We start from the raw sequence: 56,130 nt of genomic DNA on the forward strand, positions 1-56,130 counted from the left end.
TTGGCGGCCGACCGAAGCGCGTCCGGGAACCCCGGCGGCATGGAGACGTGGGAGAAATCGGGCGCCTCCCAGAACTTGACCTCGGCGGCCGACACGTGGATCCGCAGGTCCGGGCGCAGCCGGTCCTTCACCCCGTCGACGAGCAGCCCACCGACATGGTCCATATGCATGTGGGTCAGCACCAAATCGGTCACGGAGGCGAGATCGATGCCGGCGGCCTCCAGCCGCTTGATCAACTGCCCGGCCCGCGGCAGGTGCAAGTCCGGGTCGAAGCCCAGCCCGGCGTCGACGAGTATGGTCTGATCGCCGCTCCGCACCACGACCACGTTCAGCGCCCAATCGAACGCGTCCGGCGGCAGGAACATGTCCTTCAGCCAGGCCGCCCGCGCGGCCGGGTCGACGTTGTGGGCCAACATCGCGGTCGGCAGCGGCAGGACGCCATCGCTGACCACGAGCACGTCGATCTCGCCGACCCGCAGCGCGTAGCGCGACGGAACCAACTCGTCGGGCCCCGGTCGACCGGGGTGTGAGATGCTGTCCGGGCTCATATTCGTCTCCTGCTGATCGTCCGTTTTCCGATGTGTTTCATTACCTCCGTGTGCAATGGAGACGTAATCACCCCGAGGTCTAGGTCGCGTACATCTCAGGGATATCAGGGATCGATGCGTCCGAGGCGCATGCAAGGCGAAGCACTGCGGAATTCCCGCGCCATCGCACCACGGCGTCGGCAATGGAACGTGGGGGAGAAACTACGGGTGGCTGCCCTGGGCTTGTCGGGCATCGCGCCTACGATCAACCCATGTAACCCTAATTCCCGTGTCTCAGTCCAGGGGTGCGGTCCACGGACGCTAGCAAGGGAATACGGTGACAGTGCACTTTTAGCGGACTTCCGCCGCGCTGGAGTGCCCCCTGTCTCACCACAGGGGGCACTCCACTCACTGAGCCCCGTTCCGCAAGGGCGGGAAGCGGTCCGTCTGCTTCGACCAACTCGACGAGATAGAAGTCGGTCAGAGGCTGTCTTAGGCCACCTCGTGGCTGTTCAACCGAATTACAGCAAGGCTAGGCTGCGGTATGGGAAGACGGGTCGCGAAGAGCTTTAGCCAATGGACGATAGGAAGAGTGCCCGGTCCGTCATACACGACGCGATCGCCGCGCAAGATTGGAGTCAGTGGATGCAGCCGCCGAGCAACTCCAGCGGGGCAATACCGACTGAATTAAGGAAGATTCTAGACACGCATGATGAAGCATCTTCGTGGCAATCGGTAATGCATACGGAATATGCATTCGGAAATTCGGAAGCGGGAACCTACTATCCTGCGATCATCCCGGCCATCCCTATACTGGCAATGATCGTGGAGAATGAGGAAGGATGGCCGCGATGGACAGCAATTGAGATACTTCATGATTGGCTATTTAGTTTTTATCCGGAACAAAAACATGGCTGGGTCATAGATACGAATCTGCCCGCAGATGATCTACAAAGACTGGTGCAGGCGGAGATACTAAACCTGCATTCGACTTTTGAGCGAATTGGGAAGCGCGACGATCTATCTAAAGGGCAGAGACGGTATATCGAAGATTTTCTGTCGGGTCTCGACGACGACAGATGAGAATCTGGTGTCGTGAGATTGTATCGAGTTCAGCCACCCAATGTGTCAAGAATGAGGCTCTCCCTCAGATGACCGCAAAGGTTCGATCCCTGCCGATCTCGGCGCGGTCACATCACCCCGCCCCCTCCTATCTTTCCGGGATCACCAGCGGCCCGCAATTGTCGTCGGCGACGAAGACGGCGAGGATCTGCGCCGGCTCGGTGGCGCTGGCGTTCTCGGCGAAGAGGTGCAGCGCGCCCGGCGGCTCGAACCAGGTGGTTCCGGGGCCGTAGACCTGGGCCGGGCTGCCGGCCAGCTGCGACCGCACCGCGCCCCGGATCACGAAGGCGGTGACCGAGCCGGGGTGCCGGTGCGCCGGGGTGTAGGCGCCGGGCGGGAAGTCGACCGTGGCGGTGGTGATCGACTTGCCCGGCACGTTCGGCAGCGCCTCGCAGGACAGCGGCTTGACCACCGTCGCCGGCCGGGCGCCCGGCGCCGCGCCCGTCCGAGCCTGACCCTCCGCCTGGGCGTGGACATGGGCCGGCATCGCCGGAACGGCGGCAGGGACATCGGCCGGACGGGTGCCCCACAGCGCTGCGAGCGCGACCACGGCCGCGCCGCCGGCCACCAGGAGCATCAGCCGCATCGGCTGCGGACCAGGATGCAAAGCGGACATGGCCTTCCTCCCTCGATGAAGCCCCAGAGCGGGATGTGTTCAGGCCAGATCAGGCCATGCGATCACATCGGGTCGGTGAGATGTCGCCTCTCCCGCTTGCGGGAGAGGTCGGAGACGCGAAGCGGCTCCGGGTGAGGGGATTTCGTCGAGGCCGGGACCAGCCCTCACCCGGCCGTCCTTCGGACGTCCGACCTCTCCCGCGTCCGGCGCGAGAGGCAACGCGAAAACGCCTGTCAGCCCCGCCCAATGCACTGACGTGACCCGACCTCAATTCACTCCGCCCTAGGCAGGAAGCCGGAACCCGGCGTCCCAGCCGAGCTCGCGCACCGCCTTCTCGACCAAAGCCGGGCCGCCCGGCTCGGCGACGTTGAAGATGCCGGGCCGGCCGCGGTCGACCGCCAGCAGCGCCGCCTGTGCCGCGGCGTCGACATGCACCGCGCCCGGCCCCGGCGGCGCATCGGCGCCGGTGCCCGGGCCGTAGAACTGGCCGTAGCGCAGCACGATGCCCTCGAGCGGCGGAGTGTGCAGCACCTGCGTCTCCAGCGCGATCACGCCGTCGATGCTGGTCCGCCGCGGGTTGTCGGCCGACCGGTCGAGCGGGTGGTCCTCGGCATAGGGCGGCGTGCCCGGCTGGTAGACCCAGGCGATGCTTTGCGCGATCAGCCGCCGTGCCCCGGCCTCCCGCGCCGCGGCGACCAGGTTGCGCGTGCCTTCGCTGCGGATGCGGGCGTTGCGCGGCGCGGCCTCGGCCATGCGCGCGGGGTCGAGGCCTGGCGGCAGGTCGGTCAGCTGATGGATCACCACCTCCGGCCGCGCCGAAGCGACGGCGCGGGACAGGGCCTCGGCGTCGAACACGTCGACCACCACCGGCTCGGCGCCGAGCCGGCGCAGCGCCTCGGCCTTGGCCGGATCGCGGGTGGTGCCGGAGACCTGGTGCTCGGTGTCGCGCAGCAGCGGCACCAGGCGGCGGCCGACGGCGCCGCTGGCGCCGGCGAGAAAGATCCTGAACGGCATCGAGTCCTCCTTGAATCGCCTCAGGCCAGCGGCAGGCCGAAGCGCAGCGCGGTCGCGACCAGGCCGCAGCGGTAGTAGAAGCGGTGGCCCAGCACATTGGTCAGCGGGGTGTCGAGCACCAGCCGGGCGCAGCCCAGCGCCCGCCCCTCCTGCGCCAGCCATTCCATCAACCGGGCGCCGTGGCCGAAGCTGCGCTCGGCCTCGTCGGTGACCAGGTCGTCTACGTAGAGATGCGGGCCGTAGACCAGGTTCTCCTGCACCCGGAAGCCGGCCAGCGCCACGGGCGAGCCGCCGCGCCACAGCGCCACCAGCCGGTACCCGGAATCGGCCTGGCGGCGCCAGCGCGCCGTGAGCTCCGCCGCCGACTCCAGATGCGGCCGCAGCTGCCGCATCAGCGGCCAGCAGGCGGCGACGGCGGCCTCGTCCTCGACAGGGCGGAGATCCGGGACGTCTGCGTCGGGGTCGGCCGACATGGCGATGGCCCTTTCCGGAGGTTCGGGATAATATCAGAGCACGAACAACATATAAGAGCTCTGATACTATGGTCAAGCGCGGCGACGGGCCGGCGATTCCGCGCCCGGGCGAGGGCAAGCGGGGCGAGGCCGGGTATTTCGGCTATCTGCTGCGGCAGGCCAGCGGCACCTACCGGCTGCGGGTCGAGCGCGCCCTGGCCGATCTGGAGGTGACGCCGCCGCAATTCACGATCATGACCATGATCGCGGCCTATCCCGGCCTGTCCGGCGCCGACCTGGCGCGCCTGACCCTGCTGACACCGCAGACGGTCAGCGTCATCGTCGCCAATCTGGAGCGCGCCGGGTCGGTGGTGCGGCGGCCGCATCCGGTGCATGGCCGCATCCTGACCCTGGAGATCACCGACAGCGGCCGGGCCCTGCTGGCCCGCTGCCGTGAGCGCGTGCTGGTACTGGAGCGGCAGCTTGCCGCCGGGCTGACGCCGGAGGAGGAGGCCGTGATCCGCCGCTGGCTGGCGGCGGTGGCGGCGGAGGGCGGGGAGGTGGAGGGTTAGAGCGCCAGCACGAAATATTAACCCGTCATGGCGAGCCCCGAAGGGGCGTGGCCATCCATATGTGGACGGCCCCCTGGATGGCCACGGCGCTCCGCGCCTCGCCATGACGGGGAAGGGACAGAAGAGTCGATCTCAGAGGCCGTTGATATCAGGCCGACTGCCGCGTCAGCCGGGCGCGGAGGTAGCCGACCGCCATCACCAGCAGCAGGATGCCGCCCCAGATGGCGAGGGTCAGGTGGGTGCTGAAGCCGAGCAGGTTGAAGCCGCTGGAGATGGCCTGAAGGATCACCAGCGCCAGCACCAGCCCGCCGACCTTGCCGAAGCCGCCGAACGGGTCGGTGCCGCCCAGCACCGCCGCCAGGATGGTGACCAGCAGGTAGCTTTCGCCGTAGCTGGCATTGGCCGAGTTGAACCGCGCCATCAGCACCAGGCCGGCGACGCCGCAGAGCAGGCCGGACAGGGTGTAGGTCCACAGCAGCATCCGCCGCGTGTCGACGCCGGAGAAGCGCGTCGCCTGCTCGTTCGAGCCTATCAGGTACAGGTTGACGCCGAAGGGCGTGCGGTTCAGCAGGACCGCGACCGGCAAGGCGCAGAGGGCGAAGACGAAGAGCGGCATCGGCACTGGCCCGACCATGCCGTTGCCGAGGAACAGGATGCCCTCCGGAAAGCCGCCGATGACGTTGCCGCGGGTGAAGCCGATGGCGAGGCCTTTGAACAGGATCATGGTGCCGAGCGTCGCCAGGATCGGCGACACGCCGACATAGGCGATGATCACGCCGTTGACCGCGCCGCACAGCGAGGCCAGCGCCAGCCCGGCCAGGACCGCCAGCAGGATGGTCCCGCCCCCGGCCTCGGCCCCGCCGCCCTGGACCATGATCCAGCCCATCAGCAGCGCCGAGAGGTTGGCGGTGGAGATCACCGACAGGTTCAGCCCGCCGCAGACCAGCGTGATCATCATCGCCAGCGCCAGCACGCCGAGCTCCGGCAGCTGGAAGGCGATCGACTGCAGGTTGGCGGCGGACAGGAAGCGTTCGCCCACCACCAGCGAGAACACCAGCACCACCGCGACCAGCAGCAGCGACAGCCCGGCCAGCACCGGGTCGAGGCGGAGCGGCGAGCGCGCGGAGACGGCGGGATCAGACGCCGTTGGATTAGAGGGGGCCACGGCTCTTCCTCCGGCTCTTCATACGGTCGCTGGAAGCGGTGATGCAGACGCTGACCAGGATCACGAGCCCGGTGCAGACCTGGGTCCAGTAGGAGGACACGCCGACCATGATCAGCCCGTTCTGCAGCACGGCCAGCAGCGCGATGCCCAGCACCGTGCCGAGCACCGTGCCGACGCCGCCGAGCAGGCTGGCCCCGCCCAGCACCACGGCGGCCAGCACGTCGAGCTCGCGACCCACCAGTACGTTCGGCGCCACCTGCTGCTGCAGCTGGGCATGGATGATGGCGGCGACGCCGGCCATGGCGCCGAGATAGCCGAACACGAACATGTGCAGCCGGCCCATGCCGAAGCCCAGGCGCTTGGCCGCCTCCGGATTGCCGCCCATGGCGTAGATCTGCCGGCCGATCGCGGTCTGGTTCAGCAGCGCCCAGGTCGCCAGCAGCGCCGCCACCAGCGCCAGCATCTGGATGGTGATGCGCAGGGTGCTGCCGTCCGGCAGCGGCAGCTGCACCAGCACGCCTTTGAAGAAGAAGGTCGGCAGGTTGAAGATCTGCTTGCCGCGCGAGAAGAACATCAACAGGCCGAAGAACAGGTTCATCGTCGCGATGGTGACGATGATCGACGACGCCCTGAACCGGTAGACGATGGCGGCGTTGAAGAGACCCAGCGCCAGCCCGACCGCCATGGCCACGGCGAAGACGATGGCCCAGTCCAGCACCGGCACGCCGGTCCCGGCCCGGCCGACGACGTTGAGCGCGAACAGCGCCGCCGCGTATTGCGCCACCATGGTGGTGGCGGCGAAGGAGATGTCGATGTTGCCGGAGATCAGCACCACCAGCAGCCCCGCCGCCAGCACGCCGGTGACGGCGTAGGAGTTGGCAAGGTTCGACAGGTTCCCCAGCGTCAGGAAGTTCGGCGTGGCGAGGCCGAGCCCGACCACCGCCGCGGCGATCACCACCACCAGGTAGAACTCGGTCCGCCGCAGCAGGCGGCCGAGCAGCGGCGGCCGCTCCGCCGGCGCCAAAGTTATGGTCTCAGCCATTCACTCTCTGCCTCAGCTCGGCCTCCGACGTCTGGTGCGGCCGGACTTCGCCGGTGATCCGCCCCTGCCGCATCACCAGGATGCGGTGGCAGTGGTACAGCACCTCCGGGATCTCGTCGGAGATCATGACCACGGCCATGCCCGCGGCCGCCAGGCGCTTCACCACCTCGTAGATCCCGTCCTTGTTGGCGATGTCGACGCCGACCGTCGGGCTGTCCAGGATCAGCAGCTTCGGCCTGGTCGCGATCCATTTCGCCAGCACCACGCGCTGCTGGTTGCCGCCGGACAGGGTGCGCACCGGGTTCTCCGGGTCCGACACCTTGATGTTGAGCGACCGGATGGCGCCCTGCACCTGGTCGTTCGCGGCCCGGCGCCGGATCAGCCCGAAGGCCGAGGTCAGCCGGTCGAGGATGGTGACGGTGGCGTTGCGCGCGATCGACTGCGGCAGGACGAGGCCGAGCGTCAGCCGGTCCTCCGACACATAGGCGATACCCTGGCGGATCGCCTGGCGCGGCGACCCGATCCGCACCGGCCGGCCCTCGACCCGGACCTCGCCGGCATCGGCCGGGTTCATGCCGAACAGCGACAGCGCCATCTCGGTGCGGCCGGAGCCGAGCAGCCCGGTGATGCCCAGGATCTCGCCGCGATGCACGGTGAAGCCGATATCTGCGAATTCGCCCGCCTTGCTGAGCCCCTTCACCTCCAGCACGGGCTCGGCCCGCGTGGCGCCGGGGTCGAGGACATCGTAGTGGAACTCCTTGCCGGTCATCAGGAAGGCCATGCGCCTGGCGTCCATCTCCGCCGCCGGCCAGGTGCCGACCTTGCGGCCGTCGCGCATCACCGTCACCCGGTCGGCGATCTCCATCACCTCGTCCAGCCGGTGGCTGACGAACAGGGTGGAGATGCCGTGCGCCTTCAGGTCCAGCACCAGCCGCAGCAGGGCGTCGACCTCGGTCCGGGTCAGGGACGCCGTCGGCTCGTCCATGATCACCAGCTTCGCGTCAGCGGCCAGCGCCCGGCAAATCGCGACCAGCTGGCGGCTGGCGATGTTGAGCGACCCGACCAGCGCCTCGGGGTCCAGCCGCACGCCGATCCGCGCCATCGCCGCCCGAGCCGAATCGCGGATCGCGGCCCAGCGCGCCGGGGTGAAGCTGCGGCCGACATGGTGGCCGATGCCGATGTTCTCGGCCACGGTCAGGTTCGGGAACAGCGACAGGTCCTGATAGATCACCTGGATGCCGCGGCGCACCGATTCGACCGGGGTCAGATGCCCGATCGCCTCGCCGCCGATGGCGATGCGGCCGCCCGGCTCCGGCGCCAGCACGCCGGCGATGATCTTGATCAGCGTGCTCTTGCCGCAGCCGTTCTCGCCGACCAGGCAATGCACCTCGCCGGCGGCGAGATCGAAATCGACCTCGCGCAGGGCATGCACGCCGCCGAAGCGCTTGCCGATGCCCTGGAGGTCGAGGAACAGATCCGTCATGCGGGGCGACCGACTTTCATCGAGAGGTGGCTCTTTGCGTCGCCTCTCCCGCCCGAGAGACCTTTCAAGAAACCCCACCGTCATTGCGAGGAGGCGAAGCCGACGAAGCAATCCAGGGGCCGGTGCGAGCGGCCCCGGATTGCTTCGCTGCGCTCGCAATGACGGTGCTGGGAATTCGGAAAAGGTCCTTCAAACGGGAGGGGCCACAGAAACCAGCGTCAGACCGGCCTCACAGCCCGGCGTCGATCAGCTTGTCCACCGTGTCCTTGTTGATGTGCAGGATCAGGTTGGCGCGGATGTTGTGCGTCGCCGGGTCGACCGCGACCTTGCCGACGCCCGGGATCTCCATGCCGTTGGTGATCTCCTTCTTGTCCAGCACCAGCTTGGCCACCGCCATCATGGCGTAGCCGGCGTCGATCGGGTTCCACAGGAAGCATTCCTGCACCACATCGTCGGCGATCAGCGCCCGGCCCGGGCTGGGCAGGCAGGTGCCGGTGACGAACACCTTGCCCTGCATGCCGCGCTCGCGCACCGCGTTGCCGGCGCCGATCGGGCCGTTCGAGCCGAAGCCGATGATGCCCTTCAGGTTCGGATAGGCGGTGATCGCGTCCATCGCCACGCGGTAGGCGCTGTCGACCTCGTCGGCGCCCGGGAAGCGGTCGGTGACCAGCTTCATCTTCGGGTACTTCGCCTTCTGATAGGCGATCGCCGCGTCGGCCCACTGGTTGTGCAGCGGCGTCGTCAGCGTGCCGACCAGGACGATGTATTCGCCTTCGCCGCCCATCGACTGGGCCAGCTTCTCCATCTGGACCTCGCCGAACTCCTTCGAGTCGATGAGCTCGATGTTCCAGGTCTTGGTCTTCTGCTCCGGCGCCTCATGGGTGATGATCGGGATGCCCGCGGCGGCGGCGCGCTGCAGCACCGGCTCCATCACGTTGATGTCGAGCGGGATCAGCCCGATGGCGTCGACCTTGCGGGCGATCAGGTCCTCGACCAGCTTCACCTGCTGCGCCGGGTCCACGGTGTTGGGGCCGACCATCGAGGCGTCGAGCCCGAACTCCTCACCGCCCTTCTGGATGCCCTGCTCCACGGCATTGAACCAGGGGATGCCGGCGATCTTCACCACCGTCACCACCTCCGGCTTGTCCTGGGCCGCCGCCGGGCCGGCCAGCAGCGCGGCAGCCAGCGGCAGGGCGTATTTCAAGAGCTTCCTGGTCACGTTGCGGCCTCCCATCGACCTGTTCTGATCTGATCCGGCGCTCGGCCGGCTTACATCCGACAAATGTTCGAGGTGAATTACATTTGAAGTCAAGGGGGCGGCGCCGCGACCGACGGATGCAGCTCCGGCCGGTAGCCGGCGGCGAGCACGGCGGCGCTGGGCAGCGGCATCAGGAGGCCGACCTGGGCGCCGGCCGGGCGCGGCCGGGCCTCTGCGTAGCCCGACGGGGTCCAGCGTCGCAGCCCGTCGCCCAGCACCAGCCAGGCACCGCCCGGATCGTCCGGCAGCGCGACCATCGCCCCGTCCGGCAGATCGGCGATCGGGTGCCGGACCATTCGCTGGCGGCGGGTGACGGGGTCGATCCGGGCGGCGTGCAGCACCCGGTCCATCGCCTCGGCCCGCGGCGGGTCGGCCAGGCCGTGGGCCCTCATCCAGGCGGCACGCCAGGCGTTGTAGGCCTCGCGCCGGCATTCGGCGCAGGGCCGGTGCCCGGCGGCGATCGCCACCGCCTCGTCCAGGAAGAACAGGTGGGTCCAACGGTCCGGCTGCATCACCGGCCGCCAGCGGCCTTTGAAGGCGAGCCGGCAGCAGATCCAGCGAGTCGTGGACCACGGCCGGCGGATGCGGCCCTCCGCGTCGTGGATCACGCCGCGATTGCCCAGCGCAGCGCCGCGGGCGGGGTCGGCGATGATCTCGCCGAAGGGCGTGACGCGGTTGCGATGGGTCATGCGGCATCATGGCATGGCCGCCATGCCCGGCCAGCGGATTGATACTGTACCGACCAGTCGGTATAGTAAACGCCATGAGCACGCCAGACACCAAGACCCGGATCCTGACCGCCGCCGAGCTTGTGGTGCTGGAGCGCGGCGTCTCCGCCCTCACTCTGGATGCGGTGGCCGAGGCCGCGGGCCTGAGCAAGGGCGGGCTGATCTATCACTTCGAGAGCAAGGAGGCGCTGATCCGCGCCATGATCGCCCGGATCGGCACCTGCATGCAGCAGCGGATGGACCGGGCCGGCGACGGCCGGCCGGGCGGCTGGACCCGCGCCTATCTCGACGCCGCCTTCCCGCCGCCCGGCACCCAGGACGACCGCGACGCGACGCGGGAGGCGGCGCTGATCGCCGCCCTCGGCAACGACCCCGCGCTGCTGGCCCCCTATGCCGCGCAGTACGCCGGCTGGGTCGAGCGGCAGAGGGCGGACGGAATCGACCCGGTTCTGGCCGCCATCGTCCGGCTGGCGGCGGACGGTCTGTGGCTGAACGAGGTGTTCGGCATCCGCGCCGTCGACCCGGCGGACCGGGCGGCGGTGCTGCAGCGCCTGCACGCGATGACGCGCGGCGCCTGACCCTTCAATCCGAGGAGTTTCCCGTCATGGCTTGGGTGGTCCTGATCATTGCCGGGGTGTTCGAGATCGGCTGGGCGATCGGCCTGAAATACACCGACGGCTTCACTCGCCTGTGGCCCAGCCTGTGGACCGCGGCGGCGATGGTGGTCAGCCTGGTGCTGCTGGGCGTGGCGCTGAAGAGCCTGCCGCTGGGCACCGCCTATGCGATCTGGACCGGCGTCGGCGCGGTCGGCACCGCGATTCTCGGCATCTATCTGTTCGGCGAATCCGCCGATTTCGCCCGCCTGGCCTGCATCGGCCTGATCGTCGCCGGCATCATCGGCCTCAAGCTCGTCACTCCGCATTAGTCGGATCTTGCCCATCCTTTCCGTCATTGCGAGCGAAGCGAAGCAATCCAGCGGCACCGGCCTCTGGATCGCCACGTCGCTTCGCTCCTCGCGATGACGGAGAGGGAATACCGGCCCTCCCACTTCCTGCCGCGAGTCCATCCCATGGCCTGGATCCTGCTGCTCGCCGCGATCGGCTTCGAGGTCGCGGGCACGGTCTGCATGAAGCTCTCCGACGGGTTCCGCAACCCGCTGCCCTCGGCGCTGATCTTCGTGTTCTACGCCGCCGCCTTCGGCCTCCTGACCCTGACCCTGCGGCGGATGGAGCTGAGCATCGCCTATGCCGTCTGGTCCGGCATCGGCACCGCGCTGACCGTGGTGATCGGCGTGCTGTGGTTCCAGGAGGCGCTGACCGTGCTGAAGCTGGCCTCGATCGTCCTGGTCATCGCCGGGATCGTGGGCTTGAACCTCGGCGGCGCCCACTGACGAAAGGCTGGACCTTTGGCCCGGCCTGGGCTCAACTGCGGCCGTTTCAGCCAAGCCCATAGCGCCCGAGGGTTGCCCGAATGCAGGAAATTTCCATCGCCGGCCGCAGGATCGGCCCCGACCACCCGCCCTATGTGATCTGCGAGCTGTCGGGCAACCACAATGGCGAGCTGGGCCGGGCACTGCGGATGATGGAGGCGGCGAAGGCCACCGGCGCCGACGCGGTGAAGCTGCAGACCTACACCGCCGACACCATCACCCTGGACCATGACGGCGACCAGTTCCGGATCAAGGGCGGGCTGTGGGACGGCCGGCGCCTCTACGACCTGTACCAGGAGGCCTCGACCCCCTGGGAGTGGCACGAGGAACTGTTCGCCAAGGGGCGCGAGCTCGGCATCACCGTCTTCTCCACCCCCTTCGACAAGACCGCGGTCGACCTGCTGGAGCGGCTGGACGCCCCGGCCTACAAGGTGGCGTCGTTCGAGGTGGTGGACCTGCCGCTGGTCGAATATATCGCCAGCAAGCGGAAGCCGATGATCATCTCCACCGGCCTCGCCAATCTCGGCGAGATCCAGGAGGTGATCGCCACCGCGCGCAAGGGCGGCGCCGACGGCCTGGTGGTGCTGCACTGCATCAGCGCCTATCCGGCGCCGATGGAGGACGCCAATCTGCGCACCATCCCGAACCTGGCCGAGACCTTCGGCGTGATCAGCGGCCTGTCCGACCACACCATGGGCACCACCGCCTCGGTCGCCGCGGTGGCGCTGGGCGGGTCGGTGATCGAGAAGCACTTCACCCTGGCCCGCGCCGATGGCGGCCCGGATTCGGCCTTCTCGCTGGAGCCGGCGGAGTTCACCCGGCTGGTCGAGGACTGCCGCGCGGCCTGGGCGGCGCTGGGCGGCATCCGCTACGACCTGAAGGGGTCGGAGGCCGGCAACATCGTCTATCGCCGCTCGCTCTACGTCACCCGCGACGTCAGGGCCGGGGAGGTGCTGACCGAGGCCAATGTGCGCTCGATCCGCCCCGGCTACGGCTTGGCGCCGAAGCACCTGCCGGAGGTGCTGGGCCGCCGCGCCGCCCGCGACCTCGCCCGCGGCGAACCGCTGGCCTGGTCGATGGTGGAGTAAGGTCGGACCTATTCATCCGCTCGGCGTTTGCGTAACACTGCCGCGGCATCCCCCGTGAAGGGGAGAGCCACAAGCAGGGCAGGAAGCGCATGTCCGTCGTCGCGGTGCTCGATGTCGGCAAGACCAATCTGAAGCTGCTGGCCGCGACGCCCGAGGGCGCGGTGCTGGAGGCGGTGCGCACCCGCAACCTGTCGCGGCCCGGCCCGCCCTATCTGCATGTCGACCTGGCGGCGATGGAGGCCTGGCTGCTCGGCGCGCTGGGCGACCTGGCCCGCCGCCACCGCCTGGCCGCCTTCGTCGCCACCGGCTACGGCACCAGCGGCGTGCTGGTCGACGACCACGGGCCGGCGCTGCCGATGATGGATTACGAGGCCGAGGCGCCGGGCTGGCTGCGCGAAGCCTATGCCGCCGAGGCGCCGGGCTTCGCCGAGACCGGCTGCCTGGTCGATCCCGGGGCGCTGCGGCTGGCCCAGCAGCTGCTGTGGCTGGAGCGCGACTTCCCGGAGGGCTTCGCCCGCGCCCGCTGGCTGCTGACGCTGCCGCAGTATTTCGCCTGGCGCCTGGGCGGCGCGCCGGCCAGCGAGATCACCACCCTGGCCGCCCAGACCCATCTGTGGAACCCGGCGGCGGGCGATTTCACCGGCATCGTCCGGCGCCGGGGCTGGGACCGGCTGATCCCGCGGCGCCGCAACGCCTGGGACGTGCTGGGCACGATCCGCCCCGACCTCACCGCCGCGCACGGGCTGCCGCCGGACCTCGCCCTGCTGTGCGGCGTGCATGACAGCAACGCCAACTACCACCGCTTCCTCGCCGCCGGCCTGGGCGACGTGCCGCTGCTGTCGACCGGCACCTGGATCATCGGCTTCCGGCCGGGGCTGCCGCTGGATCGCCTCGACCCGCGCCGCGGCATGGTCGCCAATGTCGATGTCGAGGGCCGGCCGATCGGTTGCACCCTGCATATGGGCGGCCGGGAATGGGAGCGGATCGCCGGCCCGGAGCGGGCCGAGGCGACGCCGGACGACCTCGCCGCGCTGGTCGCCGCCGGCACCATGGCGCTGCCCGGCTTCGCCGACGGCGACGGGCTGTTCCCCGGCCGGGCCGGGCGCGGCGAGATCACCGGCCCGGCGCCGGCGGGGCCGGCCAGCCGTGCCGCGCTGGCCACGCTCTACACCGCCCTGTGCTGCGCCACCGCCCTCGACCTCTTGGAGGCGCGCGGCCGGGTGATCGTCGACGGCGGCGTCGCCGCCAACCCGATCTTCGCGCCACTGCTGGCGGCGCTGCGGCCGGGCGACCGGGTCGAGACCTCGACGGAATCGGACGGCAGCGCCATCGGCGCGGCGCTGCTGTGGACCCGCAGCCGGGGCCTGGCCGCGGCCCGCGTGCCGCTCCAGGAAGCCGCGCCGCTGACCCTGCCCGGCCTCGCCGCCTATGCCGAGCGATGGCGGTCGCTGGCTGGCGCCTCGGGCGCCACGGAGCTATAGATCGGACGTATTTGCCGCCCACCAAACAATCCGAGGAAACCCCGATGTCCGCCCTCAACCATCTCACCCTGCGGCAAGGCATCATCGACACCTGCCGCGAGATGAACGCCAGCGGGCTGAACCAGGGCACCTCCGGCAATGTCTCGCACCGGATCGATGGCGGGCTGCTGATCACCCCGACCAGCCTGCCCTATGACCAGATGCAGCCCGAGGACGTCGTCGAGATGGGCTTCGACGCCCGCTACGAGGGCCGCCGCATGCCCTCGTCCGAGTGGCGCTTCCACCGCGACATCCTGAAGAACCGGCCGGACGTCAACGTCGTGCTGCACACGCATTCGGTCTATTCGACCACGCTGGCGGTGCATGAGAAGGGCATCCCCTGCTTCCACTACATGGTGGCCGTGGCCGGCGGCATCGACATCCGCTGCGCGCCCTATGCCTGCTTCGGCACGCAGGAGCTGTCCGACCACGCCCTGAAGGCCCTGGAGGGCCGCACCGCCTGCCTGCTGGGCCATCACGGGCTGATCGTGCTGGCGGAGAACTTCGCCCGGGCGATGTGGCGGGCGGTGGAGGTCGAGGTGCTGGCCAAGATGTATGTCCATGCGCTGGCGATCGGTGAGCCGCCGCGGCTGACCGAAGCGGAGATGGCGCAGGTGATCGAGCAGATGCGGCGCATGAGCTACGGCCAGGCGCCGGACCTGGACGGCGTCGGCGACACGCCGCGGCCGCGCAGCGCCGCCTGAGCGGCGCCGCTCCCGGTCGCCCGACCATGAGAGCCGCCCTCGCCGCGCTGTGCTTGGCCGCGGTCTGCCCGGCGCTCGCCGCCGCGGCCGAGGCGCCGTCGCTCGACGCCCAGGTGATCGCGGCGCAGACCGGCCCGCAGAGCGACGTCGCCCTGGTGCTGATGGTCACCGGCGACGGGCTGGACCCGAGCGCCCTGCCTTTCGATGCGGAAAGCTGCGACGGCGGCGGCTACGCCCGCACCGACGACCCGCAGGCGATCGGCTGCTACAAGTTCGCGGTCACCGAGAACGGCAAGCCCGTCAGCGAGCTGTCCTACGATCATCTCTTCACCCGCGGCACCACGGCGGCCCTGGTGCTGCGCTACCGCACGCCGGTCGAAAGCCCCTTCGCCCGCACGCTGCGGCTCGACATCTCCTTCAAGCTCGGGGACGCGGTGGTCCGCAGCCGCCATCCGGAGGCGGAGATCGCCATGGAGGGGATCCCCGGCGACGCCTTTGCCGACCCGGAAAACCCCTGGGCGCCGCTCTACGTTTTCCAGGACCGGCGGCTGAACGCGATCTATGACGGGCTGATGTCCAGCCCGAAGGTTGCCGAGGACGCCGAGCTGCGCCGGCTGATCGTCAAGGCCGAACGGGACTGGATCGCGTTCAAGGAGGCCGACTGCGTGCCGCTGCTGACAGCCTCGCCGGTGGATGCGGATCAGTGCCGGACGCTGCACACGGTCGTCCGGATCGACCAGCTGACGGAGCTGAAGCGCAGCCTGGCGGAGGCGAAGCCGTGAGGCGGGCCGGCGCGACGGCCGCCCTGCTGGCGGCGCTCCTCCTCCCCGCCCTGTCCGCGCGGGCGGAACAGGTGCTGACGCTGGAGGTCCTGTCGGCGCGGATGGCGCCGGGCGAGACCGACGTGCTGCTGCGCCTGATCGACGAGAGCGGCATCGACGTGCTGCGCCCCGAGGGGCAGTGCGACAGCAGCCTGCCCCGGATCGGCGAGACGTCGACCGCGTGCTACGCCGCGACCATCGTCGAGAACAGCGTGCCGGTCCCGCGCTATTCCTACCGGATCCTGGAGACCCGCGGCACGGAGAGCTTCCTGCTGCTGACCTACCCCTCGGCCGCGTCGGGCGAGCGGCGCGTCAGCCTGCGCCTCGACTACAACGGCTTCTTCAACCACGATCCGGAGGCGGTGCTGCTGCTGTCCGACCACGACAACGGCGCGCTGGACCCGAAGGACCCGTTCGAGACCCTGCACCGGATCTATGCCGGCAAGCTGAAGGCCTTCGCGGCCGGGCTGGCGGAGAACCCGCCGGTCGAGAGCGACGACGACGCCCCCGGCTGGCGCGACGCCTTCCTCAAGGTGCAGCGGAGATGGACGCAGTTCGCCGAGAGCGACTGCGTGGTGGCGGCGCGGCTGCTGGGCGAGCCGGCGCGCAGCCGCTGCCTGGCGGACCGCGCGATGGACCGGATCGACTGGCTCGAGGGCAGCTACGCGCCGCAGTGAGACCGGTGGCCCGAAACGTTGACCCGTCATGGCGAGCCCCGAAGGGGCGTGGCCATCCAGCGGCACCGGCCCCTGGATGGCCACGGCGCTCCGCGCCTCGCCATGACGGGGAAGGAATCGAAGAGTCGATCTCAAAGACCACTGGTATGAGCCGCATCGAACGCACTGGTTCCCGCCGCATTTCCGGAACATCCTCCGGCCTCGGACCCTTATCTCGGTTCCGCATTCGCGACCGCGAGACTGGAGGAAAGTCATGCGTTCCATCCGCCTGCCCGTGGCCGTCGCCGCCGCGCTTCTCCTGGGCGGCCCGGCGCTGGCCCAGGGCAACGACGTGCAGAACCTGCTGGACCAGGCCGGCCGCGCCCTCGGCCAGGCCGGAGAGACGTTGCGGCAGGGCTATCAGGACACCGCCAAGGCGATCGACCAGGCCATCGCCAACCCGCAGGACCCGACCTATGGCTCGCTGGCGACCCGGCTGATTCGGTCCGAGGTGCTCGATTCGCAGCAGCGCCCGATCGCCGAGATCGCCGATTTCGTGATCGCGCCGAACGGCCAGGTGCTGCTGGCGATCATCCGCATCGGCGGCACGCTGGGCATGGGCGGCCGGCTGGTCGCGGCCGATTACGCCCAGCTCGAGCCGGTGCTGGTGAAGGGCCATCAGGCCTTCATCTACCGCGGCGACCTCGGCGCCCTGCCCGACTACAAGGTCGCCAGCGGCGGCTGAGAGACCGGCCGGGTTGCCCACCCCGAAACGTGGGGAAGGACGTGGCAATTTAGCGATTCCATAAACGGAACTCGCCGCTTAGCTTACCCATCATCTTTCCGGACGCCGGCGACCGGTCTGGTTCTGGCGTGGACCATCGGTGCTTCCCGTCCCGGCCCCTGCCGGCGGCGGGGCGCCGACAGAACAGGCAAACCGCGCGGGCACGGAATGATGATGGACGTCCTGGTGATCCTGCTCCTGGTCCTGGCGGCGCTCGGGTGCCTCTATCTGGGCGCCGCGATCGTGCTGACCGGGCGGCTGGCCCGGCGGCCGGTGCCCGCGCCGGCCGCCTTCCCGCCGATCACCGTGGTCAAGCCGCTGCACGGGGTCGAGCCCGGCCTGTTCGAGAACCTGGCCTCCTTCTGCGTCCAGGACTATCCCGGCCCGGTGCAGATCCTGCTCGGCGTCGCCGACCCGCGCGACCCCGCGGTCGAGGTGGCCGAGCGGCTGCGCCGCGCCTTCCCGCGGGCGACGCTGGAGCTGGTGGCCGATCCGCGCCGGCACGGATCGAATCGGAAAGTATCGAACCTGATCAACATGGCGGAGCGGATCCGGCACGAGGTCGTGGTCTTCTCCGACAGCGACGTGCGGGTGCCGGCCGACCATCTGCGCCGCATGGTGGCGGAGCTGCAGGCCCCCGGCGTCGGCTGCGTCACCTGCCTCTATCATGCGATGCCGACCGGCGGCCTGTGGTCGCGGCTGCTCGGCCTCGGCATGGACACGCATTTCACCCCCAGCGTGATCGTCGGCCTCGGCCTGCGCCTGGCGCAGCCCTGCATCGGCACCACCATCGTGCTCGGCCGCGACATGCTGCAGCGGATCGGCGGCCTCGGGGCCTTCGCCGATCTGCTGGCGGAGGATTACGCGATCGGGGCCGCGGTGCGGGCCGCCGACCGCAGCGTCGCGGTCTCGACTCAGCTGATCGGCCATCTCTGCAGCGAGGCCTCGGCCCGGACGATGTGGGCGCATGAGCTGCGCTGGGCCCGCACCAACAAAAGCATCGAGCCGCTCGGCTATGCCGGGTCGGTGATCACCCATCCCCTGCCGCTGGCCTTGCTCGCCTGGGCGCTCGGCGGCGGCCTGCCGGCCCTGGCCCTGGCGGGGCTGGCGCTCCTCGGTCGGATCGCCCTGTGCATCCGCTTCGAACGCGCATACCATCTGCCGCCGCGGCCCTACTGGCTGATTCCGGCACGCGATGTCCTGTCCTTCGCCGTCTTCCTGGCGAGCTATCTTGGCCACGGGGTGCACTGGCGAGGGCATCTGTATCAACTCGTACCAGACGGCACCTTGGTGACGCATCGGAGGCCACCCTCCCCATGACGATGAAGACGTTGTTCCTGCAGGCGCCGTCCTATGACGGCTTCGACGGCGGCGCCGGGTCGCGCTATCAGGCCAGGCGCGAGATCAAGTCCTTCTGGTACCCGACCTGGCTGGCCCAGCCGGCGGCGCTGGTCGAGGGCTCGAAGCTGATCGATGCCCCGCCGCACCGCATCGGACAGGACGCCGTGGCGGCGCAGGCCAAGGACTACGACCTCGTCGTCCTGCACACCTCCACCCCCTCCTTCGCCTCCGACATCAAGATGATCGAGGCGATGAAGGCGGTGAACCCGCAGATCAAGGCCGGTCTGGTCGGCGCCAAGGTGGCGGTCGACCCCGAAGGCGGCCTCGCCGGGTCGCCGATGGTCGACTTCGTCGGCCGCAACGAGTTCGATTTCACCATCAAGGAGGTGGCCGACGGCCGGGATCTCTCGACGATCGACGGCCTGTCCTGGCGCAACGCCGAGGGTGTGGTGGTCCACAACCCGGAGCGCGCCGTCCTCGAGAACATGGACGCGCTGCCTTTCGTCAGCCCGGTCTATCACCGCGACCTGACGATCGAGAACTACTTCATCGGCTATCTGAAGCACCCCTATCTCTCGATCTACACCGGCCGCGGCTGCAAGTCGCGCTGCACCTTCTGCCTGTGGCCGCAGACCATCGGCGGGCACCGCTACCGCACCCGCAGCGTCGGCCATGTGATCGACGAGATCCGCTGGGCGAAGCAGACGATGCCGCAGATCCGCGAGTTCTTCTTCGACGACGACACCTTCACCGACGACGCGCCGCGGGCCGAGGCGATCGCGCGCGAGCTCGGCAAGCTCGGCGTCACCTGGTCGTGCAACGCCAAGGCCAATGTCCCGCGCGAGACCTTGAAGGTGATGCGCGACAACGGCCTGCGCCTGCTGCTGGTCGGCTACGAGACCGGCAACCAGCAGATCCTGTTCAACATCAAGAAGGGCATGCGGATCGAGGTCGCCAGGAAGTTCACCAAGGACTGCCACGAGCTCGGGATCCAGATCCACGGCACCTTCATCCTCGGCCTGCCGGGCGAGACCAAGGAGACGATCCAGGAGACCATCCGCTTCGCCACCGAGATCAACCCGCACACCATCCAGGTGTCGCTGGCCGCGCCCTATCCGGGCACCTATCTCTACAACCAGGCGGTGGAGAATGGCTGGCTCGACGCCGCCAATGCCGAGCTGGTGGACGAGAAGGGCGTGCAGATCGCGCCGCTGCACTACCCGCATCTGAGCCACGACGAGATCTTCCACTCGGTCGAGGATTTCTACCGGCGCTTCTATTTCCGGGCGCCGAAGATCGCCTCGATCGTCGGCGAGATGGTGCGCAGCCCCGAGATGATGAAGCGCCGGCTGCGCGAGGGCGTGGAGTTCTTCCGCTTCCTGCGCGAGAGGAAGGCGGCCTGAGCCTGGCCGCTTCCGCCTCGTTCCAGCCGCTTCCCGCCCGGGGGCCCGAGCCCGAACGCCTGATCGGCGTCGAGCTCGAGTTCATGGGCCCCAGCGCCCGGCGCGCGGCGCGGGCCCTGGCCGCGGGCGTCGGGGGCGAGGTGGTCGAGGAGGACGCCCATGCCCTCGCGGTGCGGGGCAGCGCCCTGGGCGACTTGGCGGTGGAGCTCGATCTGCGCTACGCGCATCCGCAGCGGCACGGCAAGACCCTGCCGGTCCGGATCGGGCCACGGGGCGCAGCAGGGCTGGGATGGCTGGTCTCCGGCGCGGTGCCGCGTGAGCTGATCGTGCCGCCGCTGCCGGTCGAACGGCTGGCCGAGGTCGACCGCGCCCTGGACGTGCTGCGCGCGGCCGGCGCCCGGGGGCGCGGTGCCACGCTGTTCGGGTCGCTGGGCCTGCATTTCAACATCGACGCGCCGGCCGCGGACCTGCGCCGGATCACGGCGATCATGGTGGCGTTCGGGCTGATGGAATCCCGGCTGCGCCGGGAGATCGCGGACGGGCGATGGCGCCTTGAGCGGCACCTGCCGCCACCCTACCCGCCGGCGTTCCTGCATCGGATCGCAGCGCCCGACTACCGGCCCGACCAGGCCGGGCTGATCGATGACTACCTGGCCGCCAACCCGACCCGCGACCGCGGCCTCGACCTGCTGCCGCTGCTGCTGAGCCTGGACCCGGCGCGGGTGCGGGCGAGGCTGCCCTATGAGAAGATCGCCGCCCGCCCGGTCTTCCACTACCGGCTGCCCCAGGCCCATCTCGGCGCCGTCGGCTGGAGCATCGCGCCGGACTGGAACCGCTGGGTGGCGGTCGAGAGGCTGGCGGCCGACGGCGAGCGCCTGGCCGCCGCGGCCCGCGCCTACCGCACCGAGGGCAGGGCCTGGCCTGCCGAAACCGGTTCCCTGCTGGACACCGCCTGACCCGGCTGACCGGTCGCCCGCCATGCATCGGCTGCTCGAACCGGGCCTCCCGGCCATTTCCACTTGGCTTCACCCTAAAGGATGCTGCGCCATACATTGTCTGCCGGCAGATGCGGGCGATATGCTCCTCATCGCGACAGCGCCTGTCCTCGGGAGCCGCTGGCCACCATGACTGGAACGGCGACGGGTCTTCCCTCCGCCCCGATGGAGGGCAAGGGAGCGTACAACCGCAGTTCCTGCGTCCAGGCAACCGGCTCCTCGCCGGCCGTTCCACTGTTCGTGCGGGCCGCCGGGCTGGCAGACCTGCCTGCCTTCCCGGAGACGATCGTCATCGCCGACTATGGCGCCTCGCAAGGGCGCAACTCCTTCGAGCCCATCGGCGCGGCGATCCGGACGCTGCGGCAGAGAGCCCCGCAGGATCAGCCCGTTTCCGTCGTGCACACCGACCTGCCGGGCAGCGACTACAGCGCGCTGTTCCAGGCGCTCGAAACCGACGAGCGGAGCTATCTTCGCATCGGGCCCGCCATTTTCGCTTCGGCGGTCGGGCGAACATTCTACGAGCAGGTTCTGCCATCGGCCAGCGTGACGCTGGGCTGGAGCTCCTGGGCCGTCCAGTGGTTGAGTCGCGCCCCGGATCCGATCCCGGACCAGGTGCAGGTCGCCTACAGCCGCGACCAGGAGGTGCGGGCCGCCTACGCCCGGCAGGCGGCGGAGGATTGGCGCGTATTCCTCGTCCATCGTGGTCGCGAGCTGCGGCCGGGCGGCCGGCTCGTCGTCCTGACGATGGCGCTGACCGATGGCGGCGATTTCGGCTACCGGCCGGTACTCGATGCCATGTATGCGGCGCTTCTCCAGCTGGTCGACGACGGCTTCATGAGCGCGGTCGAGCTGCACAGGATGGCCATCCCGACGGTCGCACGCAGCCTGGCCGATATCGAGGCGCCGTTCTCCGGCGACGGCCGTTTCGGCGGTCTCGTGATCGAGCACGCCGAGACCTTTCTCGGCGACGATCCGATCTGGAGCGACTATGAGCGCGACGGAGAGGCCGGGGCGTTCGGCGCACGCTGGGCCGCGTTTGCGCGAGCCTCCGTCCTGCCGACGCTCGCCCAGGGTCTGGATGGCGGCCAAGGTGACGCGCGCGCCGGAGCCTTTATCGATCGCGTCGAGGCAGGGGTAGCGGCCCGGCTGGCCGCCCGGCCGGAGAAGATGATCGTGCCGCTCGTTGCGGCCGTCTTCGCCAAAAGCCTCTAAGGGCCCGGAGCGCCCGCGCCCTAACCCCTCATCCCCGCGCGGCGGGCTTCGATCGCGTCCCACAAGGTGGCCTCGATCTTCACCCCGTCCAGCCGGTTGATCTCGTGGATGCCGGTCGGCGAGGTGACGTTGATCTCGGTCAGGTAGTCGCCGATCACGTCGATGCCGACGAAGATCTGGCCGGTGGCGCGCAGATCCGGGCCGATGCGGGCGCAGATCTCGCGCTCGCGCGCCGTCAGCGTCGTCTTCTGGGGCCGGCCGCCGACATGCAGGTTGGCCCGCGCCTCGCCCTCCGCCGGCATGCGGCTGACCGCGCCGACCGGCTCGCCCTCGATCAGGAGGATGCGCTTGTCGCCCTGCCGGACCTCCGGCAGGTAGCGCTGGACCACGATCGGCTCGCGGTACATCCGCTCATAAAGCTCGATCAGCGCGATCAGATTCTCGTCGTCCGGCCGGATGCGGAACACCCCGGCCCCGCCATTGCCGTAGAGCGGCTTGACGATGATGTCGCCGTGCTCGCGCCGGAAGGCGTTGATCTCGTCGCGGTCCGCGGTGACCAGGGTCGGCGGCATCAGCTCCGGATAGTGCGTGACCCGGAGCTTCTCCGGCGCGTTGCGCACCTCCGTCGGGTCGTTCACCACCAGCACCCGCTTGGCGACATGCTCCAAGAGATGAGTGGCGGTGATGTAGGCCATATCGAAGGGCGGATCCTGGCGCATCAGGATGATGTCGACCGCGCCGAGATCCAGCACCTCCCACTCCCCGAAGGTGAAGTGGTTGCCGCGCACCGCCTGCACCGTCAGCGGCCGCGCCTTGGCGGTCAGCCGGCCATTGCGCAGGGACAGGGCCCGCGGCAGGTAGTGCCACAGCCGGTGGCCGCGCGCCTGCGCCTCCAGCGCCATGGCGAAGGTCGAATCGGCGCCGATGTCGATCGTCTCGATCGGGTCCATCTGGATGGCGACGGCAAGGCTGCTCATGGTCGCTCTCAATTGAGGCTGCTGCGGAAGGATTGGAGCAGGATGGCGGCCTCGTGCCGCTGGATCTCCGGCTCGCCCGGGGCGGCGACGTAGCGGTCCAGCGCGTCGATCGCGGCACGCATGTTGCCGAGCCGGGCGTAGAGGATGCCGGCCTCGCGCAGGAGCGGCGCGTGATTCGGCGCGAAACGGCGCATCGCCTCGATCACCGCCAGCGCCTTGGCGAAGTCGCCGGCCCGGATGTGGCGGACCTTCAGGTTGTTCTGCAGCCGCAGCAATATGTCACGGTCCGACACCGGCTCGTAATGCTCGGGCACCAGCTCGGCCCCGGCGTCGAGCACGGCCTTCAGGAGGTCGCGCAGCTCGCCCGGGCCGCGGCTCATCCCGGCGTGGAACGGGTCGAGGATGGTGCGGGCGCCGCCGGCATCGAGCCGGACCAGGAAATGGCTCGGGAAGTTCAGCCCGACCATGGTCCAGCCCTGGGCCCGGGCGACATGCAGGTAGAGGATGCCGAGCGTCACCGGCAGGCCCTTCCGCCGGTCGATCACCCGCATCAGATTGGCGTTCTGCAGGTCGTCATAGCTGTCGACGTCGCCGGCATAGCCCCAGCGCCGCGCCAGCACCGCGGTCATGGCTTCGGCCGGCGGCAGCCGCTCCGCCTCGCGCGTCACATCGGCGACGAGCTGGTCGAGATGGCGGCGGTACCAGTCGAACCCGACGCCGCGCGGCCGGTCGAGCGCCGCCAGGGCCAGTGCCGCCTCGGCGAGATCGATGGCGTCATCCGGCTGAGCGCCGGCGCGGTCGAGTATCGACTGGATCGTCGGGTCCATGGTCCTGACTTAGCCCGATCCCGCCGGGGATTCCACTACCGATCGACCTGGCGATCGGGTGAAAGTTCTGAACCATCCCTCTTCTGTCATTGCCGGGCTTGACCCGGCAATCCAGAGGGCGTCGACAGTCTCTGGATGCCCGGGTCAAGCCCCGGGCATGACAGATTGTAGGGAGATGCCTTCACCCGATGGCCCTGCTACCGATCGACCTGCCAGGCATCGGCGATGTGGACCGGCCAGCGCCAGGGCCGCACCACCACCAGGTCGAAGCGCAGCACATGGCCCTGCGCATAGCGCGGCTGCTGCGCCAGGAACAGGGTCGCGGCCCGCTGCAGCCGCTCGCGCTGGCGTGGCTGCAGCGCCAGCATTCCGGCGGCCAGGTCGGGCCGCGCCTTGACCTCGACGAAGGCGACGGTGCGGCCGCGCAATGCCACGATGTCGATCTCGCCGAGCGGCGTCTTCAGCCGCCGTGCCAGGATGCGCCAGCCCTTGGCCCGCAGGAGCCACGCCGCCGCCCGCTCGGCCCTGAAGCCGAAGGCCTCGGCCCGGCGCCGGGCCTCGTCTTTCGCGGCGTTAGTCCTCATCGGCGGCGAGATCGAGCGCCAGGCGGTAGACTTCGCGCTTCGGCTCCCCGGTCGCGGCCGCCACCGCCTCGACCGCATCGCGCAGGCTCATGCTGGCCAGCGCTTTCCGGAGCTGCCCCGCCAGGTCCTCCTCGCTCGGCCGCGCCGCTTCGCCGGGCGGGCCGACGACGATGACGATCTCGCCCTTGGGCGGCCCGGCCTTGGCGTAATGCGCCGCGAGATCCGGCAGCGGGCCGCGCCGCACCTCCTCGAACAGCTTGGTCAGCTCGCGCGTCACCGCCGCCTCGCGGTCGCCCAGCACCGCCGCCAGGTCGGCCAGGCACTCCGGCAGCCGGTGCGGCGCCTCGAACAGGATCAGGGTGGTGGCGATCGGCGCCAGCTCGAGCAGGAAGCTGCGCCGCGCCGCCGATTTGGGCGGCGGGAACCCGGCGAACAGGAAGCGGTCGGACGGCAGGCCGGACAGCAGCAGCGCCGTCAGCGGCGCCGAGGCGCCGGGCAGGCAGGTGACCGCGAGCCCCTGGTCCCGTGCCGCCCGGGCCAGCTTGTAGCCGGGGTCGGAGATCAGCGGCATGCCGGCGTCGGAGACCAGGGCGATCGCCTGGCCCTCTGCGATCCGGCGCAGGATCTGCGGCCGCATCTCCGCAGCATTATGCTCGTGATAGGGGATCAGCTTGGTGCTGATGCCGTAAAGTGACATCAGCTTCCGGGTGGTGCGCGTGTCCTCGCAGGCGATCGCGTCGGCGCCGCGGAGCAAATCGAGCGCCCGGAGCGTTATGTCCCCGGCATTGCCGATGGGGACCGCCGTCAGATACAGGCCCGGCCCCGGTTTACTCGGAGATGTTGCGCCGGTAGGGTCGGCGGCAGAAGGCCGCCGCTGCCCGGCGCCGGAGGATTGTCGAGAGTGAGGGGGCGTCCGTGACAAGACTTGCGACAGTCAGTGAGGGGTCGATCGGCCGGGGTGGCGCGGGACTGCGGCGCCTCGTCCGGCTTGCGGGCGCCGCCGTGCTGGCCGCGGCGCTCGCCGCCTGCGCCCAGTTCCAGACCGTACCGAGGCCGACCCCGATCGCGCAAGCGCCGACGGCGGCCGCGCCGACCCGGCCGGATGACGGGGTGCTGCGGGTCGGGATGCTGCTGCCGCTCTCCGGCGGCAGCGCCAGCCTGGGCGAGGCGATGCAACGCGCCGCCCAGATGGCGGTGTTCGACACCGGCACCCAGGTCGAGCTGCTGCCGCGCGACACCGGGGACAGCCCGAACCAGGCCGGCCAGGCCGCTCAGGCGGTGATCGCCCAGGGCGCCGACATCATCCTGGGGCCGCTGTTCAGCAAGTCGGTCGGGCCGGTGGCGCAGCAGGCCCGCGCCGCCGGCATCAATGTCGTCGCCTTCAGCACCGACACCGCCCAGGCCGGCGGCAACGTGTTCCTGCTGAGCTTCCTGCCGCAGCAGGCGATCGACCGGATCGTCGGCTACGGCGTCAGCCAGGGCATGCGCCGCTACGCCCTGCTGGCGCCGCGCTCCGCCTATGGCCAGCTGGTGAGCCGTGCGCTCACCGAGGCCGTCACCAAATACGGCGCCGAGGCGCCGGTGGTCGAGCTGTACGACAGCAAGCTGTCCGACCCGACGCCGTTGCAGCAGCGACTGCAGTCGACGCCGGTGGACGCGGTGATCCTGGCCGATGTCGGCAACCGGCTGAGCGTGGTGGCACCGATGCTGGGCTATTCCGGCGTCACCGCCAAGCTGATGGGCACCGGCCAGTGGGACGATCCGCAGGTCAACCGCCAGCCCTATCTGGCCGGCGCCTGGTACGCCGCGCCCGACCCATCGCACCGCGCCGATTTCGAGAGCCGCTATGCCCAGCAGTTCGGCGGCCCGCCGCCGCGGCTGGCGTCGCTGGCCTATGACGCGGTGGCGCTGACCGCGGCGCTGGCCAGCCAGCCGGCCTCCGGCAGCAACCCGTTCAACACCGTGGCGCTGCAGGACCCGAACGGCTTCGTCGGCATCGACGGGATCTTCCGCTTCGGCCCGAACGGGCTGGTGCAGCGCGGGCTGGCGGTGCTGCAGGCGGAGCCGACCGGGCCGACGGTGGTCGAGGCCGCACCCGAAAGCTTCTCGGGCGCGGCATTCTGATCGTTTTGAACTTTTTGCGGGATTCTTCGGCGTCGCGTTTTAAGATAAGTACGATCATTTGATAGTATTGCGACGTCGTGACGCCGGAGATGCCGATGCCGATCGTTCAGCCCGACCGGCCGAACGAGCAGACGGGTGGGGGCGACCAGCCCCCTCCAGCCCCCCTCGAGATCGAACTGAAGCTTCGCGCGGCGTCCGAGGATCTCGAACGTCTGCGCCGGGCCGAGCTGCTGACTCGGGTCGCGGCCGGCCCCGGCACCGCCCGGTCGCTGACCTCCTTCTACTACGACACGCCGGATTGCGCGCTGCAGCGCCGCGGCGTGACCCTGCGGGTGCGCCGCATCGGCCAGCGCTTCGTCCAGACCCTGAAAACCGAGCGCCGCGGCGACGGCCTGGCCCGCGGCGAGTGGGAGGTGGCGCTGCCGGCGATGGTCCCGGCGCCCGACGCCTTCGACGACCCCGAGGCGAAGGCCCTGCTGGACGGCGTCCCGGTCGATGCGCTGGCCCATCTCTTCACCACCCGCATCCAGCGCGAGACCCGGATCCTGTCGCTGCCGGACGCGGTGGTGGAATGCGCCTTCGACACCGGCACGATCGAGACCCGCGACGCCAGCGACCCGGTGGCGGAGATCGAGCTGGAGCTGAAGGAGGGCCGCACCGCCGCCCTGTACCGCCTGGCGCTGAGCTTCCTGGACGAGGTGCCGCTGCGGGTCAGCGAGGTGACCAAGGCGGAGCGCGGCTATCGTCTGGTGGCGCGCCGCCCGCCCGGGGTGATGTACGATCCGAAGACGCCTTTGACCTCGCGCATGACGGTGGACGAGGCGATCGCCACCGTGCTGGCCCGCTGCCTCAGGCACTGGACCGCCAATGAGGCGGCGGCGGAGGATGGCGGCGACCCCGGCGGCGTGCACCAGATGCGGGTGGCGCTGCGCCGGCTGCGCTCGGCCCTGGCCCTGTTCAAGAAGACCGTGCCCTCGCCGACGCTGGACTGGCTGCGCGACGAGGCGAAGTGGCTGGCCGGCGCGCTGGGGCCGGCCCGCGACTGGGATGTCTTCCTCAACGCCACGGTCGCGCCGCTGGAATCGCTGCGGCCGGAGGATCCCGGCATCGGGGTGCTGCGGGCCGCGGCGATGCGCCAGCGCGAGGCGGGATACGCCGCGGTGCGCCAGGCCCTGGCCGATCCGCGCTGCACCCGGCTGCATCTGACGCTCGGCGAATGGCTGGAGCGGCGGGGCTGGCGCGACCATGCCTCGACCGCGACGCTGACGGCGCTGGTCGAGCCGATCGACGGCTTGGCCGGGCGGCTGATCGCCCGGGCGCACCGCAAGGTGGCGACCCGCGGCCGCCATCTCGCCCAGCTCGACCCGCATCAGCGGCATCAGGTGCGGATCGCCCTGAAGCGGCTGCGCTACGCCATGGACTTCTTCCGCCCGCTGTATCCGGACAAGCGGGCCAAGCCTTTCGCGACGCAGCTGTCCCGGCTGCAGGACGCCTTCGGCCATCTCAACGACGTCGCCACGGCCGAGGCGCTGCTGCAGCGCCTGACCGGCGAGTCCGCCGACCCCGCGCTGCACCGGGCCGCCGGGATGGTCCTGGGCTGGCACGCCCGCGGCGCCGAATCGAGCGGGCCGGAACTGCTGGCGCAATGGGACGCCTTCCGCGCGGTCAGGCCGTTCTGGACCAGGGAGTGACGGCGCAATTGCGCCCACCCCTTCCCGTCATTGCGAGGAGGCGAAGCCGACGAAGCAATCCATGTCTCCGCCCGTGCGGGTCTGGATTGCTTCGCTGCGCTCGCAATGACGATACTGGGGACTGCAAAGGGGCCTCACCAATGGGGGAGTCGGCATGATTTCCGTGCTCGTCGCGAACACCAAGGGCGGCTGCGGCAAGACCACGATCGCGACGACGCTGGCCTCGGCCTTCGCCGGGCAGGGCCGGTTCACCGTCCTCGCCGATGTCGACCGCCAGCATTCCAGCCTGGACTGGGCGAAGCGGCGTCCAGACGTCGCCCCGGCTCTGGCAGGGCTGGACTGGGCGAAGTCGGAGTTCGCGGTGCCGAAGGATGCCGAGCGGGTGGTGATCGACGCGCCGGCGGCGCTGAAGATGAAGGATGTCGAAGCGCTGGTGAAGATGGCGGACGTGATCGTCCTGCCGGTGCTGCCCTCGGCCTTCGACGAGGCGGCGACGCGCCGGTTCCTGAACCGGCTGGAGGAGCTGAAGCCGATCCGCAAGAGCCGCGCGGCGGTGGCGATCGTCGGCAACCGGATGCGGGTGCGGACCCGGGCGGCCGCCCAGCTCGACGCCTTCCTGGGCGGGCTGGGGCACAGCGTGGTGTCGCGGATCCGCGACAGCGCCGCCTACACTGAGGCGGCGGCGGAAGGGCTCAGCGTGTTCGACCTGCGCGGCCGCCGCGCCGAGGATCTGCGGGAGGATTGGACGCCGCTGCTGCGCCACATCGAGGAGGCCGGCGCCGCCTGAGAGTCCGGCCCTCGGGCCGGCCTCCCGGTCTCACTGCAGTGCGAAATGTCGGATCAATGCCGTGCGGTGTGGTCGCGCAGCACGTCGGCGATGAAGGTGTTGGCCAGGTCGGACGACGCTTCCGGATGCCGCTTGCGGAACGCCTCGAGCGCGGCGTCGCAGGCCGTCCACTCGTCGGCGCCGGCGGCGCGGCGCGCCTCATAGGCGCTGATGACGAGATCGCTGGTGGAAGGAGTCGCCTGGCTCACGGAACCTCTCCCTTGCACAATATCGATGCCTGACTCGGGCGAACAAATCGGCGGGCGAAGCTGTTAACATTGCACTGCACAATAAGTTCCCTGTCCAGTTGAATCTTCAGTCGGATTCCAGCAAACGCAATATCGAAATCGACGCAATTTTGAATAAAGCGCCGTAATCCGGCGGAATGAGATAATATCCGAAAGGATGAAGCTGAGATCAGGACAAGATCATGTCTGATGTAACTGTCAGGGCTTGAGGCGCCAGCCGCGGGCGATCAGCAGGGCGGCGCCGGCCCACAGCACTGCGCCGCCGGCGGCCAGGACCATCAGGCTGCGGCCGACCGGCTCGACCCCGGCGCCGCCGAAGGCGATGCGGGCGGCGTCGATCGCGTAATAGACCGGATTCAGCGCCACCACGGCCGCGAGCGGCCCGGGCAGCAGGGCGACCGGGGCGAAGACGCCGGAGAGGAAGGTGACCGGGATCAGCACGAAGCCGAAGAAGGCGGCGGCCTGGTCCCATTTCTGCGCCCACAGCCCGACCAGCGTGCCGGCGGCGGCCAGCAGGAAGGCGCCGAGCAGCAGCACCAGGGCCAGCAGCAGCGGGTCGGCGACGGCGGTGTCGGCCGCCAGCAGCAGCGCCGCGAGGCAGGGCAGGCCGGTGACGAGGCCGGAGGCGGTGCCGGCCAGGGCATAGCCGGCCGCCACCTCCCAGGCCGAGAGCGGCGGCATCAGGATGTCGCCGACCAGCCGTTCGACCTTGAGGAAGGTCAGGCTGTAGACCGTGGCTTCGGCCGCGCGCTGGACCACGACATAGACCACGAGGCCGGGCGCCAGGAACGGCAGCAGGCCGCCGGGCCCGGCCCAAGCCGTCCCGGCCGGGTCCCCGGTCGCCTCGCCCGAGGCGATGGCGAACACCGCGACGTACAGCAGGATGGAGAAGGTCGGGGCGACGATCGTCTCCAGCCAGTCCTTGAGATAGGCCCGGAACTCACGCTGGAACAGCGTGGCGAGGCCCAGCCAGTGCACCGCGCCGTAGCGCCGGACCGGGCGCGCCGCCCCTGCCGGAAGCTTGGCCCGCATGCCGGCGATCACGCCTTCAGCTTGTAGCCGGTGGCCAGCATGCGCAGCAGCAGCGCCAGCAGCGCCGCGTTGGTGCCGAGCAGGACCAGGATCCCGGTCGCGAGCGTGCCGTCGCTGACGCCGATGAAGCCGTAGCGGAACCCGTCGATCATGTAGAAGAACGGGTTGAGATGGGCGACGAAGTGCCAGGCCGCCGGCAGCCGGTCGAGCGAATAGAAGGTGCCGGACAGGAAGGCCAGCGGCGTGACCACGAAGTTGGTGACCGCGGCGATGTGGTCGAACTTCTCCGACCAGATGCCGCCGATGGCGCCGAGCAGCGCCAGCATCATCGACGCGGCGATGCCGTGAAACAGGACGAAGGCCGGATGGATCGGGTCGACCGGCACGAAGATCCGGATCGCGGCCCAGGTCACCGTACCGACCAGCAGGCCGCGGACGATGCCGCCGGCGATGTAGCCGACCGCCAGCTCGGCCGGCGCCAGCGGCGGCATCAGCACGTCGACGATGTTGCCCTGGATCTTGGCAATCATCAGCGAGGAGGAGGTGTTGGCGAAGGCGTTCTGCGCCATCGCCATCATGATCAGCCCCGGCGCCAGGAACTGCAGGAACGGCACCCCCGCGGCCTCGCGCGACGCGCCGCCGAGGGCGAGCGCGAAGATGGCATAGAACAGCAGGGTGGTGACCACCGGCGCGGCGATCGTCTGGGTCGCGACCTTGAGGAAGCGGTGCACCTCCTTGGCGGTCAAGGTCCACAGGCCGATCCAGTTGATGCGGCCGATCAGGCGGGGCTGGGGCATGGGCATTCGTGTGGCGGCGGGCGCGCGACCATAGCCCGGCGCGTCGCCGCCGGCAAATGGCCGAGGCCGGCCAGGAACGCTACTCCGCCGCCACTGCCCCGGCGCCGGCCTCGGCCGGCATCAGCCAGCCATCCTCGACCTTGAGGCGCAGCGCCGCCCCCTCCTCCGGCGGCGGGCCGCGATGGGCGACGCGCAGCACCCGGTCGGGGTCGGCATCCGGCCGGCAGTGCAGGATCGTGACCGCGCCCTCGAACACGGCGCGCTCCAGCCGGGCCGGGATGCCGTCCGTGTCCACCGCCAGCCCCTCCGCCCGCAGGCAGGCGGTCTGCGACGGCGTGCGCGAGCCGGGGCCGCTGCGCAGCCGCACCGCATGACCCCAGAGCTCGGCGGTGCACAGACCTGGCCCCGCGCCGCCGCGCCAGGTCACCGGCACCACCATGCCGCGGCCGACGAAATCCGCGACCATGGCGGTCGCTGGCTCGGCGTAGAGGCGGCGCGGCGGCGCCACCTGCTGCAGCCTTCCGTGATCCATGACGGCGATGCGGTCGGCCAGCGCCATTGCCTCCGCCTGGTCGTGGGTGACGTAGACGACGGTGGCGCCGAGCTGCCGGTGCAGCCGGCGGAACTCCGCCTGCAGCGCGTCGCGCAGATGCACGTCGAGATTGGCCAGCGGCTCGTCCATCAGCACCAGCGACGGCGCCATGGCGAGGCACCGGGCCAGGGCCACGCGCTGGCGCTGGCCGCCGGACAGCGCATCGGGCCGGGCCTCGGCGCGGTCGGACAGGCCGACCGCGGCCAGCGCCTGGTCGGTGCGCCGGGTCCGCTCCGCCGCCGGAAGTCGGCGGATGCGCAGCGCGTAGTCGACATTCTCCCGCACCGTCATGTGCGGCCACAGCGCGTAGGACTGGAACACCATGCCGATGCCGCGGTCCTCCGCCGGCACCATCGCCCCACCGCCGCCCCCAGCCTGGGCCACCACGCGGCCGCCGATCCGGATCGTGCCGGCATCGGGCGAATCGAAGCCGGCGAGCAGGCGCAAGAGCGTGGTCTTGCCGCAGCCGGAAGGACCAAGCAGCGCCAGGAACTCGCCCTGCGCGACCTGCAGCTCGACGCCGTCAACCGCGATGCGGTGGCCGAAGCGCTTGACGACGCGATCGATCTCTACGGCAGCCATGGCAGCGATCCCCGGGGCAGGCGGCGGGCGAAGAGGGTGGCGATGCCGGCGAGGCCGAGCGTGACCAGCACGGTCAGCACGGCGACGGCTGAGGCGGCGGTGGCGGCGCCTTCCGCCTGCAGCGAGAACACCATCACCCCGACGGTCTCGCTGCCCCGCGACCACAGCAGGGCCGAGACGGTCAGCTCGTTGAAGGCGGTCAGGAACACCAGGATGGCCCCGGTCGCGACCGCCGGGGCCACCGCCGGCAGCAGGATGCCGAACAGGCGCCGCGGCCCGCGGGCGCCGGCCAGTTGTGCCGCCTCCTCCGGCGCCGGGTCGGCCTGGGCGACCGCCGCCGCCACCGGCCGCAGCGCCAGGGCCAGGAAGCGGCCGAGATAGGCGGCGAGGATGATCCAGAGCGTGCCGTAGAGGCTGATCCCGATGAGCGGCAGCGGCCGCAGCAGCAGCAGGATGGCGGCGATCGCGGTCAGCACGCCGGGCAGCGCATAGGGCAGGTCGGCGACGGTGTCGAGCCAGCGCATGGCCCGAGAGCGCCGCGCCTCGGCATAGTAGGCGAGGATCAGGCCGACTGCCGCCGTCGCCAGCGCCGCCGCCCCGGCCAGGAGGGCGCTGTTGAGGAAAGCGCGGCGGGTCGGGTCGTGGTCGAGCAGGATATAGGCGAACTGGTCGAGGCTGGCCGTGCCGAGGCTGAGCTCCACCCCCAGCGCCGGCACCAAGGCCGAGGCCAGCAGGGCCAGGAGTGGCGCGACGGACAGCACGCCGACGACCAGCCACAGCGCCATCTCCACCGAAGGCCGGGCGCGGCCCAGCGGCAGGACCGGCCCGGTCGGCCCGGTGCGGACCAGCACCGGCGCCCGCGCCGCGGCCCAGCGCTGCAGCCCGAGGCCGAGCGCCGCCAGCACGGCCAGCACCAGGGCCAGCGCCGCGACCTCGCCCAGCACCGAGGGGCCGAAGCCGCTGAGCCGCTGGTAGATCAGCGTGGTCAGCACGCTGTAGCGGCCGGGGATGCCCAGCAGCGCCGGCACGCCGAAATTGCCGATCGCCGAGACGAAGGCGAGGGCGGCGCCGGCCAGCAGGGCCGGGCGCAGCAGCGGCAGCAGGATGCCGAGCAGGATGCGCGGCCCCTTCGCGCCGGCGGCGCGGGCGGCCTCGACCAGATCGCAGGGCAGGCCGCGGATGGCGGCGGTGACGGCGAGGAAGACCAGCGCCGCATGCTCCAGCCCCATGATCCAGACCACCCCGCCGCCGGAATAGAGCGGGTGGTTCGGCCAGGGGCCGGTGACGGCGTCGAGCAGGGCGCGGGCCGGGGTGCCGGCGTCGAGCAGCCGGATCCAGGCCAGGGCCGCGATCTGCGGCGGGATCAGCATCGGCAGCAGGCACAGCAGGGCGAGGACGCCCTTGCGCCGGATATCGGTCAGGCCGATGGCGAGCGCCAGCCCGCCGCCGACCAGGACCGAAACCAGGGTCGAGCCGAGGCCGGAGATCACGGTGTTCTGCAGCGCCCGCAGCGTCGCCCGGCCGCCGAGCATGGCCAGCGCCGCCTCCGGTTGCACGAGCCCCTCGGCGAACAGGCGCAGCAGCGGCAGGGCGCAGAACAGCAGCACATAGACGCCGGCCGCCCCCGCCAGCGCCGGATCGCCCCAGCGGCGCGGGCGGAGGGCGGGGGTGGTGGCCAGGGAACCGGTCACGGGTGCAGTGAAACTCTGGTCGGCGATCTCGGAGCCTCCGCGTTAGAGCATGATGGTTTGAGGATAAATCGCTCCGGCGCGATCAGCAGGGCAGCTGGATTTCGGTTCTCTTTGCATTGCCTCTCCCACTTGCGAGACCTTTTCAAAACATTCCATCCCATACCCGTCATTGCGAGGAGGCGAAGCCGACGACGCAATCCAGGGGCCACTGCGAGCGGCCCTGGATTGCTTCGCTGCGCTCGCAATGACGGTGTTGGGAATGGTGAGAAGGTCTCGCCTGCGGGAGAGGCAACAACTCACGTTGGAATGGCCGCCCTCACCCGCCGAAGGCATCGGAGAACTTGCGCTTGTTCTCCTCGACGCCCTTGGCCAGGGTCTCGGCCGAGACCGGCATCAGCTTCAACGCCGAGGCGGCGGGGCGGCCGGGCGGCAAGGGGGCGCCGGGCTTGCCGGGGATGTAGCCCTGCTTGGCCATATAGGCCTGACCCTCGTCCGAGAGCAGCCAGTTCACGAACGTCTTGGCGTCGGCGACGTCGTCGGCGGTCTTCAGGATCGCCACCGGCTCGGTCACCACCGACACGCCGTCCGCCGGATAAACGAAATCGACGGGCGAGCCCTTGGCCTTGGCGTTCAGCGCCATGAAGTCGACGATGATGCCATAGGCCTTCTGGCCGGTGGCCACCGCCTCCATCACCGTGCCGTTGCCCTGGCCGGCCACGGCGCCGTTCTCCGCCAGCTTGTCGAGATAATCCCAGCCCAGGCCGGGCTGCGCCGCGACCGTGCCGACATGGATCACCGCGGCGCCGGAATAGAGCGGGCTGGCCATGATCACCTGGTCCTTGGCCGCGGCGGACAGCAGATCACTCCAGGACTTCGGCGCCGGCGCGCCGGACTTGGTGTTCCAGGCGATGCCGGTCGGGATCAGCTTGGTGCCGAAATAGGTCTTGTCCGGATCGGCGAAGCCGTCGGGGAAGCCCGCGATCGGCGCGTCGGCATAGGCCAGCAGGCGGCCGTCATCCTTCAGCTGCTGCATCGCCACCGCATCGGCGATGAACACCACGTCGGGCTGCGGCGACCCGGCCGCGAACTCCGCCTGCAGCTTGTTCAGCACCTCGGTGGTGCCGGAGCGGAAGAACTCGACCTTCACCCCCGGATGCGCCTTGTTGAACTCGGCGACCAGCGCCGTCATCGCCTCGTTCGGGGTCGAGGTGTAGATCATCAGCGATCCCGGCGCGGCCAGGGCCGCGGTGGAGACGGCCGTCAAAGCGGCGGCGAGAAGAAGGCGGGGCAGCATCGGCGTCGATCCCAAGGATTTTAGGCAATGGCTGGGGTGCTAGCAGGTTCCGGTTGCAGTTTCGTGACCGGTTCGACCCGCCAGGGCAAGCCTGCGGTGTCCGGCGGGGTGAACCGAATCGGCAGGGCGTTGCCGATGCTCTGCATCTCGAAGCCCAGCCCCAGCCGGTCGCGGAGCACCCGCATGATCCCGGCATGGGCCACGATCAGCAGCGGCGCCGGCCTGGCGGCCAGGATCGGCGTACAAGCGGCCCAGGCCCGGTCGCGGAACGCCTCCCAGCTCTCGCCGCCCTCGGGCACGATCAAGTAGTCGCTGCGCTCGGCGATCGGCCGGCCTTCCCAGACACCCCAGCGGCGCTCGGCGAGGCCGGGGTCGGTCGAGACCGGCAGGCCCAACGCCTCGGCTACGATCTCCGCCGTGCGCAACGCCCGGCGCTGCGGGCTGGCGACGATGCGGCGGATGCCGCAGCCGGCCAGGGTCTGGCCAGCCTCCCGCGCCTGGGCCTCGCCCAGTTCGGTCAGCTCGACATCGGTGCTGCCGGCGATCATCCGGTCCCGGTTGGCCGTGCTCTGGCCGTGGCGCAGGAAGTAGAAGGGCTGCATCGATCCGAATGGTCCCTATGTTATGGAATGCGATCGGACGTCACGGTATCCGCAGCGTCGGGTGCACTATGGACGAGAAGACGAACAATCTGGTGCTGGAGCATCTGCGTGCGATCCGGACGGACCTGGCCGAGGTGAAGACCGATTTGCGCTAGGTCAAGACCAGGCTCGGCTTGCTGCTGAGTGATATCGAACAGATCCGGAAACGCCAGAATCTCTTCGAGTCCTGATACCAACGGCGTGAAAATATTGACCCGTCATGGCGAGCCCCGCCCTTACGTCCAATTGGAGGGCGTGGCCATCCAGGGCGGCTCGCACCGGCCCCTGGATGGCCACGGCGCAACGCGCCTCGCCATGACGGGAAGGGGACCAAAGAGTCGATCTCAAGGCCACTGGTATGACCCGCACAGGTCAAATCTCCACGATCTCGTCGAGGACAATGCGGGCCGGCGCAAAGGCGTTGGCCCAGGCGGCGCGGTGGCGGGCGTCGCCGAAGGCCGGCACCACCACCTCGGCCCCGAGCGCCCGGGCCAGCGCCGCGTTCTGCGACAGCCGCGGATGCACCGGCCAGCGCAGCGCGAGCGCGCGGCCCGCCTCCACCGCCCGGCGCGCCGGGGTGCCGGCGGCGAGATAGCCGGTGGCGACCACCGGGCCGTCCTCCGTCCCCCAGCCCTCCAGCAGCGGCTTGGCGGCGCCGCCGGTGGCATTCGGCTTGGCGGCGATGATCGGCCGCTCCGGCGGCGGCTCGAGGGACCCGATCGGCTCGATCCGGCTGCGCAGGGAGCCGAGCATGGTCGCGACTCCGGGCCGCAGCCAGGCCGGGTCGGCGATCAGCCGGTCGATCATCGCGCGATTGGCGTCGCACACCGCCGGCTTTCGGCCGTTCGCGGCCGCCGCGGCCAGCGCGATCTCCGGCCCGCGCCCGCCGGCCGGGGCCAGCAGCAGCGACCGCTTGGCGGCGAAGGCCGGGCCGAAGGCGGCCAGCCGTTCCTCATGCGCCGTGTCGTCGTCGCCATAGGAGGCGTCGAGGATCGCGACCCGCGCCGGCGGCGGCTCGGCATCGACGGCGAACACCACCGAGTCGAACCCCATGTCGCCGGCATAGAACAGCCCGCCGCCCAGGGCGAGATGCAGCCACACCCCGCCCGGTGCGTGGCCGGAGCGACCGCAGGTGACGGCGAGGCCGCCAGGCAGCCGGTTGCGGCCGAGGGCCAGCGGCCGGCGGTCGGCCGGCGATCCTTCGGGCAGCGCCGCCAGCACCGGCGGGGTGGCGTAGACCGGCACCGGGCCGAAGCGCTCCGCCGCTTCCGGCAGCGCCTCGACATGGTCCGGATGGGCGTGGCTGACCAGGATGGCGTCGATCCGGCCGAGGCCGGACAGGTCGGGCCGCATGCCCCCGTCCGGCCCGGCGCCGCAGTCGAGCAGCAGCCGCATTCCCGGCGCCTGCACCAGGAAGCAGGCCGGGCCCTTGCCCCCGACCCCCGAGATCGCCCGCACGCTCGCCGCCATCGGCCCCTCCAGATCGCCGTCTCCTGCCTAGACGGCATCGGCGCGAGACGCCATCCCCGCCTTCGCACGGCTGTCTTGACTCCCGAATGAAACGTTTCATAGTGATGCCATGTCGCAGCGGAAGACGACGATCCGGGAGGTCGCGTCGCGGGCCGGGGTGTCGCTCGGCACGGCGTCCAACGCGTTCAACGGCAAGGCTGGGGTCGCCGCCGAGAGCCGCCAGCGGGTGCTGGAGGCGGCCGAGGCGCTCGGCTACCGCCCGAACAGCCTGGCCGCCGGGCTGCGCCGCCAGCGCACGCGTACCATCGGCCTGGTGGTGCCAGACGTGCTCAACATCGTGTTCAACGAACTGGTCGAGCATCTCGAGAACATCGCCCTGTCGCAGAGCTACGAGGTGATCATCGTCACCTCGCGCGAGGATCCGGAGCGCGAGCACGAGCGGGTACGGGCGCTGCTGTCGCGGCGGGTCGACGGGCTGATCATCGTCCCGACCCGTGACTGGTCGGCGACCGAGCGCGAGATGCGGCACCACCGCATCCCGGTGGTGGTGCTGGACCGCGTCGGGGCCAAGGACCGCTTCCCCTCCGTCGCCGTCGACAACGCCGCGGCCACCCGGCTGGGCACCGAGCATCTGCTGGGCCTCGGCCACCGAGACATCGCCTTCGTCATCAACACGACCCGGCTGTGGAACAGCACCGCCCGCATCGACGGCTTCCTGGCGGCCATGCGCGCCGCGGGACTGGAGAAGCATGCCCGCGTGCTGCTGCCCGGCATGACCGAGGAGGAGACCCGGGCCGGCGTGCTGCCGGTGCTGGCGGCACCGGACCGGCCGACCGCGGTCTTCACCGGCAGCAACGTCGCCACCCTCGGCGTGCTGCGGGCGGTGCAGGATGCCGGCCTGTCGATCCCGCAGGACCTGTCGCTGCTGGCCTTCGACGATTTCGCCTGGCTGACCGTGCTGCGCCCCTTCGTCAGCGCCATGCGCCAGCCGACCGAGGCGCTGGCCGGCCATGCCTGGCGGATCCTGACCGCCGCCTTCGAGGCGCCGGACCGGCCGGCGGAGCATATCCGCCTGCCGGCGCCGCTGATCGTGCGCGAGACCACGGCCGCGCCGCCAGGCAAGGCCGCGGCGCGCCGAGGGATGAAAGCTTTCAAACAGGCGACGGAAGGGGCGGCCGGGCCGCCCTGAGCCGTCGCACCGGGCGGCCGCCACGAAGCCGCCGGCATAAGGGTTGGGGGGAATGCGTGTCGAGTTCAGCCGCAGAGAGTAAGCGACCGGCCATAGCATCGCCGGTGCTCGAGGCCGTCGGCATCGGCAAGGCCTTCACCGGGGTGACGGTGCTGCACGGCGTCGACCTGGCCGTGATCCCGGGCGAGATCCATGCGCTGATGGGAGAGAACGGGGCCGGCAAATCGACCCTGATGAAGATCCTGGCCGGGATTTACGGCGACTATAACGGCACCATCCTGGTCGACGGCGTGCCGCGCCTGTTCGCCGGGGTGCGCGACGCCGAGGAGGCCGGCATCGCCATCATCCACCAGGAGCTGAACCTGGTGCCGGGGATGACCGTGGCCGAGAACATCTTCCTGGGCCGCGAGCCGCTGCGCGGCGGCATCTTCGTCGACGGGCCGGCCCTGCGCGACGCGGCGGCGCGGCTGATCCGCCGCCTCGGCATCGCCGTCGACCCGGATGCGCGGGTGGGGAGTCTCAGGGTCGGCGAGCAGCAGCTGGTCGAGATCGCCAAGGCGCTGTCGCTCGACACCCGCATCCTGATCATGGACGAGCCGACCTCCGCCCTGTCGCCGGCGGAATGCGCCACCCTGTTCGCGGTGGTGCGGCAGCTGGCGCGCGACGGCGTCGCCGTCGTCTACATCTCGCACCGCATGGACGAGGTGATGGAGCTGGCCGACCGCGTCACCATCCTGCGCGACGGCCGCCATATCGTCACCGCCCCGATCGCCGAGCTGTCGCGGGAGCGGATCATCGCCCATATGGTCGGCCGCGAGCTGGCCGCGGCCGAACATCCGGCCGGGCGCGGCGGCGCCGGCGGACGGCCGGTGCTGAGCGTGCGCGACCTGTCGCTGGAGGTGCCGGGACGGCGCGGCGGCTGGCGCCGGGTGCTGGACGGCGTCGGCTTCGACCTGCAGGCCGGCGAGATCCTGGGCATCGCCGGGCTTCTCGGCGCCGGCCGCAGCGAGATCCTGGAGACCATCTTCGGCTCCGCCCGCGGCCGCCGCGGCGGCACCGTCCGGATCGACGGCGCGCCGGTGGCGATCGATGATCCGCGGACCGCCAAGCGCCACGGCCTGGCGCTGGTGACCGAGGACCGCAAGGCGACCGGCCTGCTGCTCGGCGCCTCGATCCGCGACAACCTCGCCCTGCCCTCGCTCTCCGTGCTGGCGCGTCTCGGCCTGCGCCGCTTCGGGCGCGAGGCGGAGCTGGCGCGCGGCACCATCGGCCGCCTCTCCGTGCGCTGCACCGGGCCGCAGCAGCCGGCCGGGCGCCTGTCCGGCGGCAACCAGCAGAAGGTGGTGATCGGCAAATGGCTGGCCACCGCCCCGCGCGTGCTGCTGCTGGACGAGCCGACCCGCGGCATCGACATCGGCGCCAAGAAGGAGATCTACGACCTGATCTTCGCCCTGGCCGACCAGGGCATCGCCATCCTCCTCGTCTCCTCCGAGCTGCCGGAGCTGCTGCTGCTCGCCGACCGCATCCTGGTGATGTGCGAGGGCTGGCAGACCGGTCTCCTGTCCCGCGCCGAGGCCAGCCAGGAGGCCATCATGGACCTCGCCGCCCCCCGCGCCGCCCGAACCGCCCAGATCATGCCCGAGGCCGTGTCATGACCGTGCTTCGCCTGCTGTCCCGCACCAAGCTGTACTGGGGCCTGCTGGTCATCCTCCTGATCGGCATCGCCTTCTCGCCGGTCTCCGGCAGCGGCCGCAACATCTTCCTGTCCTACGGCAACCTGACCGACGTGCTGCGCCAGGTGTCGATCACCGGCCTGGTCGCCGTCGGCATGACCGTGGTGATCCTGATCGCCGGCATCGACCTGTCGGTCGGGTCGGTGATGGCCTTCGGCACGGTGCTGACGGCGACGCTGCTGACCAAGGACGGCTGGACCAGCTCCGCCACCGTCGCCGTCCCAGCCGCCATCGTGGTCGCCTTCGCCGCCGCCTTCCTCTTGGTCCGCTTCCTCGGCCGCGGCCTCAGGCACAGGGAGGGGCCGGTCGGCGCCCGGCGGCAGGCATTGCGCGATCCGCTGCGCGACAGCTGGGTGCCCGGCGCCGCCGGCCTTGCCCTGGCGGCGCTGGTGGCCGCGTGGCTGGTGCCGCAGGTCGGCACCAAGTTCGGCGTCCCGGCCCTGTTGGTGGCCGTGCCCTGCGCCGGCCTGATGGTTGGCGCGGTCAGCGGCGCCATCATCGTCGCCGGGCGGCTGCAGCCCTTCATCGTCACGCTCGCCATGATGGTCGGCATGCTGGGCCTGTCGCGCCTGACCGCGGGCCAGGACAGCGCCGTGCTGCCGGTCTATGCCGGCACCAACGCCACCGAGGACATCGAGCTGCTGCGCAGCATGCTGTGGGGCGTGCTGCCGGTGCCGGGCCTGTTCTTCCTGGCCGCGGTCGCGGTCTTCGCGGTGCTGCTGCGCCTGACCGTGTTCGGCCGCTACGTCTACGCCATCGGCGGCAATGAGGAGGCGGCGCGGCTGTCCGGCATCCCGGTCGACCGGGTGAAGATCGCGGCCTACGCCTTCTCCGGCATGCTCGCGACCCTGGCCGGCATCCTCTATGTCGCCCAGTACCGCCAGGGCAAGCCGGATGCCGGGGCGGGGCTGGAGCTGGACGCCATCGCCGCCGTCGTCATCGGCGGCACCAGCCTGATGGGCGGACGCGGCGCCCTGGCCGGCACCCTGGTCGGTGTCCTGATCTTCGGGCTGCTGTCGAACATCCTGCAGCTCCACAACATCAACTCCAACCTGCAGCTGGTGTTCAAGGGGGCGATCATCGTCGTCACCGTGCTGCTGCAGGAGCGCAACCTGGCCGATCTGCTGGCGCCGTTCCGCACGGCGCGCGCAGCCCGGCAGGCCCCCGCCGCCCGGAGCGAGGCGGCGGGCCAACAAGGATCGTCGCTGATCCATCGGGAAGGAACGCAACCATGAACCGTCGCGATCTGTTGAAAACGACCGCGCTGGCGCTGGGCGCCGGCGTCACCCTGCATCTGCCCGCCGGCTGGACCTCGGCCCGGGCCGCCGCCAAGTGGCGCATCGGCTTCTCCCAGGCGACGACGCTGGAGCCCTGGCGCGTCCAGTTCAACAAGGACATCAAGGCCGAGGCCGAGAAGCATCCGGAGGTGGAGCTGCTGATCGCCGATGCCGAGGACCGGACCGAGAAGCAGGTCGCCGATGTCGAGAACTTCATCCGGCAGGAGGTCGACGCCCTCCTGATCTCGCCCAAGGAATCGGCCGGGCTGACCGGGGTGGTGGAGAAGGCGATCGACGCCAAGATCCCGGTCTTCGTGCTGGACCGCAATGTCGACACCGACCGCTACACCCAGTTCATCGGCGGCGACAATGTGGTGATCGGCAAGGCGGTCGGCGACTTCGTGGTCAAGGCGCTGGGCGGGCCGGGCAAGGCGGCCGGCAACGTCGTCGAGATCTGGGGCGGCCTCGGCACCCAGCCGGCGCATGACCGGTCGAACGGCTTCCATTCCGTCGCCGACAAGGAGCCCGGGCTGAAATACCTGCTGGACAAGCAGTCGGCCGACTGGAAGCAGAACCTGGCCTACGACATCATGGCCACGGCGCTGCGCAACTTCGAGAAGATCGACCTGGTCTACGGCCACAACGACCCGATGGCCTATGGCGCCTATCTCGCCGCCAAGGACGTCGGCCGCGAGAAGGAGATCAAGTTCGTCGGCGTCGACGGGCTGCCGAACGAGGGCGTGGTCTGGGTCAACAAGGGCGAGCTGGCGGCGACCTTCCTTTATCCCACCCCCGGCGCCGAAGGCCTGCGCCAGGCGGTGAAGCTGCTGAAGGGCGAGAAGGTCGAGAAGACGATCGTCCTGCCGACCATGACCATCACCAAGGAGAACGCGCCGGAGATCCTGAAGCAGAACGGGCTGATGTGATAGTTCATCCTCCCCCTCCCCTTGCGCTACGGCATTCACACATCTGCGGATCGGCAGGACAGGCTTGGGACGCGAGAGCAGATTGCCTCTCCGCTTGCGGGAGAGGTCGGGCTCGCGAAGCGAGACCGGGTGAGGGGCCGTCACGGTCTCGCCGAGAGAACAGCATTGCCGCAAGCGAGCGGATGATCCGCTCACGATTCTGAAGCCTTGGTTCTGGGATCGCGGCCGTCGGCCCTCACCCGGAGCCGCTGGCGCGGCTCCGACCTCTCCCGCAAGCGGGAGAGGCAATCGGAGTGCGCCCGAGAGATGTGTGAATGCCGTAGTCCCCTTGCGGGAGGGGGAGGAAAAAAGAGAGGTGCGGGCGCCGGCTCCGTCAGCCCTGCGCCGGGCCGCTGCCGGTTGCGGCGATGGCGGCGGCGGCCAGCGCCGGATCGACCTCGCCGCCTTCGTGGCTGCGCACCACCACGTCGCGGCGGGCGAGATGGATGCCGGCGGCGTCGAACTCCTCGAGGATGCGCTGGTACAGCCGCCGCCGGATCAGGAACTGCTCGCCGGGCCGCGCCATGAACTTGACGCCGATCACCATGTTGAACTCCTCGATCTGGCGCACGCCTTGGGATTTCGGCGGGTCGATCAGATGCGGCCCCAGCTCCGGATCGGCCGCGATCTCGGCGCCGATCTTCTTCACGATCTTCTTCACCTGATCGACATCGGTGTCGAAGGGCACCCGGAACTCCAGCTTCATCACCACCCAGTCGCGGCTGAGATTGGTCATCGCCCGGGCCTCGCCGAAGGGCACGGTCTGCAAGGCGCCGCGCTGATGGCGCAGCTTGAGCGAGCGGATCGAGATCGCCTCGACCGTGCCCTTGAGGTTGCCGATCTCGACATATTCGCCGACCCGGAACGCGTCCTCGAGCAGGAAGAAGACGCCGGAGACGATGTCCTTCACCAGGGTCTGGGCGCCGAAGCCGATGGCGAGCCCGATCACGCCGGCGCCGGCCAGGAGCGGCCCGATATCGATGCCGAGCGAGGACAGCACCACCAGCACCGCGACCGTGGCCAGGGTGACGAAATAGGCGTTGCGGAACAGCGGCAGCAGCGTGCGCAGCCGCGACTGATGGGCGGCGTCGGTCGCCGACATCGTCGCGGTCGACCGGCTCAGCTGGTGGTCGATCACGGCCCGGCCGAGATGCCACAGCAGGTCGATCACGATCAGCGTCAGCACGATGCGCAGCGCGGCGCGCAGCACCATCACGCCCGGCTCGGTTGCCATCATCATCGCGTGCATCGAATCGAAACCCCAGCGATGCACCAGGAAGCCGAGCACGGCGAGAAGGACCAGCGCCTGGGCCGTGCGCTCCACCAGCATGGCCAGCGGCCGGTCCTTGCCTTCGATCGAATCCGGTGACGCCACCGACCGCGCCGCCTCGCGGATCTGGCGCAGCCCCCAGGGCAGCAGCGCCAGCACGAACACGGTGACCGCGGCCCGGGCGGCGCCGAGGGCGACCAGGACGGCGGCGGCGGCCATCGCCACCGTGACCAGCCAGCGCGCGAGGTCGTCCTTGATGCCCGGCTCATCGGTCCAGGCCCGGCGGCGCCAGACGAAAGCGACGACCAGGGCCAGCACCAGGAAGGAGGTCAGCTCGCGGATCATCAGCGCCGCATCCTCCGGCGCGTCCAGCCGGCGCATCAGCCGGGCCAGGAACACGCCGCCGATCATCACCGTCGGGATCGCGATCAGCCAGCGCATGATGACCGGGATCACCGTCTCCGCCACCGCGATCAGACGCAGGTCCGGCCGGCCGGGGGCGAGGCCGAGCCGGAGCACCGCCTGCACCAGCCGGGCGACCAGGACGATGGCGAGCAGGGCCAGCACCAGATGCTGGAAGCCGTGCGGCCAGGAGAAGGCGAGGAAGATGCCGAGGCTGCCGACGGCGAAGGCGACGACGTTGCCGACGGCGAAGACCAGGCGGGCGGCGAAGACGGCAAGGTGTTCGCCGATCCCGACCCCCGGTGCGTGGATCAGCCGGTGGCGGATCGGGGCGGTCAGGCGCCGGAACAGGAGTTCGGCCAGGATGCCGATCCCGACGAAGCCGGCGACGGCCAGGATGAGGCCGAGCACGCCGATCTCGGCCAGCGCCTCGCCGATCCGGGCGCCGACCGCGGCCAGGATGCCGGGCAGGTCGCGCGCGGTCGCGGCATACCAGTGCAGCTTGCTGCGGGTCTGCACCCGCATCATGTCGATCTCGTCCATACCGGACGATGACGCCGGCGCCGCGGCGGCCGGTGCCGGCTGCGTCTGCCGCTGCGCCAGCCAGCCCTGCACCTCGGGGTTGCGCAGCAAATCGAGCAGCTGCTGCACGGAGGCCGGCGGGGCCTGCTCCACCGGCGCGGCGGGCGGCGCCTGCTGCGCCCAGGCCGGCACGCCGAGCAGGACCAGCACCGCGATCAACAAGCCCCGGAACCAGCCCATCCGTCCCTCCCCGTCCCCTGCCCCGCATGCTGTCGCGCCGCGCGGCCGGTGGCAACGGGCGTCGCGCCGGGATCTAACGCCCAGGACGGGCCAGCCGCCGCTCCAAGGCCGTCGCCGCCAGCGCGATCGGGTAGCACAGCGCGAAGTACAGCAGTGCGACCAGGCCATAAGTGCGGGCGGAATCGAAGGTGGCGTTGACGATGATGGTGCCGGCCTTGGTCAGCTCGACGAAGCCGATCACCGAGGCCAGCGCCGTGCCCTTCACCACCTGCACCAGGAACCCCACGGTCGGCGCGATGGCGACACGCAGCGCCTGCGGCAGGATTACCAGGCGCAGCTGCTGCGGCCAGGTCAGGGCCAGGGCCCGCGCCGCCTCCCACTGGCCGCGCGGCACGCTTTCGACCGCGCCGCGCCAGATTTCGGACAGGAAGGCGGCGGCGTAGAGGGTCAGCGCCACCGCGGCGGCGGCGAGCGGCGGCAAGTCGAGGCCGAGCAGCGCCAGGCCGAAGAAGCAGAGGAACAGCTGGATCAAGAGCGGCGTGCCCTGGAACAGCTGGACGTAGAGCCGGGTCGCGTGCCGGGCCCAGCGCCGCCCCGACAGGCGCAGCAGCAGCAGGCCGGCGCCGAGCAGGAAGCCGCCGAGGAAGGCGATCAGGCTGAGGGCCGCGGTCCAGCGCGCCGCCAGCAGCAGGTTGCGCAGGATGTCCCAGGTGGTGAAGCCGGTCATGCGGCCACCTGCCGATGGCGGAACAGCCGCCGGGCCAGCCGGTCCGACAGCCGGCGCAGGACGATGGCGAGCAGCAGGTAGATCGCGCCGACCACGAGATAGGTCTCGAAGCTGAGGAAGGTGCGGGACTGGATGAAGCTGCCGGCGAAGGTCAGGTCGCGCACCGCGATCTGCGACACGACCGAGGAACCGAGCATGATGATGACGAACTGGCCGGTCAGCGAGGGGTACACCTTCTCCAGCGCCGGGATCAGGATCACCAGCCGGAAGGTGCGCCAGCGCGACAGGCCGAGGCTGGCCCCGGCCTCCCACAGGCCGCGGCCGACGCCATCGAGCCCGGCGCGCACGATCTCGGTCGCATAGCCGCCGAGATTGACGATCATCGCCAAGAGGGCCGCCTCGACGCTGCCGAGCCGCAGCCCGAGGCGTGGCAGGCCGAAGAAGACGAAGAAGAGCTGCACGATGAAGGGCGTGTTGCGGATCAGCTCGACATAGGCGCCGACAATGAGGCGGACCGGCGCACGGCGCGAGCGGCGGCCGAGCGCCCCGAGCATGCCCAGCGCCAGCCCGCCGGCGATGGCGGCGAGGGTGAGCAGGATGGTCAGGCCGATCCCCTGCAGGATCAGCCCGCCATAGCCGAGGAGGTCGGCGAAGTGAAAGGTCAACGGAACCGGATCCCGCGGCTCAGATCGGCAGGTCGCCCGGCAGGGCCGCGCCGAGCCACTTCCGGCTGATCGCGTCCAGCCGGCCGTCCTGCTTCGCCGCGGCGATGATGGCGTTGACCTTGGCCAGCAGCTTCGGCTCGCCCTTGTTCAGGCCGATGAAGCACGGCGACTGGCTGAGGATGAATTTCGGCTCCGGCCGCACCGCCGGGTCGCGCGCCAGGATCGCGGCGGCGACGACGTTGCCGGTCGCGATCAGCTCGGTCTGGCCGGACAGGAAGGCGGCGATGGTGGTGTTGTTGTCCTCGAACCGCTCGATATCGGCGTCGGCCGGCGCGATCTTGGAGATCGCCAGGTCCTCCAGCGCGCCGCGGGTGACGCCGATGGTCTTGCCGGACAGGTCCTCGGCCTTTGCCACCGTCGAATCGGCGGGGCCGAACACGCCGGAGAAGAACGGCGCATAGGCGCTGGTGAAGTCGATCACCTTCTCCCGCTCGGCGTTCCTGCCGAGGCTGGAGATGATCAGGTCGACCTTGTGGGTCTGCAGATAAGGCAGGCGGTTTGCACTGGTGACGGGCACCAGCTCGACCTTCACGCCCAAATCCTGGGCAATCAGGTTGGCCATGTCGATGTCATAGCCCTGCGGTTGCAGGTCGGGCCCGGCCGAGCCGAAGGGCGGGAAGTCCTGCGGCACGGCGATGCGGATCACCCCGGCGGCCAGAACATCGTCCAGCGCCTCGGCCGCGGCGGGCTGCGCCGCCCCGGCCAGCCCGATGGCGACCATCAGGCCGCAGACCAGCCCCTTCCCCCAATGCAGCAACGACATCACCTGCTTCCCATCCTGCCGGCGCGACCGCCGCGCCATCCGGGCCCCGGGATCAGCAAGCGGCGTGCCAGGATGCGCCCGTACCAAGCCGGGAAGCGTCCGGCGAAACAGACCGCAACAAATCGTTACGCACCCGGCATTGTCCGGTCCGCCCGGGGAGGTTAGGGAGAGGCGGGATCCACGATCAGGACAGACTGTTGACCACTCTGCTGTACATCCTCGCCTTTCTCTGCCCGCCGCTGGCCGTCTATCTCGACATCGGCGCGGGCGACGAGCTGCGGCTCAACATCATCCTGACGATCCTGGGCTGGATTCCCGGCATCATCCACGCCCTCTACATCCTGTCGATCCACCCGCCGCATTGAGCGGCAACGCCCGCCAGCGCAGGCTGGCGGGCGTCGATCGGTCAGGGGGTCAGTCGCGGACATAGTGCTTCCGCATCACCCCGTCGAAGCGCTTGCCCTTCAGGCAGCAGCGCCTGAAAGCTGCGGCCCGAGCCGCAGGGGCAGAGATCCCGGCGGCCCAGCTTCTCGACCAGCTCCTTGTCGCCATGGACGACCCGGTCGCCCCGGCCGACCTGGGTCTCGGAATTGAAAGCCCCTCCGGCGCTTGCTCAGCGGCTCAAAAGCAGTAGGGGGCGTCGAAGCGATCCTTGCGCATGATAACCTCCTCTGTCGCGAGGCCGTCCGGATGCCGGACGGCCGCGGTCGATAGCAGGAACGCCGCCGCCGCGCCAGCACCGGGCGCTCGAGCGCGAGGCCCAAGCGCCCGGCCTCCCCCCGGTTACAGCGCGAAGTCCGCCGCCGTCAGGGCAACATGGCCGTTGAGCACGATGTGGAAGTCGGAGGCGCCGTCGCCGTTGACGTCTCCGGCGATCGTGGTGGTCGTGGGCGAGGTGAAGGCATAGCGCAGTTGGCCGGCGGTATGGGTGTAGAGATCCGTGCCGATGAAGTGGAACGCCTGGTCGCCCGCCGCGCCGATATTGGCGTCGATCGCCGACAGGTCGATCCTGTCATGCTGGGCTTTGCTGAAATCGAGGATCTTGTCGGCGCCCGGCCCGAACACGCTGTCCGACGGCGTGGTGAACGCGAACCGGTCGGCCCCGGCGCCGCCGGTCTGGGTGTCGGTGCCGGCGCCGCCGCGAAGGATGTCGTTCCCGGCACTGCCGACCAGCTTGTCGTCGCCCAGCCCGCCGTCGAGCGTCAGGCTGATCTTGCCGGCCGCCACCGCCCCGGCGTGGATCACGTCGTTGCCGGCGCCGGCGGCGACCGTCAGCAGGTCGGCGGCTTCCGAATGCTGGATCGAGACCGTCGCCTTCAGCCCGCCGATGCCGATCGCCGTACCGGAGGACGAGAGCGAGATCTTGTCGGCGCCGGCGGTGCCCTCCACGGTCACCGCATCGACCGCGCCGTCGCCGGTGGTGCCGCCCGGGGCCCCGGCCAGATCGATGCCGACGCGGGTGGTCTCGGTCCCGGTCAGATCATGGACCGTGACCTTGTCGGCCCCGCCGAGCGCGGTGAACTGGATGCGCTCGACATCGTTCAGGTCCATGTTGATCGAGGCGATATCGCGGAAGAAGGTCGTGCGCCCGAAATTGGCCAGGATATCGACCGTCTCGGCGGCGCCGGCGCCCAGGAAGCTCAGATCGTCGGTGCCGAAGCCGCCCTCGACCGTGTCGCTGCCCTCGCCCGGGGCCCAGAAGAAGGTGTCGTCGCCGGCGCCGAGGAAGGCGGTGTCGTCGCCCCTGGCCCCGATCACGACATCGTTGCCGGCGCCGCCGAGCAGCAGATCCGCCCCGGCGCTTCCGGCCAGCGTGTCGTTCCCTTCGCCGCCGTTGAGGACCAGGACCATCGATTGCGGCAGCGCCCGCGCATCGATCCGGTCGTTGCCGCCGAGCCCGTCGATGATCAGGTGATCGCCCGCATCGAAATGCGCGATCGTGGTCTGCGCCGCCAAGCCGTTCACCACCACGGTCGCGGCCGCTCCCGTGCCGGTCTGCGACAGCGTGATCACGTCGGCGGCACCGGCCGCGGCGCCGTTGATGGTCACCGTGTCCGTCACGCCGTCGCCGGCGGTGCCGCCCGCCACCCCCGCGAGATCGATCGCCACCTGCTTGACATCGGTGCCGGCCAGGTTGTTGAGGGCGATCAGGTCCGACCCGCCGAGCGCCTGGAACTGGATCCGCTCGACATTATCCAGGGTCATGGTCACCGTGGCGATGTCGCGGAAGAAGATCGCCTTTCCGGCATTGGCGAAGATCTGGATGTTCTCGTCGACACCCGCGCCGAGGAAGGCGAGCGTGTCCGTGCCCGCCTCGCCGTCGACCGTGTCGCTGCCATCGCCCGGCGCCCAGCCGAACACGTCGTTGCCCGCACCCAGAAAGGCGGTGTCGTCGCCTCTCTTGCCGACCACGACGTCGTTGCCGCCTTTGGCGTTGATGGTGTCGGCCTCGTCCGTGCCGAACAGGTTGTTGGCGTTGTCGTCGCCGTCAATGATGGCCATGAATCGATCCCCTTCTGTCGGGGCGGCCGGCGGCCGCCGCTCGCTGTCTCACCCGGCCAAACTGCCGGAGCGTCGGGGATTCGCGTGTTACCGAGGTCACCTCCGCCGCCGGATGTGCTCCAATGGCCGGGTCCGAGCGCAGGAGTCGCGACGATGCTGAAGCGGATCGATGCCGGGGTGCTGAACGTCGCCTATGAGGAGACCGGCGATCCTTCCGGCTGGCCGGCGGTGCTGCTGCACGGCTTCCCCTACGATATCCACAGCTATGACGAGGTCGCGCCGGGCCTCGCCGCGCGCGGCGCCCGGGTGATCGCGCCCTATCTGCGCGGCTACGGCCCGACCCGGTTCCTCTCCCCGGAGACGCCGCGGTCGGGCGAGCAGGCAGCGCTGGGGCACGACCTGCTGACGCTGCTGGATGCGCTGGGGATCGAATCGGCGGTGCTGGGCGGCCATGACTGGGGCGGCCGCGCCGCCTGCATCGTCGCGGCGCTGTGGCCGGAGCGGGCACGCGGCCTGGTCTCGGGCAACGGCTACAACATCCAGGACATTCCGAGATCGGGCGAACCCGCCGATCCCGAGACCGAGCACCGCTTCTGGTACCAGTACTACTTCCACGGCGAGCGTGGCCGGCGGGGGCTGGAGCAGGATCGGCGCGAGCTGTGCCGCTTGCTGTGGCGGCTGTGGTCGCCGCAATGGCGCTTCGACGACGCCACCTACGAGCGCAGCGCCGCTGCCTTCGACAATCCCGACTTCGTCGACATCGTGATCCACTCCTACCGCCACCGCTACCGGCTGGCGGAGGGCGACCCGGCTGTGGCCGAGATCGAGCGCCGGCTGGAGGCGCAGCCGCCGATCACCGTGCCGACGATCACGCTGGACGGCGACGTCGACGGGGTGGACCCGCCCGGCGCGGCCGACCATCTCGCCAACCGCTTCACCGGCCGGCACGAGCACCGGGTGGTGGGGCCGGGGATCGGCCACAACCTGCCGCAGGAGGCGCCGGAGGCCTTCGCCGAGGCGATGCTGACCGTCCGCGACTGGGCGGGCGGCTAACAGCGATTGACCGAGCGATCAAGCAGGCCGGAGACGATGGCGCAGGAGAAGTCGAGCAGGAACAGCCCGCGATGCGGCCGATAGTAGGCGAAGAAGCGTCTCAGCATCGGTCGTTCCGGGGTCAGCTGCCGCCCTGCCACGCCCGGATCGAATCGACGGGGCGCAGCAGCATCAGCACGTTCAGGGTGAGGTTGTCGCGGATCAGCCAGCCGGTCAGCAGCTCGAAGGCCACCGCAAGCGTCACCGTCAGCCAGACCGGCGCCCGGGCGGCGAAGAAGAAGCCGGCCAGCATGAAGGCGATGTCGGAGACGGAGTTGATCACGCTGTCGCCGGTGTAGCCGAGCGCGATCGTCGCCTCGCGGTAGCGGTCGATCACCATCGGGCTGTTCTCGGCGATCTCCCAGGCGCCTTCGATCAGGAGGGCAAGCAGCGCCCGGGTGCCGAGCGGCAGACGCCGGGCCAGGAGCCAGGTCAGCCCGAAGAACAGGAAGCCGTGGATGATGTGCGACGGTGTGTACCAGTCGGCGATGTGCTGGGAGTTGTCCGCGCTCATCACGTCCGGCGCCCACAGCCTGACCGTGCCGCAGGCGCAGATCGGCACCCGGCCCATGGTCAGCAGGATCGCCGCCGTCGCCGCGACCAGGCCGAAGCCGAGCAGAAGAGAGAGGCGCGGCGGCAGGCGGTCCGGCCGTGCCGCTGTGGAGGATCCGTTCAGCATGGGCGCAGTCCTACCACGGCCGGAAGCCTGCAAACCATTCGCAGACGTCGGGACGACGCGCCGGATTCGGCATGACGAGACGGGTCTTATCAGCGGCCCGAAGTATTGACCGTCATGGCGAGCCCCGAAGGGGCGTGGCCATCCAGGGCCGCTCGCACTGGCCCCTGGATGGCCACGGCGCTGCGCGCCTCGCCATGACAAGAAAGGGCCAGAGAGTCGATCTCAAAGGCCGTCGATATCAAAGATAGGGCGAGGCCAGCCACACCACGCGGTTGCGCAGCCGGGTCAGCAGCGGCCGGGCCCGCAGCGTGTCCAGCGTCTCCGGCCGGGCAGTGGCGATGCGCTGCCGGATCGCCGCGTCGATCTCGCCGGCGACGCCGCGGTCGTAGATCTCGACATCCAGCTCGAAGTTGAGCCGCAGGCTGCGCGAATCGAGATTGGAGGAGCCGATCAGCGCCCAGGCGCCGTCCACCGCCATCAGCTTGGAATGGTCGAAGGGGCCGGTCGCCCGCCACACCCGGCAGCCGGGCCGCAGCACCTGGTCGAGCTGCGCGGTCATGGCGAAATCGACCAGGGCGAGGTTGTTCACGCTGGGGATGACGATGTCGACCTCGACCCCGCGCTGCGCCGCGATGGCCAGCGCGCTGGTCAGTGGCAGGTCGGGCAGGAAATAGGGCGAGCAGATGCGGATCGAGCGCTGCGCCACAGCGATCGCGCCCATCACCAGGCTGTGATTCGAGCCGAGGGTGAGGTCCGGCCCGGACAGGATGGCCCGGGCCAGCACCGACGGCGTCGGCAGCGGCTGCGGCAGCGACCGCCACGCCTTGCCGTGCAGCCGCTCGCCCGTGGTGAAGCGCCAGTCCTGGCCGAAGGCGGCCAGCAGGCTTTGCACCAGCGGGCCGCGGATGCGGGCATGGACGTCGCGGCCCACGGCCCCGTTGGCATGGGCGCTGAAGAAGTGCGCCCGGATGTTCATGCCGCCGGTGAAGGCGGTCTCGCCGTCGACGATCAGCAGCTTGCGGTGGCAGCGCAGATTGGCATAGGGCAGCTTCAGGCCGATGACGTTGCTCATGAAGCGGGCGGTGGTGACGCCGCCGGCCCGCAGCAGGCCGACGATCTGGGGCCGCGAATAGCGCGCGCCGATGGCGTCGATCAGCACCCGCACCTCGACCCCGCGCCGCACCGCCTCGATCAACGCCTCGGCGACCTCCCGCCCGACCGGATCGTTGTCGAAGATGTAGCTCTGCAGCGCGATCGAGGACCGGGCGCCGCGGATCGCCTCCAGCATCGCCGGATAGGCCTGGTCGCCGCCCTGCAGCAGCCGCAGCTCGTTGCCCGCGGTCACCGCGAAGGGCGAGATCCGATCGCCGAGGCGCTGCAGCGAAGCGAATTGCGGCGCCGAGGCCGCGGCCACATCCACCCCCGGCCCCGTCTCCTGGTCGTCCATGCCGACGCCCGACCGGCGGCGCCGGCGCGCGATGGCGGCGCGCCGCACCCGGTTGACACCCAGGACCAGATAGATGACGGCGCCGAGGATCGGGTTCAGCACGATCACGCCGACCCAGCCGGTGGCGGCGCGCACGTCGTCCTTGGTCATGACCGCATGGATGGCGCCGCCGATGCCGAGCACCAGGCTGGCCACCAGCACGATGTCGGGCCAGTACGTCGTCCAGAAGGCGTTCATCCCATCCACGATCCGATGCTCCGCGGCCCACCCGGCAGGGAGCGGGCCGCGACTGCGGCATGCCTGCCATCTGGCAGCGGTCGGGCTGGCACCGCAAGGTTGATCCGGATCCGGACCTGGGCTAGTTTGGATCCATGGATCCAAACTCGATCGCGAACGCCCTGAGACACGACATCGAGCGGCGCGTCCTGCCGCCTGACACCGTGCTGCATCAGGAGAGTCTGGCGGCGCGATTCGGCGTCAGCCGCCAGCCGGTGCGGCAGGCGCTGGACCGGCTGCTGGCGGAGGGGCTGGTGGCCCGCCGCCCCGACCGCAGCCTGGCCGTCGCCGGCCTGTCGGCCGAGGAAAGCCGGGAGCTGACCGCCCTGCGCATCCTGGTCGAGGGCGAGGCCTTGCGCCTGTCGCTGCCGCGGCTGGAGCCCCGGGCCCTGCGCCGGGCCGAGCGCCTGGCCGCGGAACTGGCCGAGGAGGAGGACCCGGCGACGATCGAGGAGCTGGACGTCGCCTTCCACGCCGCCCTTTACGACGCCTGCGGTAACGCCCGGATGCTGCGCCTGATCGATTCGCTGCGGCGCGAAGGCCGGCGCGCCTATTCGGTTCAGCCCAAAGGCTCCGCCTTCCGCGCCGCGATGGCGGAGCAGCACGAGGCCATCCTGGCCGCCTGCCGCACCGGCGATGTCGCGGCCGCGACCGCCGCCCTGGCCGCCCATCTGCGGGCGGCCGCCGATTCACACAGTGGAGGAACCCCATGAGTCAGTATCACGCTACCGTGCTGTGGCAGCGCCCGCCGGACGTCGCCTTCACCGACGGCCGTTACAGCCGGGCGCATCTCTGGCGATTCGATGGCGGCGTCGAGGTGCCGGCCTCGGCCTCGCCGCATATCGTGCCCCTGCCCTTCTCCGCGCCGGAGGCGGTCGATCCGGAGGAGGCCTATGTCGCCGCCCTGGCGAGCTGCCACATGCTGACCTTCCTGTCGATCGCAGCCAAGCGCGGCTTCGCCGTCGACCGCTACAGCGACACGGCGGAGGGGGTGATGGAGAAGAACACCGAGGACCGACTCGCGGTCACCCGGGTGGTGCTGAACCCCCGCGTGACCTATGCCGGCCCGGCGCCGGACCGCGCCACGGAGGAGGCGATGCACCACGCCGCGCATGAGCAGTGCTTCCTGGCCAATTCGGTGAAGACCGTGATCGAAACTCGGCTGGGCTGATCTCTCGCGGAATCGTCCTGCCGCGGCGCGCGGCAGATCAGCAATCAGGCCGCAAACCGGCTTGGTGCATTGCATATAACGATATGCAGTTGACGCATGCCAACTATGCAATGAAGGCATCTGAAGGAACGGTCATTTCTCCACGCCGGAATTTTATTCCAACACATCGACCATTTTAGAGCTCAGACTCGTGCTCCGTTCGCCGGGGGCAACGAAACCACACTATATCCGGAAATTTTTATTCATTTTTGAACACCTTTGAAACCATCTCCGCCGACAAGATAATAAAGTTTCCATTGCAAAAAATATCGTTATCCTTTACTCGAAACAACATAATAAATTGTCTTGCCGATGTTTTGAGAATGCAGAGGAGGGACCAACCTTGTCATGATCCTTTAAGTTGTTTGGAAACGACGATTTTGTAATCGTAGGTCGAGGGCGGCGCCGTGTGCCGGCAGCGCTGGGACCAAATACCGAATCGCGATAGCGGAGAACGAATATGGCTTTGTCACTGGAACTCCTGGGGCTGTTGGGCGTCAATCTCGAAGACACCAACGACGACGTGCTGGTTGGCAACAACCTCGTGGACGTGCTGAGCGGCGGGGATGGCAACGACGTCGTTGAAGGCAAGGGCGGCGCCGACGTTATCAGCGGTGGCGACGGCATCGACACGCTGAGCTACGAGACCTCGCCCGCGGCGGTGAATGTCAGCCTCGAGCCCGGCCTGCTCGGGCTGATCAGCCTGAACAGCGGCGGCGACGCGACCGGCGACCTGGTCAGCATCGGCTTCGAGAATGTCGTCGGCTCGGCCTTCGGCGACACCATCACCGGCGATGACACCAGCAACACCCTGGCCGGCATGGCGGGGGACGATACCCTCAACGGCGGGAACGGCAATGACCTGCTGATCGGTGGGGCCGGGAACGACCGGATGGACGGCGGCGCCGGCGTCGACACCGTGAACTATGTCGACGCGGCGTCGAGGATGACCATCGACCTGGCGGCCGGAACGGCCACCAACAGCGGCGGCACCGAAAACGACACGCTGATCGGCATCGAGAACGTCACCGGTTCGCGCTTCAACGACGTCATGATCGGCAGCGCCGGCGACAACGTCCTCAACGGCGGGGCGGGCGACGACACCATCACCGGCGGCGCCGGCAAGGACACGATCGATGGCGGCACCGGCTCCGACACCGCCAACTATTCGAACTCCAACGCCGCCGTCACCATCAATCTGACCACCGGGATCAACACCGGCGGCCACGCCTCGGGTGACGTGCTGACCGCGATCGAGCATCTGCAGGGCAGCGTGTACAACGACCAGCTGACCGGCAATGACGGCGCCAACATCCTGAACGGCTATTTGGGTAACGACGTCCTCGCCGGTCTGGGCGGCAACGATGTCCTCATCGGCGGCCGTGGGGCGGACAGCATGGACGGCGGCACCGGCATCGACACCGCCTATTACTCGAACTCCAGCGCCGGCGTGACGGTCAACCTGACCACCAACGTCAACACCGGCGGCGACGCCGCGGGTGACTCCCTGACCAATGTCGAGAATGTCGCCGGCTCGAACTTCGCCGACAGCATCACCGGCGACTTCCACGACAACGTCCTGTCCGGCCTGGCCGGCAACGACACCATCTTCGGGATGGGTGCCAACGACATCCTGATCGGCGGCGCCGGGGCGGATGTGCTGAACGGCGGCGCCGGCCTGGATGTGGCGAGCTATGAGACCTCGTCGGCCGCGGTGACCGTCAACCTGGCCACCGGCACCGGCACGGGCGGCGATGCCCAGGGCGACACCCTGACCAGCGTCGAGCGGCTGTTCGGCTCGCG

The 56,130-nt window shown here is 70.0% G+C and carries 56 protein-coding genes (1 of these 56 only partly in view); 27 read left to right on the plus strand and 29 right to left on the minus strand.

Translation table 11 applies throughout. The annotated features are described in order from the left end of the window. On the minus strand, positions 1–548 hold a 548-nt coding region (locus tag KXR53_RS16065; RefSeq protein ID WP_437376239.1), incomplete at its 3' end, for an MBL fold metallo-hydrolase. Between the two features lie 624 nt (positions 549–1,172). Between KXR53_RS16065 and KXR53_RS16070 the strand changes: the two genes are divergently transcribed. Further along, positions 1,173–1,610, plus strand: a complete 438-nt coding sequence (locus KXR53_RS16070; protein WP_437376240.1) for a hypothetical protein — start codon at positions 1,173–1,175, stop codon at positions 1,608–1,610. 127 nt (positions 1,611–1,737) lie between these two features. Here the strand turns inward: KXR53_RS16070 and KXR53_RS16075 are convergent, their stop codons facing one another. The 3 genes from KXR53_RS16075 to KXR53_RS16085 all read right to left on the minus strand — a co-directional run bounded on the left by KXR53_RS16075 (position 1,738) and on the right by KXR53_RS16085 (position 3,752). Then, the gene (locus tag KXR53_RS16075) at positions 1,738–2,265 is read right to left on the minus strand and encodes a cupin domain-containing protein (protein WP_437376241.1); all 528 of its coding nucleotides are present in this window, start codon (positions 2,263–2,265) and stop codon (positions 1,738–1,740) included. Between the two features lie 282 nt (positions 2,266–2,547). After that, positions 2,548–3,279 (minus strand): NAD-dependent epimerase/dehydratase family protein, encoded by a 732-nt coding sequence (locus tag KXR53_RS16080; protein WP_437376242.1) that lies wholly within the window; start codon positions 3,277–3,279, stop codon positions 2,548–2,550. A gap of 20 nt (positions 3,280–3,299) precedes the next feature. Beyond that, positions 3,300–3,752, minus strand: a complete 453-nt coding sequence (locus KXR53_RS16085) for a GNAT family N-acetyltransferase (protein WP_437376243.1) — start codon at positions 3,750–3,752, stop codon at positions 3,300–3,302. 68 nt (positions 3,753–3,820) lie between these two features. On the opposite strand from KXR53_RS16085, the gene KXR53_RS16090 reads away from it, so the two are divergent. After that, positions 3,821–4,303 (plus strand): MarR family winged helix-turn-helix transcriptional regulator, encoded by a 483-nt coding sequence (locus KXR53_RS16090; RefSeq protein WP_437376244.1) that lies wholly within the window; start codon positions 3,821–3,823, stop codon positions 4,301–4,303. A gap of 148 nt (positions 4,304–4,451) precedes the next feature. Here KXR53_RS16090 and KXR53_RS16095 read toward each other — a convergent pair whose 3' ends face one another. From KXR53_RS16095 to KXR53_RS16115, 5 genes are all read right to left on the minus strand, one after another. Beyond that, positions 4,452–5,468 carry an ABC transporter permease gene (locus KXR53_RS16095; RefSeq protein ID WP_437376245.1) on the minus strand — a complete coding sequence of 339 codons (1,017 nt, stop codon included), beginning with the start codon at positions 5,466–5,468 and terminating at the stop codon, positions 4,452–4,454. Beyond that, a complete protein-coding gene (locus tag KXR53_RS16100; RefSeq protein ID WP_437376246.1) occupies positions 5,455–6,510 on the minus strand; it encodes an ABC transporter permease in 1,056 nt (351 codons plus the stop codon). The genes KXR53_RS16095 and KXR53_RS16100 overlap by 14 nt, the downstream gene beginning before the upstream one ends. Further along, positions 6,503–7,993, minus strand: a complete 1,491-nt coding sequence (locus KXR53_RS16105; protein WP_437376247.1) for a sugar ABC transporter ATP-binding protein — start codon at positions 7,991–7,993, stop codon at positions 6,503–6,505. Before KXR53_RS16105 ends, KXR53_RS16100 begins: the two co-directional genes overlap by 8 nt. Before the next feature lie 229 nt (positions 7,994–8,222). Continuing rightward, complete coding sequence (locus tag KXR53_RS16110; protein ID WP_437376248.1) at positions 8,223–9,212, minus strand: substrate-binding domain-containing protein; 990 nt, start codon at positions 9,210–9,212, stop codon at positions 8,223–8,225. A gap of 89 nt (positions 9,213–9,301) precedes the next feature. Further along, positions 9,302–9,940, minus strand: coding sequence for a hypothetical protein (locus KXR53_RS16115; RefSeq protein ID WP_437376249.1), 639 nt, complete (start codon positions 9,938–9,940; stop codon positions 9,302–9,304). Positions 9,941–10,014: 74 nt separating this feature from the next. On the opposite strand from KXR53_RS16115, the gene KXR53_RS16120 reads away from it, so the two are divergent. The 13 genes from KXR53_RS16120 (at position 10,015) to KXR53_RS16180 (ending at position 21,932) form a co-directional block, all read left to right on the plus strand. Further along, positions 10,015–10,557 carry a TetR/AcrR family transcriptional regulator gene (locus KXR53_RS16120; protein WP_437376250.1) on the plus strand — a complete coding sequence of 181 codons (543 nt, stop codon included), beginning with the start codon at positions 10,015–10,017 and terminating at the stop codon, positions 10,555–10,557. 26 nt (positions 10,558–10,583) lie between these two features. Continuing rightward, on the plus strand, positions 10,584–10,904 hold the full coding sequence (sugE, locus tag KXR53_RS16125; protein ID WP_437376251.1) for a quaternary ammonium compound efflux SMR transporter SugE: 321 nt from the start codon (positions 10,584–10,586) through the stop codon (positions 10,902–10,904). A gap of 144 nt (positions 10,905–11,048) precedes the next feature. Then, positions 11,049–11,369, plus strand: coding sequence for a DMT family transporter (locus tag KXR53_RS16130; protein WP_437376252.1), 321 nt, complete (start codon positions 11,049–11,051; stop codon positions 11,367–11,369). 80 nt (positions 11,370–11,449) lie between these two features. Beyond that, a complete protein-coding gene (pseI, locus tag KXR53_RS16135) occupies positions 11,450–12,496 on the plus strand; it encodes a pseudaminic acid synthase (RefSeq protein ID WP_437376253.1) in 1,047 nt (348 codons plus the stop codon). A gap of 89 nt (positions 12,497–12,585) precedes the next feature. After that, the gene (locus KXR53_RS16140) at positions 12,586–13,977 is read left to right on the plus strand and encodes an FGGY-family carbohydrate kinase (RefSeq protein ID WP_437376254.1); all 1,392 of its coding nucleotides are present in this window, start codon (positions 12,586–12,588) and stop codon (positions 13,975–13,977) included. Positions 13,978–14,021: 44 nt separating this feature from the next. Next, positions 14,022–14,720, plus strand: a complete 699-nt coding sequence (locus KXR53_RS16145; RefSeq protein ID WP_437376255.1) for a class II aldolase/adducin family protein — start codon at positions 14,022–14,024, stop codon at positions 14,718–14,720. A gap of 26 nt (positions 14,721–14,746) precedes the next feature. Beyond that, on the plus strand, positions 14,747–15,502 hold the full coding sequence (locus KXR53_RS16150; protein WP_437376256.1) for a lysozyme inhibitor LprI family protein: 756 nt from the start codon (positions 14,747–14,749) through the stop codon (positions 15,500–15,502). After that, positions 15,499–16,218 (plus strand): lysozyme inhibitor LprI family protein, encoded by a 720-nt coding sequence (locus KXR53_RS16155; RefSeq protein ID WP_437376257.1) that lies wholly within the window; start codon positions 15,499–15,501, stop codon positions 16,216–16,218. Before KXR53_RS16150 ends, KXR53_RS16155 begins: the two co-directional genes overlap by 4 nt. A gap of 253 nt (positions 16,219–16,471) precedes the next feature. Next, positions 16,472–16,942, plus strand: coding sequence for a hypothetical protein (locus KXR53_RS16160; RefSeq protein ID WP_437376258.1), 471 nt, complete (start codon positions 16,472–16,474; stop codon positions 16,940–16,942). Between the two features lie 207 nt (positions 16,943–17,149). Then, on the plus strand, positions 17,150–18,301 hold the full coding sequence (hpnI, locus tag KXR53_RS16165) for a bacteriohopanetetrol glucosamine biosynthesis glycosyltransferase HpnI (protein ID WP_437376259.1): 1,152 nt from the start codon (positions 17,150–17,152) through the stop codon (positions 18,299–18,301). Continuing rightward, the gene (gene hpnJ / locus KXR53_RS16170) at positions 18,298–19,725 is read left to right on the plus strand and encodes a hopanoid biosynthesis associated radical SAM protein HpnJ (RefSeq protein ID WP_437376260.1); all 1,428 of its coding nucleotides are present in this window, start codon (positions 18,298–18,300) and stop codon (positions 19,723–19,725) included. Before hpnI ends, hpnJ begins: the two co-directional genes overlap by 4 nt. 62 nt (positions 19,726–19,787) lie before the next feature. Then, a complete protein-coding gene (locus tag KXR53_RS16175) occupies positions 19,788–20,681 on the plus strand; it encodes an amidoligase family protein (protein WP_437376427.1) in 894 nt (297 codons plus the stop codon). Positions 20,682–20,849: 168 nt separating this feature from the next. Further along, the gene (locus KXR53_RS16180; RefSeq protein WP_437376261.1) at positions 20,850–21,932 is read left to right on the plus strand and encodes a hypothetical protein; all 1,083 of its coding nucleotides are present in this window, start codon (positions 20,850–20,852) and stop codon (positions 21,930–21,932) included. Positions 21,933–21,952: 20 nt separating this feature from the next. Here KXR53_RS16180 and gshB read toward each other — a convergent pair whose 3' ends face one another. The 4 genes from gshB to rsmI all read right to left on the minus strand — a co-directional run bounded on the left by gshB (position 21,953) and on the right by rsmI (position 25,242). Beyond that, the gene (gene gshB / locus KXR53_RS16185; RefSeq protein ID WP_437376262.1) at positions 21,953–22,909 is read right to left on the minus strand and encodes a glutathione synthase; all 957 of its coding nucleotides are present in this window, start codon (positions 22,907–22,909) and stop codon (positions 21,953–21,955) included. Between the two features lie 8 nt (positions 22,910–22,917). Continuing rightward, positions 22,918–23,736: a SirB1 family protein gene (locus KXR53_RS16190; RefSeq protein ID WP_437376263.1), complete on the minus strand. Its 819-nt coding sequence runs from the start codon at positions 23,734–23,736 to the stop codon at positions 22,918–22,920. A gap of 197 nt (positions 23,737–23,933) precedes the next feature. Continuing rightward, complete coding sequence (locus tag KXR53_RS16195; protein ID WP_437376264.1) at positions 23,934–24,320, minus strand: YraN family protein; 387 nt, start codon at positions 24,318–24,320, stop codon at positions 23,934–23,936. Next, positions 24,310–25,242, minus strand: a complete 933-nt coding sequence (gene rsmI, locus KXR53_RS16200; RefSeq protein ID WP_437376265.1) for a 16S rRNA (cytidine(1402)-2'-O)-methyltransferase — start codon at positions 25,240–25,242, stop codon at positions 24,310–24,312. The genes KXR53_RS16195 and rsmI overlap by 11 nt, the downstream gene beginning before the upstream one ends. Between rsmI and KXR53_RS16205 the strand changes: the two genes are divergently transcribed. The 3 genes from KXR53_RS16205 (at position 25,236) to KXR53_RS16215 (ending at position 28,922) form a co-directional block, all read left to right on the plus strand. Beyond that, on the plus strand, positions 25,236–26,444 hold the full coding sequence (locus KXR53_RS16205; protein WP_437376266.1) for a penicillin-binding protein activator: 1,209 nt from the start codon (positions 25,236–25,238) through the stop codon (positions 26,442–26,444). The genes rsmI and KXR53_RS16205 overlap by 7 nt on opposite strands. A gap of 95 nt (positions 26,445–26,539) precedes the next feature. Then, entirely contained in the window at positions 26,540–28,135 is a 1,596-nt protein-coding gene (locus KXR53_RS16210) for a CYTH and CHAD domain-containing protein (protein WP_437376267.1), read from the plus strand. A 154-nt stretch (positions 28,136–28,289) separates the two neighbouring features. Then, positions 28,290–28,922, plus strand: coding sequence for an AAA family ATPase (locus KXR53_RS16215; protein WP_437376268.1), 633 nt, complete (start codon positions 28,290–28,292; stop codon positions 28,920–28,922). Positions 28,923–28,975: 53 nt separating this feature from the next. Here KXR53_RS16215 and KXR53_RS16220 read toward each other — a convergent pair whose 3' ends face one another. The 8 genes from KXR53_RS16220 to KXR53_RS16255 all read right to left on the minus strand — a co-directional run bounded on the left by KXR53_RS16220 (position 28,976) and on the right by KXR53_RS16255 (position 37,308). Beyond that, positions 28,976–29,170 carry a hypothetical protein gene (locus KXR53_RS16220; protein WP_026872279.1) on the minus strand — a complete coding sequence of 65 codons (195 nt, stop codon included), beginning with the start codon at positions 29,168–29,170 and terminating at the stop codon, positions 28,976–28,978. A gap of 237 nt (positions 29,171–29,407) precedes the next feature. Further along, a complete protein-coding gene (locus KXR53_RS16225; RefSeq protein WP_437376269.1) occupies positions 29,408–30,241 on the minus strand; it encodes an ABC transporter permease in 834 nt (277 codons plus the stop codon). An 8-nt stretch (positions 30,242–30,249) separates the two neighbouring features. Then, positions 30,250–31,038, minus strand: a complete 789-nt coding sequence (locus tag KXR53_RS16230) for an ABC transporter permease (protein WP_437376270.1) — start codon at positions 31,036–31,038, stop codon at positions 30,250–30,252. A 79-nt stretch (positions 31,039–31,117) separates the two neighbouring features. Continuing rightward, positions 31,118–32,212, minus strand: a complete 1,095-nt coding sequence (locus KXR53_RS16235; protein WP_437376271.1) for an ABC transporter ATP-binding protein — start codon at positions 32,210–32,212, stop codon at positions 31,118–31,120. After that, the gene (locus tag KXR53_RS16240; RefSeq protein WP_437376272.1) at positions 32,200–33,903 is read right to left on the minus strand and encodes an ABC transporter permease; all 1,704 of its coding nucleotides are present in this window, start codon (positions 33,901–33,903) and stop codon (positions 32,200–32,202) included. Before KXR53_RS16240 ends, KXR53_RS16235 begins: the two co-directional genes overlap by 13 nt. 316 nt (positions 33,904–34,219) lie before the next feature. Beyond that, positions 34,220–35,197, minus strand: coding sequence for an ABC transporter substrate-binding protein (locus KXR53_RS16245; RefSeq protein WP_437376273.1), 978 nt, complete (start codon positions 35,195–35,197; stop codon positions 34,220–34,222). A 20-nt stretch (positions 35,198–35,217) separates the two neighbouring features. Then, the gene (locus KXR53_RS16250; RefSeq protein ID WP_437376274.1) at positions 35,218–35,799 is read right to left on the minus strand and encodes a histidine phosphatase family protein; all 582 of its coding nucleotides are present in this window, start codon (positions 35,797–35,799) and stop codon (positions 35,218–35,220) included. 411 nt (positions 35,800–36,210) lie between these two features. Next, a complete protein-coding gene (locus KXR53_RS16255) occupies positions 36,211–37,308 on the minus strand; it encodes an MBL fold metallo-hydrolase (RefSeq protein WP_437376275.1) in 1,098 nt (365 codons plus the stop codon). Between the two features lie 109 nt (positions 37,309–37,417). Here KXR53_RS16255 and KXR53_RS16260 point away from each other — a divergent pair, with 109 nt between their 5' ends. From KXR53_RS16260 to KXR53_RS16275, 4 genes are all read left to right on the plus strand, one after another. Continuing rightward, positions 37,418–38,497, plus strand: coding sequence for a LacI family DNA-binding transcriptional regulator (locus tag KXR53_RS16260; protein ID WP_437376276.1), 1,080 nt, complete (start codon positions 37,418–37,420; stop codon positions 38,495–38,497). A gap of 104 nt (positions 38,498–38,601) precedes the next feature. Continuing rightward, the gene (locus KXR53_RS16265; protein WP_437376277.1) at positions 38,602–40,152 is read left to right on the plus strand and encodes a sugar ABC transporter ATP-binding protein; all 1,551 of its coding nucleotides are present in this window, start codon (positions 38,602–38,604) and stop codon (positions 40,150–40,152) included. Next, positions 40,149–41,465 (plus strand): ABC transporter permease, encoded by a 1,317-nt coding sequence (locus tag KXR53_RS16270; RefSeq protein ID WP_437376278.1) that lies wholly within the window; start codon positions 40,149–40,151, stop codon positions 41,463–41,465. Before KXR53_RS16265 ends, KXR53_RS16270 begins: the two co-directional genes overlap by 4 nt. Further along, a complete protein-coding gene (locus tag KXR53_RS16275) occupies positions 41,462–42,433 on the plus strand; it encodes a substrate-binding domain-containing protein (protein WP_437376279.1) in 972 nt (323 codons plus the stop codon). Before KXR53_RS16270 ends, KXR53_RS16275 begins: the two co-directional genes overlap by 4 nt. A 373-nt stretch (positions 42,434–42,806) precedes the next feature. On the opposite strand, the gene KXR53_RS16280 is transcribed toward KXR53_RS16275, so the two are convergent. The 4 genes from KXR53_RS16280 to KXR53_RS16295 form a co-directional block, all read right to left on the minus strand. Next, on the minus strand, positions 42,807–44,906 hold the full coding sequence (locus KXR53_RS16280) for a mechanosensitive ion channel family protein (RefSeq protein WP_437376280.1): 2,100 nt from the start codon (positions 44,904–44,906) through the stop codon (positions 42,807–42,809). A gap of 73 nt (positions 44,907–44,979) precedes the next feature. Continuing rightward, entirely contained in the window at positions 44,980–45,633 is a 654-nt protein-coding gene (locus tag KXR53_RS16285) for an amino acid ABC transporter permease (RefSeq protein WP_437376281.1), read from the minus strand. Beyond that, on the minus strand, positions 45,630–46,298 hold the full coding sequence (locus KXR53_RS16290) for an amino acid ABC transporter permease (RefSeq protein ID WP_437376282.1): 669 nt from the start codon (positions 46,296–46,298) through the stop codon (positions 45,630–45,632). Before KXR53_RS16290 ends, KXR53_RS16285 begins: the two co-directional genes overlap by 4 nt. Positions 46,299–46,317: 19 nt before the next feature. Then, complete coding sequence (locus KXR53_RS16295) at positions 46,318–47,121, minus strand: transporter substrate-binding domain-containing protein (RefSeq protein WP_437376283.1); 804 nt, start codon at positions 47,119–47,121, stop codon at positions 46,318–46,320. A gap of 197 nt (positions 47,122–47,318) precedes the next feature. Here KXR53_RS16295 and KXR53_RS16300 point away from each other — a divergent pair, with 197 nt between their 5' ends. Next, positions 47,319–47,486 carry a YqaE/Pmp3 family membrane protein gene (locus KXR53_RS16300; RefSeq protein ID WP_081991824.1) on the plus strand — a complete coding sequence of 56 codons (168 nt, stop codon included), beginning with the start codon at positions 47,319–47,321 and terminating at the stop codon, positions 47,484–47,486. Positions 47,487–47,527: 41 nt separating this feature from the next. Here the strand turns inward: KXR53_RS16300 and KXR53_RS16305 are convergent, their stop codons facing one another. After that, a complete protein-coding gene (locus KXR53_RS16305) occupies positions 47,528–47,659 on the minus strand; it encodes an SEC-C metal-binding domain-containing protein (RefSeq protein WP_437376428.1) in 132 nt (43 codons plus the stop codon). 245 nt (positions 47,660–47,904) lie between these two features. Next, a complete protein-coding gene (locus KXR53_RS16310) occupies positions 47,905–49,623 on the minus strand; it encodes a calcium-binding protein (protein ID WP_437376284.1) in 1,719 nt (572 codons plus the stop codon). Positions 49,624–49,776: 153 nt separating this feature from the next. Between KXR53_RS16310 and KXR53_RS16315 the strand changes: the two genes are divergently transcribed. Continuing rightward, on the plus strand, positions 49,777–50,676 hold the full coding sequence (locus KXR53_RS16315; RefSeq protein WP_437376285.1) for an alpha/beta fold hydrolase: 900 nt from the start codon (positions 49,777–49,779) through the stop codon (positions 50,674–50,676). 121 nt (positions 50,677–50,797) lie between these two features. Here KXR53_RS16315 and KXR53_RS16320 read toward each other — a convergent pair whose 3' ends face one another. Continuing rightward, positions 50,798–51,394 carry a DUF2585 domain-containing protein gene (locus KXR53_RS16320; RefSeq protein ID WP_437376286.1) on the minus strand — a complete coding sequence of 199 codons (597 nt, stop codon included), beginning with the start codon at positions 51,392–51,394 and terminating at the stop codon, positions 50,798–50,800. 238 nt (positions 51,395–51,632) lie between these two features. Further along, positions 51,633–53,078, minus strand: coding sequence for a phospholipase D-like domain-containing protein (locus KXR53_RS16325; protein WP_437376429.1), 1,446 nt, complete (start codon positions 53,076–53,078; stop codon positions 51,633–51,635). A 134-nt stretch (positions 53,079–53,212) separates the two neighbouring features. Here KXR53_RS16325 and KXR53_RS16330 point away from each other — a divergent pair, with 134 nt between their 5' ends. The 3 genes from KXR53_RS16330 to KXR53_RS16340 all read left to right on the plus strand — a co-directional run. Further along, positions 53,213–53,830, plus strand: coding sequence for a GntR family transcriptional regulator (locus KXR53_RS16330; RefSeq protein WP_437376287.1), 618 nt, complete (start codon positions 53,213–53,215; stop codon positions 53,828–53,830). After that, on the plus strand, positions 53,827–54,288 hold the full coding sequence (locus tag KXR53_RS16335; RefSeq protein WP_437376288.1) for an OsmC family protein: 462 nt from the start codon (positions 53,827–53,829) through the stop codon (positions 54,286–54,288). Before KXR53_RS16330 ends, KXR53_RS16335 begins: the two co-directional genes overlap by 4 nt. A gap of 499 nt (positions 54,289–54,787) precedes the next feature. After that, positions 54,788–56,130, plus strand: the 5' portion of a protein-coding gene (locus KXR53_RS16340) for a beta strand repeat-containing protein (protein ID WP_437376289.1). 691 nt of this gene lie beyond the right edge of the window; 1,343 of the gene's 2,034 nt are visible here — the first part of the coding sequence; its start codon is at positions 54,788–54,790; its stop codon lies off the right edge, out of view.

This window comes from Inquilinus limosus (genome assembly GCF_051487185.1).
GTDB classification, from domain to species: domain Bacteria; phylum Pseudomonadota; class Alphaproteobacteria; order DSM-16000; family Inquilinaceae; genus Inquilinus; species Inquilinus limosus_F.

Bases quoted from the DNA above. Each gene is read 5' to 3' on its own strand.
- KXR53_RS16070 (WP_437376240.1), top strand. From the start codon at position 1,173: ATGCAGCCGCCGAGCAACTCCAGCGGGGCAATACCGACTGAATTAAGG.
- KXR53_RS16075 (WP_437376241.1), bottom strand. From the start codon at position 2,265: ATGTCCGCTTTGCATCCTGGTCCGCAGCCGATGCGGCTGATGCTCCTG.
- KXR53_RS16080 (WP_437376242.1), bottom strand. From the start codon at position 3,279: ATGCCGTTCAGGATCTTTCTCGCCGGCGCCAGCGGCGCCGTCGGCCGC.
- KXR53_RS16085 (WP_437376243.1), bottom strand. From the start codon at position 3,752: ATGTCGGCCGACCCCGACGCAGACGTCCCGGATCTCCGCCCTGTCGAG.
- KXR53_RS16090 (WP_437376244.1), top strand. From the start codon at position 3,821: ATGGTCAAGCGCGGCGACGGGCCGGCGATTCCGCGCCCGGGCGAGGGC.
- KXR53_RS16100 (WP_437376246.1), bottom strand. From the start codon at position 6,510: ATGGCTGAGACCATAACTTTGGCGCCGGCGGAGCGGCCGCCGCTGCTC.
- KXR53_RS16105 (WP_437376247.1), bottom strand. From the start codon at position 7,993: ATGACGGATCTGTTCCTCGACCTCCAGGGCATCGGCAAGCGCTTCGGC.
- KXR53_RS16115 (WP_437376249.1), bottom strand. From the start codon at position 9,940: ATGACCCATCGCAACCGCGTCACGCCCTTCGGCGAGATCATCGCCGAC.
- KXR53_RS16120 (WP_437376250.1), top strand. From the start codon at position 10,015: ATGAGCACGCCAGACACCAAGACCCGGATCCTGACCGCCGCCGAGCTT.
- sugE (WP_437376251.1), top strand. From the start codon at position 10,584: ATGGCTTGGGTGGTCCTGATCATTGCCGGGGTGTTCGAGATCGGCTGG.
- KXR53_RS16130 (WP_437376252.1), top strand. From the start codon at position 11,049: ATGGCCTGGATCCTGCTGCTCGCCGCGATCGGCTTCGAGGTCGCGGGC.
- pseI (WP_437376253.1), top strand. From the start codon at position 11,450: ATGCAGGAAATTTCCATCGCCGGCCGCAGGATCGGCCCCGACCACCCG.
- KXR53_RS16140 (WP_437376254.1), top strand. From the start codon at position 12,586: ATGTCCGTCGTCGCGGTGCTCGATGTCGGCAAGACCAATCTGAAGCTG.
- KXR53_RS16145 (WP_437376255.1), top strand. From the start codon at position 14,022: ATGTCCGCCCTCAACCATCTCACCCTGCGGCAAGGCATCATCGACACC.
- KXR53_RS16150 (WP_437376256.1), top strand. From the start codon at position 14,747: ATGAGAGCCGCCCTCGCCGCGCTGTGCTTGGCCGCGGTCTGCCCGGCG.
- KXR53_RS16160 (WP_437376258.1), top strand. From the start codon at position 16,472: ATGCGTTCCATCCGCCTGCCCGTGGCCGTCGCCGCCGCGCTTCTCCTG.
- hpnI (WP_437376259.1), top strand. From the start codon at position 17,150: ATGATGATGGACGTCCTGGTGATCCTGCTCCTGGTCCTGGCGGCGCTC.
- hpnJ (WP_437376260.1), top strand. From the start codon at position 18,298: ATGACGATGAAGACGTTGTTCCTGCAGGCGCCGTCCTATGACGGCTTC.
- KXR53_RS16180 (WP_437376261.1), top strand. From the start codon at position 20,850: ATGACTGGAACGGCGACGGGTCTTCCCTCCGCCCCGATGGAGGGCAAG.
- gshB (WP_437376262.1), bottom strand. From the start codon at position 22,909: ATGAGCAGCCTTGCCGTCGCCATCCAGATGGACCCGATCGAGACGATC.
- KXR53_RS16190 (WP_437376263.1), bottom strand. From the start codon at position 23,736: ATGGACCCGACGATCCAGTCGATACTCGACCGCGCCGGCGCTCAGCCG.
- KXR53_RS16195 (WP_437376264.1), bottom strand. From the start codon at position 24,320: ATGAGGACTAACGCCGCGAAAGACGAGGCCCGGCGCCGGGCCGAGGCC.
- KXR53_RS16210 (WP_437376267.1), top strand. From the start codon at position 26,540: ATGCCGATCGTTCAGCCCGACCGGCCGAACGAGCAGACGGGTGGGGGC.
- KXR53_RS16215 (WP_437376268.1), top strand. From the start codon at position 28,290: ATGATTTCCGTGCTCGTCGCGAACACCAAGGGCGGCTGCGGCAAGACC.
- KXR53_RS16225 (WP_437376269.1), bottom strand. From the start codon at position 30,241: ATGCGGGCCAAGCTTCCGGCAGGGGCGGCGCGCCCGGTCCGGCGCTAC.
- KXR53_RS16230 (WP_437376270.1), bottom strand. From the start codon at position 31,038: ATGCCCCAGCCCCGCCTGATCGGCCGCATCAACTGGATCGGCCTGTGG.
- KXR53_RS16235 (WP_437376271.1), bottom strand. From the start codon at position 32,212: ATGGCTGCCGTAGAGATCGATCGCGTCGTCAAGCGCTTCGGCCACCGC.
- KXR53_RS16245 (WP_437376273.1), bottom strand. From the start codon at position 35,197: ATGCTGCCCCGCCTTCTTCTCGCCGCCGCTTTGACGGCCGTCTCCACC.
- KXR53_RS16250 (WP_437376274.1), bottom strand. From the start codon at position 35,799: ATGCAGCCCTTCTACTTCCTGCGCCACGGCCAGAGCACGGCCAACCGG.
- KXR53_RS16255 (WP_437376275.1), bottom strand. From the start codon at position 37,308: ATGGCGGCGAGCGTGCGGGCGATCTCGGGGGTCGGGGGCAAGGGCCCG.
- KXR53_RS16260 (WP_437376276.1), top strand. From the start codon at position 37,418: ATGTCGCAGCGGAAGACGACGATCCGGGAGGTCGCGTCGCGGGCCGGG.
- KXR53_RS16270 (WP_437376278.1), top strand. From the start codon at position 40,149: ATGACCGTGCTTCGCCTGCTGTCCCGCACCAAGCTGTACTGGGGCCTG.
- KXR53_RS16275 (WP_437376279.1), top strand. From the start codon at position 41,462: ATGAACCGTCGCGATCTGTTGAAAACGACCGCGCTGGCGCTGGGCGCC.
- KXR53_RS16280 (WP_437376280.1), bottom strand. From the start codon at position 44,906: ATGGGCTGGTTCCGGGGCTTGTTGATCGCGGTGCTGGTCCTGCTCGGC.
- KXR53_RS16285 (WP_437376281.1), bottom strand. From the start codon at position 45,633: ATGACCGGCTTCACCACCTGGGACATCCTGCGCAACCTGCTGCTGGCG.
- KXR53_RS16295 (WP_437376283.1), bottom strand. From the start codon at position 47,121: ATGTCGTTGCTGCATTGGGGGAAGGGGCTGGTCTGCGGCCTGATGGTC.
- KXR53_RS16310 (WP_437376284.1), bottom strand. From the start codon at position 49,623: ATGGCCATCATTGACGGCGACGACAACGCCAACAACCTGTTCGGCACG.
- KXR53_RS16315 (WP_437376285.1), top strand. From the start codon at position 49,777: ATGCTGAAGCGGATCGATGCCGGGGTGCTGAACGTCGCCTATGAGGAG.
- KXR53_RS16320 (WP_437376286.1), bottom strand. From the start codon at position 51,394: ATGCTGAACGGATCCTCCACAGCGGCACGGCCGGACCGCCTGCCGCCG.
- KXR53_RS16325 (WP_437376429.1), bottom strand. From the start codon at position 53,078: ATGAACGCCTTCTGGACGACGTACTGGCCCGACATCGTGCTGGTGGCC.
- KXR53_RS16330 (WP_437376287.1), top strand. From the start codon at position 53,213: ATGGATCCAAACTCGATCGCGAACGCCCTGAGACACGACATCGAGCGG.
- KXR53_RS16335 (WP_437376288.1), top strand. From the start codon at position 53,827: ATGAGTCAGTATCACGCTACCGTGCTGTGGCAGCGCCCGCCGGACGTC.